At 66.1% G+C, this 57671-nt stretch carries 49 protein-coding genes and 1 pseudogene (1 of these 50 running past the window's edge); 38 read left to right on the top strand and 12 right to left on the bottom strand.

The genetic code is table 11. The features are described 5' to 3' along the window. Together L6Q96_16345 and L6Q96_16340 are read left to right on the top strand one after the other, a co-directional pair. On the top strand, positions 1-894 hold the 3' end of the coding sequence (locus tag L6Q96_16345; protein MCK6556128.1) for an ABC transporter permease. The gene continues 1470 nt to the left of window position 1, outside the view; 894 of the gene's 2364 nt are visible here — the last part of the coding sequence; the start codon falls outside the window, past its left edge; it ends in the stop codon at positions 892-894. A 2-nt stretch (positions 895-896) separates the two neighbouring features. Beyond that, the gene (locus L6Q96_16340) at positions 897-2084 is read left to right on the top strand and encodes an HlyD family efflux transporter periplasmic adaptor subunit (protein ID MCK6556127.1); all 1188 of its coding nucleotides are present in this window, start codon (positions 897-899) and stop codon (positions 2082-2084) included. A gap of 57 nt (positions 2085-2141) precedes the next feature. On the opposite strand, the gene L6Q96_16335 is transcribed toward L6Q96_16340, so the two are convergent. Next, a complete protein-coding gene (locus L6Q96_16335; GenBank protein MCK6556126.1) occupies positions 2142-4148 on the bottom strand; it encodes a response regulator in 2007 nt (668 codons plus the stop codon). Positions 4149-4592: 444 nt separating this feature from the next. Here L6Q96_16335 and L6Q96_16330 point away from each other — a divergent pair, with 444 nt between their 5' ends. Beyond that, positions 4593-5153, top strand: a complete 561-nt coding sequence (locus tag L6Q96_16330) for a hypothetical protein (protein MCK6556125.1) — start codon at positions 4593-4595, stop codon at positions 5151-5153. 21 nt (positions 5154-5174) lie between these two features. On the opposite strand, the gene L6Q96_16325 is transcribed toward L6Q96_16330, so the two are convergent. The 5 genes from L6Q96_16325 to L6Q96_16305 form a co-directional block, all read right to left on the bottom strand. After that, positions 5175-6377: a YihY/virulence factor BrkB family protein gene (locus L6Q96_16325; protein MCK6556124.1), complete on the bottom strand. Its 1203-nt coding sequence runs from the start codon at positions 6375-6377 to the stop codon at positions 5175-5177. Then, complete coding sequence (gene mdoH, locus L6Q96_16320; protein MCK6556123.1) at positions 6374-9004, bottom strand: glucans biosynthesis glucosyltransferase MdoH; 2631 nt, start codon at positions 9002-9004, stop codon at positions 6374-6376. Before mdoH ends, L6Q96_16325 begins: the two co-directional genes overlap by 4 nt. Next, complete coding sequence (locus L6Q96_16315; GenBank protein ID MCK6556122.1) at positions 9001-10542, bottom strand: glucan biosynthesis protein G; 1542 nt, start codon at positions 10540-10542, stop codon at positions 9001-9003. Before L6Q96_16315 ends, mdoH begins: the two co-directional genes overlap by 4 nt. A 112-nt stretch (positions 10543-10654) precedes the next feature. Next, positions 10655-12676, bottom strand: coding sequence for a 3-hydroxyacyl-CoA dehydrogenase NAD-binding domain-containing protein (locus L6Q96_16310; protein ID MCK6556121.1), 2022 nt, complete (start codon positions 12674-12676; stop codon positions 10655-10657). Between the two features lie 169 nt (positions 12677-12845). Then, positions 12846-13214, bottom strand: a complete 369-nt coding sequence (locus L6Q96_16305; protein MCK6556120.1) for a DUF2845 domain-containing protein — start codon at positions 13212-13214, stop codon at positions 12846-12848. Between the two features lie 234 nt (positions 13215-13448). Between L6Q96_16305 and L6Q96_16300 the strand changes: the two genes are divergently transcribed. The 7 genes from L6Q96_16300 to L6Q96_16270 all read left to right on the top strand — a co-directional run bounded on the left by L6Q96_16300 (position 13449) and on the right by L6Q96_16270 (position 26027). Continuing rightward, positions 13449-15407, top strand: coding sequence for a hypothetical protein (locus L6Q96_16300; GenBank protein ID MCK6556119.1), 1959 nt, complete (start codon positions 13449-13451; stop codon positions 15405-15407). A 133-nt stretch (positions 15408-15540) separates the two neighbouring features. Then, a complete protein-coding gene (locus tag L6Q96_16295; GenBank protein ID MCK6556118.1) occupies positions 15541-16674 on the top strand; it encodes a YCF48-related protein in 1134 nt (377 codons plus the stop codon). 41 nt (positions 16675-16715) lie between these two features. Further along, positions 16716-19241, top strand: a complete 2526-nt coding sequence (locus L6Q96_16290) for an MMPL family transporter (GenBank protein ID MCK6556117.1) — start codon at positions 16716-16718, stop codon at positions 19239-19241. Positions 19242-19324: 83 nt separating this feature from the next. Further along, positions 19325-20632 carry a DUF1329 domain-containing protein gene (locus L6Q96_16285; protein ID MCK6556116.1) on the top strand — a complete coding sequence of 436 codons (1308 nt, stop codon included), beginning with the start codon at positions 19325-19327 and terminating at the stop codon, positions 20630-20632. 121 nt (positions 20633-20753) lie between these two features. Then, the gene (locus tag L6Q96_16280) at positions 20754-23597 is read left to right on the top strand and encodes a VCBS repeat-containing protein (protein MCK6556115.1); all 2844 of its coding nucleotides are present in this window, start codon (positions 20754-20756) and stop codon (positions 23595-23597) included. Then, entirely contained in the window at positions 23597-25111 is a 1515-nt protein-coding gene (locus tag L6Q96_16275; GenBank protein MCK6556114.1) for a VCBS repeat-containing protein, read from the top strand. The genes L6Q96_16280 and L6Q96_16275 overlap by 1 nt, the downstream gene beginning before the upstream one ends. Before the next feature lie 415 nt (positions 25112-25526). Then, positions 25527-26027: a hypothetical protein gene (locus tag L6Q96_16270; GenBank protein ID MCK6556113.1), complete on the top strand. Its 501-nt coding sequence runs from the start codon at positions 25527-25529 to the stop codon at positions 26025-26027. Positions 26028-26120: 93 nt separating this feature from the next. Here L6Q96_16270 and L6Q96_16265 read toward each other — a convergent pair whose 3' ends face one another. Further along, positions 26121-26450 carry a DUF5658 family protein gene (locus L6Q96_16265; protein MCK6556112.1) on the bottom strand — a complete coding sequence of 110 codons (330 nt, stop codon included), beginning with the start codon at positions 26448-26450 and terminating at the stop codon, positions 26121-26123. 166 nt (positions 26451-26616) lie between these two features. On the opposite strand from L6Q96_16265, the gene L6Q96_16260 reads away from it, so the two are divergent. Next, positions 26617-27438, top strand: coding sequence for a hypothetical protein (locus tag L6Q96_16260; protein MCK6556111.1), 822 nt, complete (start codon positions 26617-26619; stop codon positions 27436-27438). 214 nt (positions 27439-27652) lie between these two features. Here L6Q96_16260 and L6Q96_16255 read toward each other — a convergent pair whose 3' ends face one another. Both L6Q96_16255 and L6Q96_16250 read right to left on the bottom strand, forming a co-directional pair. Continuing rightward, entirely contained in the window at positions 27653-27925 is a 273-nt protein-coding gene (locus L6Q96_16255; protein MCK6556110.1) for a hypothetical protein, read from the bottom strand. 9 nt (positions 27926-27934) lie between these two features. After that, positions 27935-28618: a hypothetical protein gene (locus L6Q96_16250; GenBank protein ID MCK6556109.1), complete on the bottom strand. Its 684-nt coding sequence runs from the start codon at positions 28616-28618 to the stop codon at positions 27935-27937. Positions 28619-28710: 92 nt separating this feature from the next. On the opposite strand from L6Q96_16250, the gene L6Q96_16245 reads away from it, so the two are divergent. Together L6Q96_16245 and L6Q96_16240 are read left to right on the top strand one after the other, a co-directional pair. Beyond that, a complete protein-coding gene (locus tag L6Q96_16245; GenBank protein ID MCK6556108.1) occupies positions 28711-30321 on the top strand; it encodes a sodium:calcium symporter in 1611 nt (536 codons plus the stop codon). Continuing rightward, positions 30318-30470: a hypothetical protein gene (locus L6Q96_16240; GenBank protein MCK6556107.1), complete on the top strand. Its 153-nt coding sequence runs from the start codon at positions 30318-30320 to the stop codon at positions 30468-30470. Before L6Q96_16245 ends, L6Q96_16240 begins: the two co-directional genes overlap by 4 nt. A 39-nt stretch (positions 30471-30509) precedes the next feature. On the opposite strand, the gene L6Q96_16235 is transcribed toward L6Q96_16240, so the two are convergent. Beyond that, positions 30510-31298, bottom strand: coding sequence for an undecaprenyl-diphosphate phosphatase (locus L6Q96_16235; GenBank protein MCK6556106.1), 789 nt, complete (start codon positions 31296-31298; stop codon positions 30510-30512). Positions 31299-31393: 95 nt separating this feature from the next. Between L6Q96_16235 and L6Q96_16230 the strand changes: the two genes are divergently transcribed. The 10 genes and pseudogenes from L6Q96_16230 to L6Q96_16185 all read left to right on the top strand — a co-directional run bounded on the left by L6Q96_16230 (position 31394) and on the right by L6Q96_16185 (position 42542). Further along, positions 31394-32137 carry an HAD-IA family hydrolase gene (locus L6Q96_16230; GenBank protein MCK6556105.1) on the top strand — a complete coding sequence of 248 codons (744 nt, stop codon included), beginning with the start codon at positions 31394-31396 and terminating at the stop codon, positions 32135-32137. A gap of 72 nt (positions 32138-32209) precedes the next feature. Further along, on the top strand, positions 32210-33049 hold the full coding sequence (locus L6Q96_16225) for a hypothetical protein (protein MCK6556104.1): 840 nt from the start codon (positions 32210-32212) through the stop codon (positions 33047-33049). 110 nt (positions 33050-33159) lie between these two features. Further along, entirely contained in the window at positions 33160-33762 is a 603-nt protein-coding gene (lexA, locus tag L6Q96_16220; GenBank protein MCK6556103.1) for a transcriptional repressor LexA, read from the top strand. Between the two features lie 50 nt (positions 33763-33812). Then, positions 33813-34985 carry a radical SAM family heme chaperone HemW gene (gene hemW, locus L6Q96_16215; protein MCK6556102.1) on the top strand — a complete coding sequence of 391 codons (1173 nt, stop codon included), beginning with the start codon at positions 33813-33815 and terminating at the stop codon, positions 34983-34985. 388 nt (positions 34986-35373) lie between these two features. Continuing rightward, on the top strand, positions 35374-35835 hold the full coding sequence (locus L6Q96_16210) for a pyridoxamine 5'-phosphate oxidase family protein (protein MCK6556101.1): 462 nt from the start codon (positions 35374-35376) through the stop codon (positions 35833-35835). A gap of 36 nt (positions 35836-35871) precedes the next feature. Next, positions 35872-37287 carry a 3-isopropylmalate dehydratase large subunit gene (leuC, locus tag L6Q96_16205; protein ID MCK6556100.1) on the top strand — a complete coding sequence of 472 codons (1416 nt, stop codon included), beginning with the start codon at positions 35872-35874 and terminating at the stop codon, positions 37285-37287. A 47-nt stretch (positions 37288-37334) separates the two neighbouring features. Continuing rightward, a complete protein-coding gene (leuD, locus tag L6Q96_16200; GenBank protein ID MCK6556099.1) occupies positions 37335-37952 on the top strand; it encodes a 3-isopropylmalate dehydratase small subunit in 618 nt (205 codons plus the stop codon). 34 nt (positions 37953-37986) lie between these two features. Then, positions 37987-38400: a VOC family protein gene (locus L6Q96_16195; protein ID MCK6556098.1), complete on the top strand. Its 414-nt coding sequence runs from the start codon at positions 37987-37989 to the stop codon at positions 38398-38400. Positions 38401-38697: 297 nt separating this feature from the next. Beyond that, positions 38698-38892 (top strand): annotated as a pseudogene (locus tag L6Q96_16190) (hypothetical protein). A gap of 2363 nt (positions 38893-41255) precedes the next feature. Next, a complete protein-coding gene (locus L6Q96_16185; GenBank protein MCK6556097.1) occupies positions 41256-42542 on the top strand; it encodes a VCBS repeat-containing protein in 1287 nt (428 codons plus the stop codon). A 60-nt stretch (positions 42543-42602) separates the two neighbouring features. On the opposite strand, the gene L6Q96_16180 is transcribed toward L6Q96_16185, so the two are convergent. After that, on the bottom strand, positions 42603-43841 hold the full coding sequence (locus tag L6Q96_16180; protein ID MCK6556096.1) for a M28 family peptidase: 1239 nt from the start codon (positions 43839-43841) through the stop codon (positions 42603-42605). A 166-nt stretch (positions 43842-44007) separates the two neighbouring features. Here L6Q96_16180 and L6Q96_16175 point away from each other — a divergent pair, with 166 nt between their 5' ends. The 13 genes from L6Q96_16175 (at position 44008) to L6Q96_16115 (ending at position 53433) form a co-directional block, all read left to right on the top strand. Continuing rightward, entirely contained in the window at positions 44008-44562 is a 555-nt protein-coding gene (locus L6Q96_16175; protein MCK6556095.1) for a YqgE/AlgH family protein, read from the top strand. 5 nt (positions 44563-44567) lie between these two features. Next, positions 44568-45329: an enoyl-ACP reductase gene (locus L6Q96_16170; GenBank protein MCK6556094.1), complete on the top strand. Its 762-nt coding sequence runs from the start codon at positions 44568-44570 to the stop codon at positions 45327-45329. Between the two features lie 278 nt (positions 45330-45607). Further along, positions 45608-46402, top strand: coding sequence for a prolipoprotein diacylglyceryl transferase (locus tag L6Q96_16165; GenBank protein MCK6556093.1), 795 nt, complete (start codon positions 45608-45610; stop codon positions 46400-46402). Between the two features lie 9 nt (positions 46403-46411). Next, positions 46412-46789, top strand: coding sequence for a DUF4124 domain-containing protein (locus L6Q96_16160; GenBank protein ID MCK6556092.1), 378 nt, complete (start codon positions 46412-46414; stop codon positions 46787-46789). A 20-nt stretch (positions 46790-46809) separates the two neighbouring features. Beyond that, entirely contained in the window at positions 46810-47367 is a 558-nt protein-coding gene (locus tag L6Q96_16155; GenBank protein MCK6556091.1) for an isochorismatase family protein, read from the top strand. Between the two features lie 221 nt (positions 47368-47588). Then, positions 47589-48842 (top strand): site-specific integrase, encoded by a 1254-nt coding sequence (locus L6Q96_16150; GenBank protein MCK6556090.1) that lies wholly within the window; start codon positions 47589-47591, stop codon positions 48840-48842. After that, positions 48839-49639 (top strand): hypothetical protein, encoded by an 801-nt coding sequence (locus L6Q96_16145; GenBank protein MCK6556089.1) that lies wholly within the window; start codon positions 48839-48841, stop codon positions 49637-49639. The genes L6Q96_16150 and L6Q96_16145 overlap by 4 nt, the downstream gene beginning before the upstream one ends. Positions 49640-49687: 48 nt before the next feature. Then, entirely contained in the window at positions 49688-49927 is a 240-nt protein-coding gene (locus tag L6Q96_16140; protein ID MCK6556088.1) for a helix-turn-helix domain-containing protein, read from the top strand. Next, a complete protein-coding gene (locus L6Q96_16135) occupies positions 49914-50525 on the top strand; it encodes a CHC2 zinc finger domain-containing protein (GenBank protein MCK6556087.1) in 612 nt (203 codons plus the stop codon). Before L6Q96_16140 ends, L6Q96_16135 begins: the two co-directional genes overlap by 14 nt. Continuing rightward, positions 50522-52138 carry a DUF3631 domain-containing protein gene (locus tag L6Q96_16130; GenBank protein ID MCK6556086.1) on the top strand — a complete coding sequence of 539 codons (1617 nt, stop codon included), beginning with the start codon at positions 50522-50524 and terminating at the stop codon, positions 52136-52138. Before L6Q96_16135 ends, L6Q96_16130 begins: the two co-directional genes overlap by 4 nt. After that, complete coding sequence (locus tag L6Q96_16125) at positions 52135-52686, top strand: hypothetical protein (GenBank protein ID MCK6556085.1); 552 nt, start codon at positions 52135-52137, stop codon at positions 52684-52686. Before L6Q96_16130 ends, L6Q96_16125 begins: the two co-directional genes overlap by 4 nt. A 3-nt stretch (positions 52687-52689) precedes the next feature. After that, on the top strand, positions 52690-53007 hold the full coding sequence (locus L6Q96_16120) for a hypothetical protein (GenBank protein ID MCK6556084.1): 318 nt from the start codon (positions 52690-52692) through the stop codon (positions 53005-53007). A gap of 18 nt (positions 53008-53025) precedes the next feature. Beyond that, positions 53026-53433, top strand: a complete 408-nt coding sequence (locus L6Q96_16115; protein MCK6556083.1) for a hypothetical protein — start codon at positions 53026-53028, stop codon at positions 53431-53433. Between the two features lie 282 nt (positions 53434-53715). On the opposite strand, the gene L6Q96_16110 is transcribed toward L6Q96_16115, so the two are convergent. Further along, positions 53716-55083: an FAD-binding oxidoreductase gene (locus L6Q96_16110; protein ID MCK6556082.1), complete on the bottom strand. Its 1368-nt coding sequence runs from the start codon at positions 55081-55083 to the stop codon at positions 53716-53718. Between the two features lie 587 nt (positions 55084-55670). Here L6Q96_16110 and L6Q96_16105 point away from each other — a divergent pair. Together L6Q96_16105 and L6Q96_16100 are read left to right on the top strand one after the other, a co-directional pair. Beyond that, positions 55671-56291 carry a PEP-CTERM sorting domain-containing protein gene (locus tag L6Q96_16105; GenBank protein MCK6556081.1) on the top strand — a complete coding sequence of 207 codons (621 nt, stop codon included), beginning with the start codon at positions 55671-55673 and terminating at the stop codon, positions 56289-56291. Between the two features lie 123 nt (positions 56292-56414). Next, the gene (locus tag L6Q96_16100; GenBank protein ID MCK6556080.1) at positions 56415-57473 is read left to right on the top strand and encodes an alpha/beta hydrolase; all 1059 of its coding nucleotides are present in this window, start codon (positions 56415-56417) and stop codon (positions 57471-57473) included. The last annotated feature ends 198 nt before the right edge of the window (positions 57474-57671 follow it).

Raw genomic sequence — 57671 nt, 5'->3', positions numbered from 1 at the left:
CGCCTGCCCGGAGTTCTGGTCTCGGAGTCGTACCGCGCGGTTCCCGTGCGCCTGCGCAGCGGGCACCGGTCGCGGCGTACAGCGCTTATGGGGCTGCCCCCGGACGCCAGCTTGCGGCGTCTGCTCGATCGGAACCTCGAGAGCGTCGCGCTCCCGCCCGAAGGGCTGGTCCTGACCAAGATGCTGGCCGACATTCTCGAAGTGCAGCCCGGCGACACCGTGCTGGTCGAAGTGCTGGAAGGCAGCCGGCCGAAACGGGAAGTGCCGGTGAGCGGGCTCGTGGACGAGCTGATCGGGTTGTCCGCCTACATGGACGTGCGGGCCCTCAACCGACTGATGCACGAGGGCGGGACCGTGTCGGGCGCTATGCTGATCGTCGAGACGGAGCGGATGGCGGAGCTGTATGGGCTGCTGAAGCGGCTACCTGCAGTGGGCGGTGTGCTGCAGCGGGAGACGACGCTCGAGAGTTTCGAAAAGACAATCGGCGAAAGCATGGGGGTGTTCACCGGCGTACTGGTTGGCTTCGCGTGCGTGTTGGCGGTGGCGATCGTCTACAATGCCGCGCGCATCGCCCTCTCGGAGCGCGGCCGCGAGCTGGCGAGTCTGCGCGTCCTTGGTTTTACCCGCGGCGAGGTGAGTCGCATGCTCCTGGGCGAGCAGGCGTTGCTGCTCGCGGCGGCGCTGCCGATCGGTGTCGCCCTCGGGTACGGGACCAGTGCGCTCATGGCGTGGACCTACCAGTGGGAGTTGTTCCGCCTGCCGCTGGTTCTCACGCCGGCGACGTACGCGTTCTCGGTCGGGGTGGTGGGCGTGGCGTTTCTTCTCTCGGCGCTGCTCGTGCGGCGCCGGCTCGACCGCATCGACCTGGTCGAGGTATTGAAGTCGCGGGAGTGAGTATGGCCGGGTGGCGACGGTGGATCCCGATTGGGGTCGTAGTGGTGGGCGCCGGTGCGGGCACGGCGGTGTTGTTGCGTCCGCGACCGGTGCGGGTGGACGTGGCGGTGGCCGCGCGGGGGCCGTTGCGTGTGACCATCGACGAGGACGGCGAGACCCGCGTGCGCGAGCGGTTTGTGGTGGCGGCGCCGGTGGCGGGGCATCTGGCGCGCATCGACTTGAAGGCGGGTGCGGAAGTGCGTGCGGGAGAAGTCGTGGCGCGGCTCGATCCGCTGCCGTTGGATCCGCGCTCTCGGGCGGAAGCGCGGGCGCGGCTCGAAGCGGCCGAAGCCGCCCAACGCGAGGCGACAGCGCGGGTCGCGCAGGCAAGAGCATCGCTCGAGCAGGCGACACGCAGCGCCCGGCGCGCCCGGAAACTCGCCAAACCGGGGACGATCTCCCCCGAGGAACTTGAACTGGCGGAGCTGGCCGAAACCACCCGGCAAAAGGAGGTCGAGGCGGCGCTGTTTGCGGCCAGCGTGGCGGCGCACAACGTCGACGCTGCCCGGGCGGTGTTGCTGGCGCCGGACGGCGCGACGGCGGCGAGATGCGGGAGCGAGCCCTGCGTCGAGGTGCGATCTCCGATCAGCGGACGCGTGCTGCGCGTCGCGGAGCCGAGCGAACGCGTGGTGCCCGTGGGAACGCCGCTGCTGGAGATCGGCGACCCGATGGCGCTCGAGGTCGTGGTCGATGTCCTGTCGGCCGATGCGGTTAAAGTCCATCCCGGGGCGGAGGTGGTGTTCGAGGATTGGGGTGGGGAGCGTACGTTGCCGGGACGCGTGCGGCTGGTCGAACCCTCGGGCTTCACGAAGGTTTCGGCGCTGGGGGTCGAGGAACAGCGTGTCAACGTGATCGCCGACTTTGCCGAGCCTCCGGCTGCCCTGGCGGACGGCTATCGACTGGAGGCGCGTATTGTCGTGTGGGAAGGGCAGGGCGTACTGACGATTCCGGCGAGTGCGCTGTTTCGTCGCGGGGGCCAGTGGGAAGTGTTCGCGGTGGTCGACGGCTACGCGCGACGACGCCCCGTTCAGGTCGGCCATCGGACCCCACAAATGGTTGAGGTGAACGGCGGGCTGCAGGCGGAAGATGTCGTGGTGCTGCACCCGAGCGACCTGGTCGGCGACGGCACACGCGTGACGGCGGCAAACTGAAGTGGCGGAACGGGCCGCGGGCCCGCCCGATATCTGAAGCTGGCCGCGCGGCCGCGGCTACCGGTGATGGGCCGCGATCGGTGCGGCGGTGTCCGCCGCGCCCGGCACGACTCTCTCGATCACGGCAAACAGCGTCGTGGGCTGCACGGGTTTGGATACATACGCGTCCATACCGGCGTCCAGGCAGCGCTCTGCGTCGCCTTTCATGGCGTGCGCGGTCATGGCGACGATCGGGATACGGCTGTTCGGCGGGGCAGCCTGACCCGAACGGCCGCCGTCGCGTTCGCGGCGGCGAATCTCTCCGGTGGCTTCGAGGCCGTCCATTTCCGGCATCTGCACGTCCATCAAAATGAGATCGAAGCGGTCGCGATCGAGGGCATCGAGGGCGGCGCGCCCGGTATCGGCGAGGACCACGGTGTGCCCTTGACGTTCCAATAACCGACATGCGAGGCGCTGATTGACGGTGTTGTCTTCGGCGACGAGGACGTGCAGAGGGCGTGACGATCGTGCCGGCACGGCCGGCGGCGGCGCCGCGGCGGGTGTCGCCGCAGGTACGGAGGAGTTGACCGGGTACGACGAGTTGCGCAAGCCCAGAGTCACGAGCAGCGCATCGAGCAAGTCGCTACGCTTGATCGGTTTCCGCAACCACGCCGCGACACCGAGCGAGCGCGCCCGTTCCGCTGCCCCCTGCAAGTCGGAGGACGACAGCATCATGATGGTCACCCCGTTCAGGTACGGGCGACGGCGGATGTTTTCCACAAGCGCAAACCCGTCCTGCTCGGGCATCTGAACGTCGAGGAGGGCCAGCGAATACGGAGTGCCGTTCGACCGTGCCACTTCGAGCTGCGCGAGGGCACTCTCGGCATCGGCGACGCATGTCGGTTCCATGCTCCACTGACGTAGCGTCTGTTCGAGGACGCGGCGGTTGATCGGGGTGTCGTCGACCACCAGCACGGGGAGACCGCGGAGGTACTCTAACTCGCGAGGGACCTCGGGCGTGACCGCCGGCCGCCGGCAGCGGATCGTGAACTGGAACCGGCTGCCGCGGCCGAGCGCGCTGTCGACCCACAAGCGCCCGCCCATCAGCGCGACGATCTGCGAGGCGATGGTCAGACCCAGGCCGGTGCCGCCGTAACGGCGGGCCATGGAGCCGTCCGCCTGGGCGAAGGCCTCGAAGATGAGTCGTTGCTGCTCGGGAGCGATGCCGATACCGGTATCGCTGACCGTGACGTGCAGGTCGAGGCCGTCGGTGGCGTCGTCGAGATCCGGAGGAGCCGTGCAGGTGAAGCGTGCGACTTCGACGGCGACCCGGCCGCCGGCTTCCGTGAACTTGATGGCGTTGCCGACGAGATTCAGAAGGACCTGGCGGAGCCGGCCGGCGTCCGCGACCAGCACCGGCGGTACGTCCGGAGCGATCGTCCACGCGCACGCGAGGCCCTTTTGTCGGGCTCGCAGAGCGAGGGGTCGCATGGTTTCGTCGAGACTCCGAGCGAGGGTGAACTCGCTCGGGCAGAGGTCGAGTTTGCCGGCTTCGATCTTGGCGAAGTCGAGGATGTCGTTGATGACCGTGAGCAGTGCGTCGGCCGAGCTGCGCACCATATCGAGGTACTCGCGCTGCTCGGTAGAGAGGTCCGTGTCGAGAGCTAGCTCGGTCATGCCGATAATGCCGTTCATCGGCGTGCGGATCTCGTGACTGACGTTGGCGAGAAACTCGCTCTTGGCGCGGTTAGCAGCCTCGGCGGCGCTCTTGGCTTGCTGCAATGCGGCTTCCGCAGCCTCGAACGCTGCCGATCGCGCCTCGGCCCGGTGTAGCTCCCTGGCGACGCGCTCTCCCTCGTGGCGAAGACCACGAGCCGCCAGTACACCAGCGGTTGCCAACACCCCGAGGGTCAGTCCTCCGACCACCCGAGCGCCGCCACCGACAGCGATGCCATAACCGGCCGCAGCCACCAGGGCCAGGATTGCCGGCGCAGCGAGGTCCGCATACCCCAGGCGCAGCGCGTGCTCCGCGAAGCTCCTGAAGCGACCCCAGGCCGGCGCTTCTCCAGCACCTCCGATCGCCATGCTCACGCGACCGGTCCCGTTGTTTGGCCGTGATGACGAGCCGCCATTCTCACGCGCTTGTCCTCCCGAACGCGAGATGACCGGTCAGCAAACGCCATGCCATGCGCGCGCAGATATTGAGCCTTCACTGGCGGCGCCGTTCGCAGACTACGAGTCGGGTTACCGTGCGCCACAAAACTGGCGTTCACGCCCTAACGGTGGCGGTTCCTTTGCCCGCGCGAGATCTGCTGCTAGAGGGCGTGTCGTCGATCGCCGCCGTGGGTTCTTTGGAAAAGCCCGTGTTGGACCGGTCGAAGAACATGTTTTTGGACGTCGGCGAAGGAGGTCCCGGGCCAGGAAATCGGCGGTTTCGGGATAACGGGGCGAGTTCTATTGGGACGGTGCACGGCGCGGCCGGGTGCGTAACCGGATTGGGCAAGGATGTTTGCAGGGAAAAGAGGATGGATGGTTGTGAGGACGCTGGCCGGGGCGGTGGCGCTGTTGACGGTCTGGGGCTGCAGCGTGTCCCGCCAGCGAGAGGATGCGTCCCGGGGGGTCGTGACCGACCAACCGGATCCGCAGGAAGCAGCGGCGACTTACGTCGCCGAGCTAGCTCCGTACCTGACGCGCGTCGAGGGGCGTTGCCAGACCGACCTCGTCCGGTCGCGCTTCGTGGCGTACTTCGGGGACGGCGAAGTGCGCTACGTCATCGAGCAGACCGATGCGAGCGAGCCCGGGGCGGCGGTGGCGGTCAACGAGTATTTCTTCGCCGCGGGTCGCTTGTTCCACTATCACGAAAACCGGCGGGCAATGGCGCGCCACGACGGTTTTCCGAACGCAACGGCGGTCGTGTTGCGGCTCAGCTTCGACGATACCGGGGCTCTGTCGCGCGCGACCCAGACCGTGGACGGCGTGCCGACAGCGGTGACCGACGACGAAGTCATGGCGGTGCGCCGTCACGTCGAGCACCTGCGTCTGGCTGCTCGCGATGCCTACCTGCGCGGCCGCCGCACGGTGCGACGCTGACACGTTCCGCAAGTGCGGACATCAGCCCCCCCCAACCACATCCGTCAGCCGCAACGCCGCCCACGCCTGCGGTCCCGACGTTTCGACGAGACGCAGGGCGGCGGTAACGGCGGTGTCGAATTGGAGGTCGAGGCTGGGTGTCGGGAGCAGCGCGGCGAGATCGGCGAGTGGAATCTGCGCGGGGTCGCGAGTGAGCACGTAGCGGCCGGAGGCGCCGTCGACGGCGGCGAGCCAACCGCGTTCGACCAGCAATGTGGCTACGGCCGTCAGCGCGCCGGGGTCGAGACGGAGGTCCCGCGCCACCTGTCTGATCTCGACGCCGGCAGCGCTGCCGGCGAAGGCCCGGGCGGCCCGCACGAGGAGTTGCAGCGCAGCGCCGGCGGCCCACGGTGGGGCTGGGTCGGCGGCGGGGCCGTCGGCGCCGAACTCTGCGATCGCGGCGATTTCAGCCCCGACGAGGACAACGATCCAGCTCACGTAGAGCCACGCCATGGTCACCGGTACCTGTGAAAGGGCGCCGTAGATGGCGTTGTAGTTCGCCATGCCGATCTGGAAGCGGACGTAGGCGAGTTGCACGAGGTGCCAGGCGAGTCCGGCGACGACGGCCCCGATCAGGACCGCACGCGGTGCCGGCCGGCGGTTCGGCATCACGCCGTACAGCATTGCGATCGCCGCGGCGTTCATTGCGACCGGAACCACGCCGAGGGCGACGACAAATGCCCGGCTCAAGTAGTCGACGCTGCGGATCCACTCGATCACCTGCTGGACCTGCAGCGACGAGGTGACGGCCACGGCGGCGAGCAGCAGGAACGGCGTCAGCAGGACGACGGAGAGGTAGTCGCTCACCTTGCGCCACACCGAACGGCCATGCCGCACCCGCCAGATGTGATTGAAGGTCGATTCGATCGTACCGAGCACGCCGACCACGGTGAGCAGCAAGGCGGCGGCGCCGAGTGTCCCGAGCGTGCCGACATTGGTGCGGTCGATGTACCCGACGATCGTTGCGGTGGTCTCCGGCGTCAGCGACAGCCGCGACAGGAGCAAGGGCTCGAGACGCCGCTGCGTTCCGAGGCCCTTGAGGACGGCGAACATCACCGCCAGCAGCGGAACCAGCGAGAGCAGGGACGTGTAGGCGAGCGCCGCCGCGCGAACAAGACCGTCGTCCGCCTCGAAGCGGCGCCCGACGGCGAGGATGAACCGCGCGAACTGGCGCGCCGCTTTCATACCCGTCCGGGGCGGCCCCAGCGGCGGACGCGTTCGTGGTCGCTCTCGGCCCACACCTTGTCGTGCAGGTCGTCGACCAGATCGGGGTCGCCGAGCAACACGCGACGCTCGCGGGGAGCGAGCGCCGCCGCTCCCGCGGAGAGGGCGTGTCGGAGCAGCGTGGCGCGCGTCGCCCGGATCGAGGCGCGCAGCGAGCGCCGGCGCCCGAGCAGGCCCCGGTGCAGGGCGTGCGTGTAAGGGTCGACGGCGACACGGACGACGCCGTCGTTCTCGGCCGGTGGCCGAGTCGCGGCGCGTCGCTGCGCCGCCTCGTATTCGCCATCGAGCTCGCGCAGTTCGCGCGGCCGGTCGCTTTCTTCGGGGATGAGGAACAGCTTCCAGGCGCGGGCCCGTTCCCCCAGACCGATCCGGCTGGCGAGTACGGATACCGGCACCGACAGAATCAGGGCGCCGATAATCGGGGTGACCCACCAGAAGTAGCCCGGATTCAGCAGGTAAAGAGTGGTACCCCAGGCGCTTGCGAACAGCGTGTCGAAGCCGTGGTGGCGTATCGCTTCGCCCCAACCGGTCTCCGCGTCCTCCCGACCCTGCGACTTCCAGGTCACCGTGCGGCCCATGAGGTTCTGCACCACGAAGCGGCTGTGGAACACCATGCGGATCGGCGCCAGAAGGCTGGAGATGACGATCTCGCAGAGGACACTGAGGGTCAGTCTGGCCAGGCCTCCGTAAGAGCGGGCGTTGCCGTTGCGGGCAACCACGAGGACGATGCTGAGAAACTTGGGCAGGAACAGAATGGCGCCGGTGACCGCGAGCAGGGCGAGGGCCCAGTTCGGGCGCCACACCGGCCAGGTCGGGAACAGGCTCGCGCCGTGGGGAAAGTACTCGTGCTCCGCCAGTGCGTTCTGCACCGCTTCCACGGTGCTCAAGGTCAGGAAGAAGAACCACAGCAAAGCGGAGACATAAGACAGGACGCCATTGATGAATAGCGCGCGGTGGGCGCCGAAAAGGCCTTCGGTGAATAGCAGCCGCAGGTGCTGCAAGTTGCCCTGGCACCAGCGGCGGTCGCGCTTCATTTCCTCGAGCAGCGTCGACGGTACCTCCTCGTAACTGCCGTCGAGGTCGTAGGCGAGCCAGAGCGTCCAGCCCGCCCGTCCCATGAGGGCCGCCTCGACGAAGTCGTGGCTCAGGATCTCGCCGCCGAGCGGCGGTTTGCCGGGTAGCCGCGGCAGCGCGCAATGCTGCATGAACGGCTGGATGCGGATGATCGTGTTGTGTCCCCAGTACTGGCCGTCGCCGAGCTGCCAGTAGTGCAGGCCGGCGGCGAACATCGGGCCGTAGACGCGAGTGGCAAATTGTTGAATGCGGGCGAACAGGGAATTGCGGTTTACGGCGGTCGGTGCCGTCTGAATCATGCCGGCCTGGGGATGTTTGTCCATGAGTCGGACCAGCCGGACGAGGGTCTCGCCGGACATGACACTGTCCGCGTCGAGCATGATCATGTAGGGGTACTTGCGCCCCCACCGGCGGCAGAAGTCGGCGACGTTGCCGCTCTTACGCTTCAGGCGGACTTTCCGGCGGCGGTAGAAGATATGACCGAAGCCGCCGACTTCGCGGCCCCAGCGGGCCCACGCTTCCTCTTCTTTCACGTAAGTGTCGGGGGAGTAGCTGTCGCTGAGGACGAAGAAGTCGAAGTGGGGTAGACCGCCGGCGCGCTCGAGCGAGCGATGGATTGCCTTGAGGCCGGCGAAGACGCGATCGACGGGTTCTTCGCAAATCGGCATCACGATGGCCGTTCGCCCACTGGGGGCAAAAGGGCCGGCGTCGGCTGCATCGAGCCGGGTGATGGCGTAGCGATCGCGCCTGACGGTGAGCAGGAAGAAGCCCAGCAGTGCGGTCCAGAAACCGATCGAGATCCAGCCGAACAGGGCGCCGAAGACATGGACGATGACCACCTCGAGCCACGTGCTGCCCTGGTGGGGCAGCACGTTGACCATGAAACCGCTGGCGACGACGCTCGGGATAAGGACCAGGAAAAGAAACAGCAAGCGTCGCCTGCGGGCGGCGCCGATCCACGGCAAAGCCCGGCGTTGTACGCGCAGGGCGTGCCCGCGCGGCGCGTCGTGCGAATCGGAGCGCCGGCCTCGCAGGCGGTTGAGGACGCGGCGCCCGATACGCCGTTCGATGTGTTCAGGGACCATCGCGCCGCGAGCGAGCGGCGGGGTCGACGCAAAGGGAACCGGACCGGCTGCGCAAAGTGAGGTGCCGGTGGCGGGGACGTGGGCATCGACGCTGCCGGTAGCTGCAACCTCGAGGCGCCAGGCGAGAAAGGGGTCGGGGACGGCGGCGTCCTCTGGACCAGGCCGCGGATATCGGTCGGGAACAAGCTTGCGCAATGCGCGCATGGTTTCGGAGATCGCGTCGCTGTCGGGCTCCCAGCGTTCGCGGTCCAGGGCCTGCTCGACGGCGGTGTCGGCGAGCGCATCGCGATCGGCGGCGGGGACCGCCAGTGCATCGAGGTAAGCGACGGCGCGGTCGTGCGCTTCCTTCCAATCCTGGACGAGGCGGTCGCTCCCGACGCGGAAGAGGCGGCCATTGGCCGCGGATGGTGGCGTAAGTGCGCTGCTCACGGCAATACCGGATAGGACCAGGTCTCGGTGAGGGCGTCGCGGTCGTTGGCGAGAAAGGCGCGCAGCTCGACGACCTTCTTCGGTTGTAGACGTCCGACCTGGAAGCTCAGGCGCCAGCCGCCGGCGTGCGGGTTCTTGAGCACGTGCTGGTCGAGTACCATGGCCACGGTGTCGCCGCCGGCGACGGCGATTTCTCCGCGTGGCGGCCGATCTGCCGGCAGGTCCGCCAGCGCGCCGCCGGCGAAGTCGATGACGAAGCGCACCGTGTCCTTGCCGGTGCCGGCGTCGCGACGGGTGGCGACCGCGCGGCCGCCGGGAGGCAGGGCGGGGTCATCGCCGTACCACACCAGCGTGTACGCGTAGCCGAAGGGCTCGTGGTGTTTGGGCTGCACGGCCGGAGTCCAGTACGCGACGATGTTATCGTGGACGTCAGAAGCCGTCGGCAGCTCGACCAGTTCGACGGCGCCCGCGCCCCAGTCCCCCCGCGGTTCGACCCAGGCGCTGGGGCGAAGTTCCGAGTTGGCCTCGAAGTCCTGGTAGCTGGCGAAGTTGCGGTCGCGCTGGATGAGGCCGAAGCCGCGCGGATCGGGGAGCTGGAAGATGCTCAGATGCGGCCCGTGCGGGTTGTCGAGCGGCCGCCACAGCCATTCGCCAGCTCGGGCGTGCAGGAGCAGGCCATCCGAGTCGTGCACCTCGGGGCGGAAGTCGTCGAAGTACCGGTTGGTATTCTCGCCGTGAAAGAACATGCTGGTGAGAGGCGCGATTCCCAGCTTGCCGACTTTCTTGCGCAGGAAGAGCCGCGATTCGACGGCGGTGGTGGTACGCTCGCCGGGTCGAAGCACGAAACTATAGGCGCCGGTGATGCTCGGACCGTCGAGCAGCGCGTAAATCGTCATCTCTGTGGCGGCGGGTTCGGGCTGTACCAGCCAGAACTCGCGGAAGTACGGGAACTCCTCGCCCGACGGAGCCAGGGTGTCGATGGCGATACCCCGGGCCGAGATTCCGTAGACTTCTTTCCGCCCGAGGGCACGGAAATAGCTCGCCCCGAGAAACACGATCACCTCGTCATGGTAGGCGGGGTTCTTGATCGGGTAATGGATGCGGAACCCGGCGTAACCCAGTTCCCGGGGGATCCGGGCGGCGAAGGTGTTCTTGCCGTAGTCGAAGCGCCGGGTCTCGAAGGGCAGGGACTGCACGCCGGCGGGCGTAACGACGTTAATGTGTACGGTGCGGTCGTAGTACATGCCCGGGTGAAAGAACTGTACCTGGAAGTTGGACTGACGGTCGCGCCACAGGGCTTGATCGGGGCGGAAGCGAATGTCCCGCCACTGGTCGTAGTCGATGTCCATCATCCACTGCGGGACCTCACCGCGAGGATCCTTGAACGGTTGGGTCGACATCTGCTGGGCTTTCGCCGCCACGTCGTCGAGGTCGAAGGCGCGGGCCGACGGGGTGAAGAGGAAGAGGGTCGTGATGACGAGGGAGAAGACCAGTGGGCGGAGCCGCGCAATGGGCCGGCCGAAGGTTACGCGCTGCATGCCAGAACCAGCGCTCGTCTCTTCCTCGGAAGGTAGGGGAGCCGAAGGGTCGAACGGCGGTGGAGCCGGGGGGAGCATGCTCATGGCGATGCGGGGGGGGCGCCGGGCCGGTTTACCAGCCGCGCTGCTGGCCGTAGAAGAGCGGGCCACCGAGGAACATGGCGAAGCCGATGCCGAGCACGAAGGCGAGGTCGGCTTCCTCGGCTGAGTCGACGATGCCGCGTTCGAGCAGTTCCTTGGCCTTGTTGTACAGAGCGCGCGTACAGCGTTCGACGATCTCTTCCCGACCGGCCACACGGCTCCCGCGGTTCGGCACGAGTTCGGCAAGGCCGGCCCATTCCCCCCGTTTCTTGCCGTCGGTGTAGTCGTAGAAGCCGGCACTGGTCTTCTGGCCGAAGCGTTTGGCCGCGCGCAGTTTCCACACCAGCGGTTCACGGACGGGTGGGGTTTCGGCCGCGATGGTGTCGAACATACCGGCGGCAATGTCGAGCCCGGCGGCGTCGCCTAGCTCGAAGGGGCCCATGGGGAAGACGGTCTCGCGCATCGCCGCGTCGACGACGTCGATTGGAGTGCCCTCGCAGTACAAAGTGTCGGCGGCGTCGAAGTATGCCGCCAGACCCGCGTTGACGAGGAAGCCGGGCGAGCCGTCGCGCAGCAGGACGGGGGTCTTGTTGATCTTGCGTACGAAAGTATGGGCCGTGGCGACGGCGTCGTCGGTGGTGGCCGCGCCGCGGACGATCTCGACGAGCTGCATGGTGGGGTGTTCCGCCGGGCTGAAGAAGTGCAGGTTGAGGAAGTTGGCGGGATTGCCGCCGCCTTCCTTGAAGTAAGCGGCGAGCATGCCGGGTCCCATGGAACTCGAGTTGGACGCGACGAGGGCGGTGGGCTTCATGACCTTGCCGAGGGCACGGTAGAACTCGGCCTTGATTTCGCGGTTCTCCATCCGCGCCTCGATGACGAGGTCGCAGTCGGCGAGCTCTTTGATTGCCGTGGCGACAGTGACGCCGGCGACGCGGACGTCGACCTGGGCTTCGGTCATGCTACCCTTCTTGAGGGCGCGGCCGTACTTGGCCTTCAGTTTGGCGGGGACGGCGCTGGCGAACTGCTCGAGCGGCACATGGCCGACGACTGCGTACCCGGCTTCGAGTGCCAGCCAGCCGATCGCGTTGCCCATGAAGCCGTCGATGCCGTCGATGCCGACCTTCTTGATCTCGCCGGCCTTGCCCTGGAACGACTTCGGCAGCTTCTGCACCTTCTGCATGGTGAAGAAGAAACGCATGCCGGCCTTGCCCTCAGACGAGCTGGCGACCTCGATGAAGTTATCGCGTTCGAGCTTGATCGCGTCGCGCAGGGGAAGCGTGGCGCCCCGGGCGATCACGTCAAGGGCGACGTAAGGGGCACGCGGGTTGGGGCGGTTCATGGTCGCCTTCTGGATCATGGGCAGGACCATCGGCTTGAGCGCTTCGCCCTGAGCGAGGTCGGCTGGAACGGGTCGCTGTCGGGTGGGGAGTGTATCGGTGAGGAAGCGGGCGGCGAATGCTTCGGGGTCCTCGCCGGCGGGGATTACCGCATCGATCATGTTGATCGCGGCGGCCTGTTGGGCAGGGAAATTCTTGCCCGTCAGGATGGCGGTGAAGGCGGCGTCGCCATTGACCGGGTCGGTGGGGTTGAGGAGGCCGGTGCGGCGGGGCAGCCGTTGCGTGCCGCCGAGGCCGGGGAAGATGTTGAGACGGATCTCCGGGAAGCCGACCGTGGACTTCTCGGTGGCGACGATGGCGTGGCAGGCGAGGGCCAGCTCGTAGATGCCGCCGAGGGCGATGCCGTCGAGGAGCACGACCCAGGGGAACGGTCCCTCTTCAATGGCGAAGAGCTGCACGTTGCCCTCGTCGATGAGCTGTTCGAGCTGGGCGCGGGAGCTGCCCATCAGCTCGCCGATGTTAGCCCCGGCGCCGAGGCCGAACTTGTTGCCCTTGAGAATGACGCCGGCCAGCGGCGTCTTGGCATGTATGGCCGTTAACTCGGCGATCGAGGCTTTCAGGTCTGTTATGGCCTGGACCGACAGCGTGTTCATGGCGCCCGAATCGAAGGTGACCCAGGCGATGCGGTTCCGGACCTCGTGGGTGAACTGGCTCATGAAGAAGTACTCCTCGGGTAGCGGCCGCACGCCGCGGGATGCGGCCCGTCTGTGCAAACCCGCCGAGGTCCGACCAGCATCGTCGACCGGGCGCCGCGGGACCGAGCCTCAATAAAGGACAACGGCGCGGCGCGCAAATGGGGGAGTCAGGGGCGCGCGGGTTGGGGTGTCACGCGTCCGGTATGTCGCGTTCCAGCGCAGGCGGTGGTGGGACGTTGCCGGTTTGCAGTCCGCTGACGACGCCATTTTCGAAGCGCACGAAGAAGACGAAGCGTGTCGGGCCGTAATCGTACACCCACTCGGGTTGCGGCACGACTATCAGGGGCTCGACGAAGGTGCCGTCGGGAAGGTCGGCTTCGGCAACCCGGGTCTGGTCCCACTCCTGGACGAGGGTCGGCGGGCCGCACATCGCGAGGACCTGATCCTGAGTATCGCCGACCTCGATTGCGCCCATCGGACACATGATCTGGCCGTCGGCGGATATGGCGATGGTTGCCAGTAGACCGCAGATACCCATGATCAGCGCGCGATCACGCATGATTGATACCCTCCTTCACGTTTCGGAGCGGCGGCAAAGTAGGCCGCTGCTGCGCATCTGCAGGGTACCACAGGGTGTCGAGGCGTGCGCGGATTAGCGAGGCGAATCCCGCCGGTTGGGGGGGATGGCAGAATTGACTTGACAACGGCGGATGGGCTGACATAGGGAACGCGAGCGTAATTCGGCGGATAGTCACCCGGAGGGGGGGCTGCGGAACGATAGAGGAGGGTCGTGATGGGACGATCGAGGCTTGGGGTTTGGGGGGCCGTGAGCATTGCGTTGGCCTCGCTCGTGGTCTGGGTGGGGCCGGGCGGTGCGGTACCAATAGATAAGGAAGGCGAGATCAAGCTGGGAGTGCGGGCTTACGGCAACGCCCGTATCGGTACGGAGGCAACCCAGCAGACCGCCTTCTACCAGATCATCAACGGCGCCAGGACGCTGGCCTGGCGCAACTGGACGTTCCCGCCGTCCGCTGCCGGGCATCTGAGGCAGAACCGGTACTTCGTCGAGGCGGAGCTCGACCACGAGTTGAATAGCCTCGTCAAGAAGGGTGTCGGGCCGCTGACGTTGATAAACCTGCTGCCGTTCAAGATTTCCGGTCTCAAGTATCGGCTAACGTACCGGGGCGAATGGGACAGCCTGTACGACTGGGGTCCGAAAGAGTACAGCACGGCCGATAGCTGGGACTACGCGATCGATAAGCGCATCGGCCTGCGCAACGCCGCGACGGGAAGCGTGGTGAACGTGGCCAAGGGCCGGCAGCGGCTACGCAGTCTGGCCTCGCAGCGCAACCGTCTCTTTCAGTGGTTTGTCGAAGGCACGGCGGGCCCGCTGTTCGTGCGCTTCGGTCGGCAGATCCTGTCGTGGGGTGAGACCGACGGCTTCCGGCTTCTCGACAACATTAACCCGATCGACTCCAGTTTCGGCGGCTTCCTGATCTCGCTGGACGAGCGTCGGGTGCCGCTCGATATGCTGCGGGCGCAATATGCCATCGGCAATATCGGGCCGTTCTCCGAGGCCTTTCTGGAGGGCTACGCGGCGATCGACAATAAGGTGGCCTTCGTGCCGGGCACGCCGGCCGGTTCGCCGTGGACCCTGCCCAACGCCGCCCCGAGCGCGACGACACAGACGTTTAACATTGCCCCGGCGCAGACGTTCAACAACATGCGCGGTGGCGGTCGTTTCGTGTTCAACCTGTCCGACGCGACCTTCAGTCTGGCGCAGTACTTCACCTTCTTCGACACGCCGGGAGTGCAGTCGCAGGTGAAGCCGGGGTATCCGTTGCGGGACGTGAACAATCCGCTAAGCCCGGCCTCGGCATTCCCCGGCGGCTTCTCGGCGCAAGCGTTCACGACTGCTCCGATGGTGAGTATCACCGGTGCGTCGACGACCTTCGCACTGCCGTCGCTCTACACGATCGTCCGCAGTGAGGCGGCGTATTTCAATAATGAGCCGCGCTTTTCGCAGTTCGGGCTGGACCCGTTCATGTACGGGTTCTACTTCCGTACCTGTCAGGGTGGGCCGTACACCGGCCAGGCCTGCACGTCGAATGCGCAGTGCGGCGGTGCCCAGTGCGGCGGCGGCGCGAACGGGCAGAACGTGGAAGACTGCCGTCCGTTCCGGAAGTGCTTCGCGGATCGTGCTCGGGTCTTCGGTGCCGGCGTCAACCCCACGGGTGGCCGCCGCACCGGCAAGTCCTTCAACTACGTCCTCGGCCTGGACATCAACCAGTACATCCGGTTCCTGAACCCGAACCAAACGTTCTTCATCTCGACGCAGTTCTTCTGGAAGCACCTCTTCGATCCCCTGCCGCGCACGAAGCTGCCGGGCCGCATCCCGCTCCAGGGCGAGGTGCTCCCGGTACTTGCTGCCGACTCGATCATCGATCGCCCCGATCTGCGCACTTTTGGGGCCAACGACCCGGATTTCGTACATCAACCGACCGACTCGTTCCTGCACACGCTGTTCATCGGCACGGCGTACTTCAGCGGCAAGGTCAACCCGGGTTTTCTCTTCTTCTACGACTGGGGCGGGGCGTACGTGTTCCAGCCGTCGATAGGGATAGTGCACGACCCATTCCGTTTCGTGATGGACTACAGTATTCTCAGCGCGCATACCCTGAAGGGTGGTAGCGGCGTGAGTTTGTTGAGCGATCGGGACAACATCCAGTTCAGGATAGAGTACGTGATCTGAGAGGGGCTACGCGCTGGCGGTGCGGTCGGATGGGGCGTTAGGAGGCTGTCGACGCAGAGGTGCTTCCGTCGCTTCGGCGGGAGCGCGCGGGCTCCGGACGGCTGGACAGGGCCGGGTTCCGGCGCTTTCCGGAATGACGGTGCACGATGCGGACGGGTTCTGGTTCGACGACCTGACTGGAATACAGAAAGGATTTTCGGGATTTCGTATGCGTAATCTGGGAACCGCCATGCGCGCCGGAACCGCGCACCGGCTTCGAGTAGCGCTGGGGACGGTGGTGGTGCTGATGGCGGGGTTGGTGTGGCACGCCGATGCAGCGTTGAGGGAGTGGACTTCCGAGCAGTTGCGGCAGAACCTGTATGCGACGTGTTTCGTCGACGACAAGGAAGGTTGGGCCGTCGGCGATTTGGGACGCATCTTCCACACCAGGGACGCGGCGCAAACCTGGACCCTGCAGTCGGCCGGTACCACAAAGCCGTTCGTCGCCATTGCCTGTCCGGACCGCTCGCAGTTGTTCATCGCGGGTCAGGCCGGGGAGATCGCCACCTCCACCGACGGCGGCAACACGTGGGCGATGCAGAACAGCGGCACCACCCGACAGCTCCTCGATATGTCCTTTGCGAACGCGCAGCGCGGGGTGGCGGTGGGGGATTTCGGGACCATCGTGCGCACCGACGACGGGGGCAAGACCTGGACGACGGTGGCGTTACCAACCGATACGAAGTTGCCCGAGGACGTCGCCGAGCTGGTCAGGCCGGGTGACGTCGTCGTTTACGGGGTTTCGTTTCCCGACCCCGATCATGTCTGGCTCGTCGGCGAGTTCGGCGTGATTCTGAACTCGACTGACGGCGGACAGACCTTCCATCCGCAGACCAGCCCGACCGAGAGCAGCCTGTTCGGCGTCCACTTCGTGGATGCGCAGCGAGGCTGGGCGGTTGGGCTCGAAGGAACCTTGATTGCGACTACCGACGGCGGTATGACGTGGGCCAAGCAAAAACTCGACGCGCCATACGGGTTCAGTCTGGCGCTATACGATGTGGACGTCCGGGGACAATACGGCTGGGCGCTTGGCAACAGCGGGTTACTTTACGGCTCCCGGGACGGGGGTACGACGTGGCAGTTGATGGACATGGCTCCCAAGTATCGCAGCGGGTGGTTTCGGGGGATAAGTCTGCTGGGGGACGGGCGCGGGTACATCGTCGGCGCCCGCGGGTTGGTGGTGACGTTGGACCGCGAGTCTTTCACCGCGCTCAAGAAGACGTATTAGCTCGCGCCGCGGTCCGTGCGCACCAGGAGGCTTGATCGCTCATGATCCCGCAACGATGGATTGAGGCGTACCTGCGTTTCCTGCTCCGGTTCAAGGGGTCGGTAACGATTGCGGTCGCCGTGTTGACACTGTTCTTCGCTTTCGGGCTGAAGGACCTCCGCCTCAACATCAGCTTCTTCGATTTCTATCCCCGCCAGCACCAGTACATCAAGTTCTACAACGAGTTCCGCAAGATGTTCGGCACCGCGAACATCATGAACGTGATCGTCGAGGTGAAGAAAGGCGACATCTATAACCCGGCGACGTTGCAGAAGCTGGATCGGATCACCAAGTACCTGATCAACACCAAGGGCGTCGTGCCCTACCAGATCCTTTCCATCGCCCACCCGGCGGTGAACAGCGCCACGGTTACGCAGGGCGCCGTGCAGGTCAGACCGGTCTTCTATCCGGGCGTCCCGAAGACGCAGGAGGAGGCCGACCGGGTGCGCTTTGCGGTGTATGCCAACCCGAACATTCGAGGGGTGTACGTGGCGACGGACGACACCGCCGCGGTGGTAAATGCCGGGTTCTGGGAGGAGGCGCTCGACTTCCGCGAACTCCACGATCGTATGGAGGAGCTCCGCAAGGCGGAGACGGACGAGAACCACAACATCTACATTACCGGGTATCCGTGGCTTTATACCTCGGTGCTGCAGTACTCGGACCAGCTCTACTACGTCTTCGGGCTGACTCTGCTGTCGCTGTCTTTCTTGCTTTACGGCTATTTTCGCACGTGGACTGGCATCTGGGTGCCGATATTTTCCGGTATTCTTTCGAGTTTCTGGGGTTTGGGTATTGCGGCGTGGCTGGGCTTCAACCTCGATCCGCTGGTACTGGTGATTCCCATCTTTCTGACCGCCCGCGCCTTGAGCCACTCGGTGCAGTCGATGGACCGTTACCACGAGGAATACTATCGGCTGAAGGACAAGGACCAGGCGATCGTGGTGTCGTACTCCCACCTGTTTGCGCCGGCAATCGCGTCGATCGTGACGGATGGCATCGGTCTGCTCATCGTCGCGGTGGCGCCGATTCCGCTGATTCAGAAGGTAGCGATATTCGCCAGCTTCTGGGTTGTTTCGATCTTCATCAGCGTGGTCACCCTGCATCCGATCATTCTGTCGTACATTAGCCCGCCGCCGCCGCTGGAGGAGCACGTCGCCAAGATCAAGGAGCCGATGGGGATCTGGCCGGGGACGGCCATCCTCGCGCTGGCGACCGTCGTAGCGGTCGTTGTGCACCGGCAGTTCGGGGTGAACGGCATACTTGCCTTTCTGGGGTGGGCGCCCGTGTTCGCCTGGTACTGGCTGGCGTTCTCCGAGCGCATATACCGCGTATTTACGCAATTGGTGATCGATGCCAGCGAAGGCTACCGGCGCTACGTAGTGATTGCGGCCACGGTCGCCATGTACCTGTTGCTGCCCATTTGGGGCTGGACGCTGAAGGTGGGCGACATGACCCCGGGGGCGGCGTTGCTGTTTGCGGATCACCCGTACAACGTCGCCCATCACGTCCTGAACGAGAAGTTTCTCGGCGGCAGCCAGTTGATCGTCATAGCCGACAGCATGCGGCCCGACGGCGTGAAGGACAACGCGTCGTTGACCGTCATGGAAGAGCTGGCCGATCACATGCTACAGGCCCCCGGAGCCAGCGGCTCGATCACCATAGTCGACATCGTGAAGCAGCTCCTTCGGCTCCAGCACGAGGGCGATCCGAAGTGGGGGCTGGTGCCGGTCAGTCCGAAGGAGATCGCCCAGATCATTTACCAGTTCCAGCAGAACGCCACCGTTACGTCCCTGAGCCTGTTCATGGACGCCAGCGGGCGGTACGGTTCGATCATCACGCTGTTTCGCGAGTACTCCCACGAGACGATCATGAAATCGATTGCGTGGGCAAAGGCCTTTGCGGACAAGTACACCGGTGACGACGTCCAGTTCCGGTTTGCGGGTGGGCTCTTTGGGATTCTGGCGGCGGTCAACGAAGAGGTGGACGGTTCCTACTGGGTCAGCCTCGGGCTGATTTTTTTTATTGTCTACGTTTGCCTGTATCTGACATATGGGTCCTGGTACATTTCTCTGATCCTGCTGATTCCTGTGGTCCTGTCGCAGCTCGCCGCGGAAGCGCTCATGGTGTGGATGCACATCGATCTCAACGTGAACTCGCTGCCCATTGCGGCGGCGGGCGCGGGCGTCGGCGTCGACTACGGCATCTACCATTTCAGCCGCATGGTCGATACGTTTGACGAGATTGGAAAGCTGGACGAGGCGGTCGACTACGCCACGGCGACGACCGGTAAGGCCATTATCTTCACGGCCAGCACGATGATTGCCGGTACCGCTTTCTGGTGGTTTTCGGACCTCAAATTTCAGGCCGAGATGGGCATGCTGCTGGCGTTGCTAATGGGTTTCAACACCTTCGGTGGCCTGGTTGTCGTGCCGTCGTTCATAAAAGTTCTCAAGCCCGGTTTTTTTGCGAAGAGATTGGCGCGTCGCGCCGTCTTACTGCAGGAGCAGGCCGCAGCGGCGAGTTGAAACGTGCAGGGTCGCGCGCGCCGGCGGAGGCGCGGCTGATCGGCTGCGTGAGAGATTATCATTCCGGATTGGAGGAAATAGGTATGTGGTTCAAGAAACTCGGATCGATCGGGCGTTACGTCCCTGCGGCGGGGTGCCTGCTCCTCTTGCTCGCGGGGCCGGTCCAGGCTGACGATGCGCCGGGGCAGTCATGGATTCTCGACCAGAACAACTGGCAGCAGGCCAAGGACCTGTTGCCGGAACCGATCCTGAATCGCGTCAAAAACGGGGAGTACTGGTACAAGGTCGTGCCGGTCGACCCGGACAAGCTGAAGCAGAACTACTCGAAGAAGTTCTGGGAGGCGAGCGAGGCTAACGCCGGCAAGTACGACGTCGACCCGGCAACCTGCGGTCTGAAAGACGTCAGTACCGGGAAGATTCCCGAGTTCTACTTCGGCTATCTGTTTCCCAAGGTGGACCCCAAGGATCCGCTCGCGGCCTGTAAGATGGCGTGGAACTTTACCGCCGCCAATCAGATGGGCAACGGCCAGGGCGCTACGTTCACGCTGAACGGCATCGACAGCAGCGGCGAATTTCGGCGCATCAAGACCTGGCTGCACCTGAACTCCTTCATGGGCCGCTCGGCCGGTCCGATCGCCAACCCCGATGGCTTGCGCGATACGAGCATGTCGAACGCCATCGAGCCGCAGGACATCGACGGCGTCGGTGGTCTCACGAAGCGCATCAACGATTGGGTGTCGCAGGACCAGTCGTGGTTCTACGTGCCGTCTACCCGGCGCGTGCGGCGTGTGAACGCCGCCACCCGCTCCGATCCGGTGGCCGGTCTCGACATCTTTTCCGACGACGTTAACTGCTACGCCGGTAAGGTCGAGTACTATAAGTGGAAGCTGGTCGGCGAGGGTAACGTGCTAGCGGGCGTTCTGAGCCCGGAGCCCTTTATCCAGAAGAAGGTGTCGGACACGCGTGTCGAGGTCGACATCCCTTACTTCAAGGGCGGCTACGAGACCCCCGGTGCCAAGGGGGCACCTTGGTTGATCGTCGAGAACCTCAACATGATCCCCCGGCCGGTGTGGATCCTCGAAGGCCAATCCGAGGATCCGTTCTACAACTTCGGCAAGGTGATCATGTACATGGATAAGGACCTCTACCGCATCTGGTGGAAGCTGGTCCATAACCGCGCCGGGGAATACTTCTACAACGCGATGTGTGCGTACCACTTCTCGAAGAGCCCGGATGGGACCTTCACGACGGTGACTCCGAACATGGTCATCGGCGTGAACGACAAGTCCAACCGCGCCGCCCTGGGTGGACGGTACAGCTCGCAGTTTATCGAATCGCAATACCCGGACGATTACTTCACGCTGTCGCGGCTGACGCGGTTGGCCGACTGATCGGCGACGGCCTGGGAACCGATCGGAGCGGCGCCTTTGCAAGGCGGCACCGCTCCGGTCGGTTCGCTTTGTGCGCCACCTCAGACGTTGCGTGAGTGGCCCGGGGGAGGCTTTGGTTCAGATGCGGTTCCCGGTGCCGGCCCTGGTCGTCGGTCTGAGCGTGACGCTGTTCGGCGCCAGCGCCGGCGGGCAGAAGATTTCGTTCTCTCCCAGTACGATCGAGGGTATCTCCGTCGGCACGGATAACGTCCAGGCCGTCAAGCTGGTAAACGTCAGCAGCAACCCGCGTGACGACATCCTCGTCGTCGACAACATCAACAACGTCGTAAACGTCTACATCAACGACGGTAATGGCGCCTTTCCCAACCCGCCGACGGCGTTCTCGGTGGGGGCCGGCCCGGTGGCCGTGGCGGCGGCCGACGTCAATGGCGACGGCTTTGCGGATATGGTGTCGGCCAACAACGCCGCCGGCAGCGTCACCGTCCGCCTTGGCGACGGCACCGGCAACTTCAACGATCCGCGGGACTTCTCCGTGACGGGTGGGCCTGCGGGTCTCGTGATCGCCGAACTCAAGAACGTCCGCAACAAACCCGACCTGGCCGTCATCAGCGATCAGACCCTCACCCTTTTGAGCGGCAACGGGGACGGGACGTTCACGCCGTTCGCGCAGGGCACGATTACGCTGCCGGGAGAAGGCGCCGCCGGTATCGTCGCCGGTCTGTTCAACAGCGATAACAATCTCGATCTGGGAATTTCGCTGGAAGACTCCAACCAGGTTGTCGTGCTGCTTGGCAACGGTGACGGCACGTTCCAGGCGCCGGAACTCTACAACGTCTGCGAGGCACCAACCGGTATCGTCTCGGCCGCACTTGCCGTTTCCGGGCGCTACGATCTCGCCACGGTGTGTGTGGATACCCTGGCCGATCAGAACGTTGCCGTCCTCTTTGGCAACGGGGACGGAACATTCGATCAGGGAATACCCTCCGACGCCGAGGTCGATTCTACTTCGCTCGCCGCCGCCGACCTCGATCAGGACGGGCGAATCGATCTTGCGGTAACCAATAAAGCTGGCGGTCTGGCACTGGCGGTTCTCTACAATGATCCCGACGATCCCGGGGCGGACGACAACGGGTTCAGGTTGGTCAGCGTGACCGGAGCAGGCCTCGGCGGCGCCGCAACGGCCATCCAGGCCGGCAACCTCAACGCGGACGGCTATCCGGACCTCGTTGCATTGCAGTTACAGGGGCTCACCCCCGACGCGATCGGGGTTCTCATTAATACCACCGGCAGCGGCGGCGGGACGCCGACGGCGAGTGCCACCATCGGCAGCCCTACGGCGACGTCGCCGCCGACCCCGACGCCGACGCCCACCGGTCCCACCGCAACCCCACCGCCGAGCGCAACCTCGACGCCGACGTCGACACCGACACGGATTCCGACGGCGCCGTACACGGTGTGCAACACCAACGATTTCGTGCCCCCGCTGCTGGGGGGTAAGCCGGTAGCGGTTGCGGTCGGCCGGTTGACGAACGAGGCCAGCTTTATCGCGGTTGCCGACAACAGCAGTGACGCACTCCAGTTGCTCGTGACCAACCTCAATCAAGCTGCCCCGAGTGCCTGCGGTCTGCTCGGACTCGAACGGCGGGCCGATGTTCGCAGCGTGGTTGCACCCCGCGCGGTTATTGCGCAGACCGCCGATCTCGAAGGCAACCTCCTGCCTCTCGACCTCGACCGCGACGGTAAGACCGACCTCGCGGCCGTAGGTTCGATGGGCCTCAGCGTGTTCTTCGGGGACGGTGCCGGCGAATTCACGCCGAGCCCTTCCAACCCCGTCCCGGTCGGTACCGATCCTCGTGCCCTTGCGTCCGCCGACTACAACCGCGACGGTATCCCCGACGTGATCGTCGCCGACGGCCAGAGCACCAGCGTGTCCATCGTGCTCGGGACCGGGGGCCGCACGATGGACCCCGCCTGTCCGGTGAGTGTCGGCCGCCGAACCGGTGCCATCGTTGCCCGGGATCTCAACCGCGACGGCCGCCTCGATTTCGGCGCCTCGAGCGATCAGACCAACGACGTCTCGGTCTTCCTGCAACGTACGCCGACGGTCACCCCGACCCCGAGCGGGTGCCCGGCACTGACCGACGGGTTCCGAGGCCTGTCGCCGATCGACCTCAGTGGCCGGCCGGCGGCACTGGTGGCGGATATTTTCGAGTTCACGGACCGCGTGCCGGACCTCGCGGTTGCGCTCACGCAGACCGATCGGGATGGCACGGTCGCCGTTTACCTCGGTCGGTCGATCGGTACCGACATCAGCTACCAGCGGGGTAGCGTGGTCACCGTGCCACGGCCGGACGCCGCGACTGGGCCTTCGTTCCCCGCCGCGCTTGGATCGGCCGATATCGACATGGACGACCTTCAGGACCTCATCGTTGCCGACCGGACTAACGGCGATGTGGTGATCTTCCTTGCGGCGAGCGACGGCAGCTTCTCGACCAACCTGATCCCGTTGCCGATCCGCGGCGTCAATCCCGTCGCGCTTGCCGTTGCCGCGAATCCGGATATCGACGGAGACGGGCGGCCGGACATTGTGGTGGCCAACGAGGGCGATGCCAGCGTTAGCATTCTGGTGAGCGCGCGGCCGCCGGCCACGCCGACGCCGCTGCCGACGGCCACGGCGACGCATACGGGGACGGTCACCCCGTCGCCGACAACGACGCCATCGGTGACCCCAACGGCCACCATGACCCCCACGGTCACGCCGTCGTCGACGGCGGTGCCGACAACGACGCGATCTCCGTCGCCGGTGCCGACGCAGACCTTTAAGCCGGGTGCGTTCTACGTCAGCTCTTGTGCGATCTCTCCGCCCGCGGTCGCTTCGTGGGGCGACGCCGGCACGCTCGCGGCAGTCGGCCTGCTGTGGGCGGGCGGCCGTTTCGCTTGCCGCGGTCGAAGGAGAGGTAAGTGATGCCGTGGGCTGTTGGGGTGCGCGGCTGGCGTGCGATACGTGTTGCGGCGTTGCTGGCCGCTGCGATCGTGCGGCCGGTGCAGGCGCAGCAACTTGGATTTGCGGTGTGCTCGGTCAATCTCGACTTCGCGCCGGCGGCGATGACAGACGGCGACTTCAATCGTGACGGGGTGCCGGACCTGGCCATTGTCAACGCCACGGCCAACCGCGTTGCCGTGCGCTTATCGAACCGGGCGCTGTTTCAGGCGGGCGACTGCCTCGGCGCAATCGCCCAGGGCAGGGTGTACGAGGTAGGCACTGCCCCAACCGGTATAGCCTCGGGTGACTTCGATCAGAACCGGACCATCGATGTGGTGGTCGCCACCCAGGCGGGCGTGTCGTTGCTGCGGAACGACGGCACCGGGACGTTCACGGTCGAGGCGCCGTTGAGCGCCGGTTCCGACCCGCAAGAGGTACTGGTTGCCAATGTCGATGGCGATGGGTTCGCGGATATCGTCGTCGGTAACGGGGCGGGTAACGCGGTAACCATCCTGTACGGCTTGGCCGGCGGCGGTTTCGCCGCACCGGTTTCGCGGGCCGTAGGGGGGGCCGTAACGGCGGTGGCCGTTGCCGATTTCAACGACGACAGCTTTCTCGATCTCGCGGTCGCGACCGATTTCGGTCAACTGGTGGTTTTAATTCAGGATCACGACGCTCCGCGCACGTTCACAAACCTCGCGCCCCTCGATGTGGGGGTGAAGCCGACGGCGCTCGGCATTGGCGACTTCAATCGAGACGGTAAACCCGACATTGCCGTCACAAGTGGCGGAGCGGAAGGAATGGTAACGATCTGGCTCGATCGCTTGCCGGGTTCGACCAACCCACCGTTCGTCGTGTCAGACGAGGAACCGACGGGCAGCACGCCTTCTGCACTCGGAATCGACCAGTTGAATCGAGACTTCCCGTCTTATGTCGTCGTCGCCAACCAGAACGACCGCGACTTGCCGTTCTTCGCCAGCAGCGACGACGGCGGGCTCGTGCCCACCCCGGGGGATTGCCGGGACGCAGCGGCCGGCGTGTGCCAGGTCGGTGACGGCGCCATCGCGCTGGTCCTTGGGGACCTGGACGGAGACGGCAAGAGCGATGTGGTCACAGCCAACCAGAGCGATGCCCCCTCGTTATCTATCCTCTTGAGTAGCGAGCCGCCGTACACACCCACCCCCACACCCACGGCGACCTCGACGCAGACGCCTACATCGACCGTTACCCCGACGCCGACGGAGACGGCCACCGAGACGCCGACCGCTACGGCAACGGTGACGCCCACACTGACCCAGACGGCGGGACCCACCCGCACGTTTACGATCACCCCGACGCCCACCGCGGTGTGTGTCAGCGGCGTGTGCCTGCAGGGCCCCGGATGCGATGTGGCCGGACAGAACAATCGAGAGTCGGGGCTCGCGGGAATGCTCTGGCTTGTGTTACCCGTCCTCGCCTTGGCCGCCCTCCGCCGCCGTAAAGGGTGGGACGAATAACCGCAATCGATACGCGGACGCGAGCGCGCGCAGACGGGGGCGCGGTCAGCGTCGGAACCGGTTCGTGGAAGGTCGGCGGTGCAGGGGGAGCGTCAGCTCGCAGAGCGGGTGGCGGAACATGACGGTCATTCGTTAGCCAGGGTCCAGCCCGGGCATGTGCGGTTAGACTCCGAGGTGGCCGGTCCACCTCGTTCCCGTCGAGCCGGCCGGTCATGCCGGAGTCACGTTTTGCGACGCAGGCTGTTCGGTTCTAAACAGCGGAGGGGTAATCACGCGAATTCGGGCGCCGCAAAGTAGAGTATTATCGGGGCCTTAGGGCTGAGGTTCCTCGGCCCACGAGTGGCACGAATTGTGCGTGAGGATGAGGAAAATTTCGCCATTTCATTCCGTTAGCGGAGAGGGAGAGGGTAGGGCCATGCTCGAAGCAGCGGGTGCATCACCAGCGCAGTGGACCAGGGAGTACGAGGCCACGACGCAATCGGGGTCGGTGCCGCGGTTGATCGAGCCCGAGATCCTGTTGCCGTCGCAGTACTATGACGGACTAGCGCCGCACGTGGGATTCGAGGGGGAGCGGCGGTTGATGTTAGCGGTGCTGGAGGATGCCGTGGCGTGCTACCAGAAGTACGTGACGGCGACGCGTCCCCGTTCTCAGCGTCTGTTTCGCGAGGCGGAGGCGTGGCTATTCCACGAAGACGGGTCACTGATCTTTTCGTTCGAGGCGGTATGCGCCGTTCTGGGCATCCACCCGGAGTATTTTCGGAACAGCCTGCTGCGCTGGAAAGAGCGGCAGTTGGCGGCACCGCAAGCCATCGGAGCGAAGGTCGGCCGCGTCAGGCTGCGCTCCGCCCGGCGCCACAAGATACTACCGTGCGAGCCGCGTCGGCGTCGCAAGCCTACCGAGCGCGCGGCGGCGTGACCGGCGGTCTCGATGGTGTTGGGGTCCTGGGGTCGTGAGGTCTTGAGTGCCCTGAGGGATCGAGGCCTTCGACGCCCCCCCCCCAAGCCCTCTTTAGATCGCCCCCAACAACAGCCCTACATACTTGGCCAGCCACGGAACTAGCGACAGGGTCGCGTAGGCGCCGGCGGTGAGGTGCATGGCCGTTGTTACCACGGTGTCGTCGCCGAGGTAGCGCAACAGCACCAGAAAACCGCAGGCCTTCGCCTTGAACAGCAGGAGGGCGGGGCCGACGCCGACGTAGTCGAAGGCGGCAACGATGATGGGGTTGGCCTCACGCCACCCGAGCTGGAGTCCCTGGTAAGTGGCCACCAGGTCGAATGCCTGCAGGGCGATATTGAGGACGAATAGCCGGTGGATGAGCGGCCGTTCGGCGAAAGACATCGGTAAACCTTCTGCTGATCGAACGAGGCTCAGGGGAGCATCCCGCGCGGGGCGCCATAATACAAGCGTATATCGACTACCGCGGGTCGCGCGCCTCGGTAATTGGCTTGACATTGCGGCGCCGGCAATGGTCATTTGAGAGGGGTAACTCAGCGGGAGCGAAGGTATGAGCCACGGGATCCAGACAGAGCGGCGCCGGCGGCCGGTGAGGCCGCGGAGGCGGCGACGCAACACGTACGCGTCTGTCGTCAGTGAGGCGGCCGGCGGGATCCTGTTGGCGGTGCTCGTCGCTGCGTGCGGCAACGACGGAACCATCTCGGTGAACCAGTCGAATTCCGGCGAGGACACCACCGCGATCGTTAGCGGTACGGTGTACGCAGTCAACGGTGAGATCGCGGCCGCGGAACGTAGTCCGAACTGGCTCCGTCTACCGGCGCTCCTGGGGAGTGCTTACGCGGCCTCGAACCCGGGCGTTCGCCCAGTCGGCGGTGGAGCGGTCGTGTCGCTGCTCCGCGTCAGCGAAATCGACGCCGCCGATGGCAAGGTAGAGAGCGGGGTGCTGCTCGGGCAGGCGCTGACGAACCTCGATGGGCGTTACAGGATAACCAGGGCCGCTCCCGGCAGTACGGGAGAGTGCGGCATGATGACCGCGGTCGGCGGGGGCGAGTTGTTGATGCGATCCTTCGCGTTGACCGCCGTGACAGATATCGACGTATGCACGGAAACGACCGTGCGCGTCGTTCTCGCACGTCTGACCGAAGCTCCGCCGGCGCAGCTTTGCGACTTCGACATGCGCGAGTTGCGGAACTTGCAGACGATTGTCTGCGACGCGACCTTCACTGCCGTCGGCAGCGGAGTTGCAGAGATGAACTTCGACGCGTTCCAGCTCGCCGTTGCCGATTCCTGTGTTGTCGACGCCGTCGAGAAGGCGACCGGAACAGATACGGACGGTACACCCGAAGCCTGTCTGCGCTACTACGCGCGTTAGTACAGTCCCCCTAAGATTCGCGTGCAGTTCCGCACGCTGACCCTCAACCCCCTTAATCCCCCCGCAAGCGGGGGGAGAGTCTTTGGATTGCGCTCGGCTGGCGCTCCCTCCGCTTGCGGGGGTTCGCCCAGGTTGCGAGTGGCCCAAACGGCGCCGAGAAACGACCGGCGACGGTTGGTAGCCCGTTATCTTCGAAGGACTGCCGGCCGTTCGGCTACCCGCGAGCGCGCTCGCGGATCGTGGCCGGTAGAACCGACAACAGGTCGTGGGGATCGTCGGGTTCCGTGCGGCGATGCCAGGCGGCCATGAACGAGGTGTGTGACCACGCACTGGCTGGCCACTCGCCGATGACCTCCCACTCGGATCGGTCGGCGCCACGAACGAGCACCTGAACGTTCTTCTTCTCGGTTATCCCGACGGCGGCCCGCTCACTTGGGGTCAGACAAAAGAGGACGTAGCCCGGGTGCTTTGTGGTTACGAAGTACATGCGGCACTCCTAACCCGTGGTCGCGCTCGTGGGGCAAAGGCCGAGTGCACCGTGGCGAATACCGGGCGAATAGCCGACGATCTGCATGCCCGTGGGGCCGAACCCGCCAATGTTGAGAAAACCCTCGTCGACCGTCATGGAACTGGTCCAGTCCCAGGTACGTTCGAGCAACCGCCCGCGGCCGGCAGCGAAATGAAGTACCGTATCGTAAACCGCCTCAACGGCGGTGCGACGGCGTAAGGCATTGGCCGGCAGCCCGCGTTCACTGGTGTATCGCGCCAGGGCGGCGGCCTGCTCGTCGAACGGTCGGTTGCAACTGGCGGGCAGGACGTCCGTAGCGACCAGCGCCCAGGCGGCACGGCATGTGTCGGTGGCGGCCAGCGGTTCGAGGGCGATTCCCCATTCATCCTTCAGCAGATACCCGGTCGTACGCAACGCACGGGCGTCAAACGCGTCCGGAACGCGATCGATCATCGCGAGGATGGTCAATGGCTTGTCGGCGGCGAGGCGGTCGGTGCGCAGCACCAGCATTTCACCCGCCGCACGACCCGCTCGCAACTCGGCGGCCGAGAAGGGGATCGGTGGCAGCAGCGGCACCGCGGAGGCCCCGAAAGCGGCGGCGACCTCGTCGGGACCCAGGGCCCCCGGGCCCATTATGCCCTGGGCCTCGTGCCAGGCGGTCGTCACGGACATCGCGGGCTTATAGCAAACGCAGATTGTGCCTCAACCCGACCACGTTGACCTTAACGCAAATGCTTGGCAGGGTCCGCCCCGGGTAGGTGCCAATGACGAAGACGAGGCAGCGGGAAAACTGGGGAACCCGGCTGGGGGTGATTCTGGCGGTGGCGGGTTCGGCGGTCGGTCTGGGGAACTTTCTCCGCTTCCCGGGCCGGGCGGCGCTCTATGGGGGTGGGGCGTTCATGATCCCGTATTTCATCTCGCTGCTGATCCTCGGGATTCCGATCTGTTGGCTCGAGTGGACGCTCGGGCGCCACGGCGGCCGGCACGGGTTCAACTCGGCGCCCGGTTTGTTTTGCGTCGTGTGGCGACACGGTGCCTCGCAGGTGTTCGGAGCCCTGGCCGTGCTCATACCCGTCGTCATCTACATGTACTACGTGTTTATCGAGTCCTGGTGTCTCGGCTACGCCTGGGACTACCTGGCCGGTAACATCGACCCGGGTGGTGACCCGGCTCAATTTGCGGCATATTTCAGCACGCGGTTCAATTCCTACGTTGGCGCGGGCGCGGACGGGGCGCTGTTGGGGGGCGACTCGCCGGTGGTGGTTGCGCTGGCGCTGTGCTTCGGCCTCAACTTCCTGCTGATCTACGGCGGAGTTTCCAAAGGCATCGAGCGTTTTTGCACCTACGCCATGCCGGCGCTCATCGTTGCGGCGTTGATCGTACTCGCCCGCGTACTGACGCTGGGAACCCCGAATCCGGCGCTTCCCGAACAGAACGTTCTGAACGGCCTCGGCTTCATGTGGAACCCGAAGCCCTCGGCGGGAGGCGGGCTGTTCTCGGCGCTTGCCGACCCGCAGGTGTGGCTGGAAGCGGCCGGCCAGGTGTTCTTCACTCTCTCGGTGGGCTTCGGGATCATTCTCACCTACGCGAGCTATCTGAAGCCGAGCGACGACGTGAACCTTTCGGGTCTGACGGCATCCGCTACCAACGAGTTCTGCGAGGTGTGCCTCGGGGGGCTAATCACGATTCCCGCGGCCTTCGTGTTTCTGGGCGCGGCGCCTCTGGCCGCGGTTGCCGGGTCGAGCATCGGGCTGGGGTTCCATGCCGTGCCCGTGGTGTTCCAGTACCTCCCGTTCGGGAACTTCTTCGGCTTTCTTTGGTTCGGTCTGCTGTTCCTGGCGGCGGTAACCAGTTCGATCTCGATGCTCCAGCCGGCGATTGCCTTCTTCGAAGAGGGATTCGGTCTCAGCCGCCACGTGGCCATGGCGGCCCTCGGGCTGATCACCGCGTTCGGGTGCCTTATCGTCGTCTACTTCACCAAGGACGGCGTTGCGCTCGATGTCATGGACTTCTGGGTCGGCAGTGCCTTGCTGATCGTGCTGGCGCTGTTCGAGGTGATTCTATTTGCGTGGGTGGTGGGTGCGGAGCGCGGTATTCGCGAGGCCAACCGTGGCAGCGACATAAGAATACCGACCTGGTTCGCCGTGGTTTTCAGATACGTCTGCCCGACTTACCTCGTCGTCATCCTTGGCGCTTTCACCTATCAGAAGCTGCCGGGTCAGCTGCGGGCCATCGTCGAGAGCCCGGCGGCGCTGCTAACCGCCAGCTTCATTCTGGTTGTGTTCCTGTTTTTTCTCTTGTTGACACGGCTTGCCGCGCGGCGTTGGGAGCGCGAACGCCGGTTCGACGGGATCGGTGCGAGGAGGCTGCCATGACGGTCGCCGGCTGGGTGATCATGCTCGTGTCTCTGAGCTTCGTTGTTGGTTTCACCGCGTACTGCTTCTACCGCGTGTTGACCAGTCCGGCCCCGAGCGCGCACATCCATGCGCCGCTCGACATCGAGACGCACGAACGGCTCGACTGATCCGTGCCCTGACGGGCCACCGCCCGCTATGTTTGAAAGTCAACGGAGCACTGCGAGCACGAGGATTCCGAACGCGATGCGGTAATACCCGAACGCCGTGAAGTCGTGACGCTGCACGAAGCCGATAAAGGCCCGGACCACGATCAACGCGGCCACGAACGACGTGAGGAATCCGATCGCCAGCGGTGCGGCGTGGCCGTCGTTGAGCAGGTGGCGGGCCTTGAAGAGGCTGTACAGACTGGCCGCTGCGAGGGTGGGGATGGACAGGTAGAACGAGAACTGCGTTGCCACCGGTCGATCCAGGCCGGCGAACATGCCACCGATGATCGTTGCTCCCGCGCGCGACACACCGGGGATCATCGAGACCGTCTGAGCGATACCCACCAGCAGCGCCTCGCGCCAGGTGATCGCTTCCATTGCGTGCGTGCGGAAGCGCCACGCGCGCCGTTCGACCACAATGATCAGGATCCCGCCGAGAATCAGTGTTACGCCGACTACCGTCGGACTGAAGAGGTAACGTTCGATAGGACGGTGAAAGAGGAATCCGATGACGGCCGCGGGAAGAAACGCGATCAGGATCTTGCCGATGAGGTCGCGGTCCACCTTCCGGGTCGGCGCCTGACTGACGATCTCGAACAGATGCAAACGGAAATGCCAGACAACCGCGAGGATGGCGCCGAGCTGTATGAAGATGTCGAACGCATCCCGCGCCTCGGCGGGATAGTCCAGCACCGCGGATGCGACGATCAGGTGTCCGGTCGAGGACACCGGCAAGAACTCGGTGACGCCTTCGACAATGCCGAGGATAAAGGCCTTGAGAATGAGCATTCAACCTGCTTTCGTCTCGAACGGCTTCCGGTGGTGCCATGCGCACCCGGCGAAGTAAAGCGTCAGTAAGCCACAGCGGAGACGACAACCGGAAGATGCCTTCAACGCGTGCCGTGTTTCTCGACGTCGGGTGGACGATGGCCTATCCGCGGGCGTCGATGTGGGAGATTTTTGCCGACCTGTGCCGGGACGCCGGCGTCCCGGCGACCGCGGAGGGGTGCGAGGAGATGGTTCGGGCACTGTGGCGCGCCGCCGCCGAGCACGCCGAAGAGCGTTTTCGGGACGGTGCCGAGTACTCGGACTCCGACGCGGAGTTCGCCGCCATGTTCGAACAGCTCGGGCGGGTCATCTTCTCCCAGCTCGGCGTTGACGGCGACCACGCCGCGCTGGCGCGCCGCTTTCTCGATCGCTTCTGGAGCGATGCCAATTGGGCGGTCTTTCCCGAGGTGCACGAAGCCTTACGTGCGCTGCGTGGACGCGGTGTCCGGGTTGGCGTGCTGTCGAACGCACCGTCGAACCTGCCGCTGTTTCTCGACCGACTGGGAATCGCGCCGCTGGTGGATTTCGTTGTCGTGTCCGCCGTCGAGGGGGTGCGCAAGCCGGATCGGCGGATCTTCGCGGCTGCCCTCGATCGGGCAGGCGTGGATCCGGAGGCCGCATTGCACGTCGGCGACATGTATCTCGAGGATATCGTCGGGGGGCGCGGCGCCGGGCTGCGCACTCTGCTGATCGAGCGCGGTGCCCGCGCGCTGTTTCCCAGCTTCCGAGAATCGGAGGGCAGGGCGCTTGCGGCCGAGACCATCGTCAACGACCTTGAACAGGTGATCGAGCGGCTGTAGTGAGCCGCGGAGTTAGCGCTTGACTGATCGGCAGCAGCCAAGGAATTATTGGAAACAGTGAGGAGGTTAACGATGCGGGGCGTTTCGATGCTGCTCGTTGGGGTGGTGGTGTATGCTGGCTTTCTCGGCGCGGTGCCGGGCCGCGCGCAACAATGCGACGATTACGACGAGTGCACAGGCGCCGGCACCTGCGGCCCCGACGATATCTGCCAGCCGGGACAGCCGCTTCCCAACGGTACCGCGTGTAACGCCCCGGCTTCCGGCGAGTGCCTCCCAAACCCCACCTGCCTGGACGGGATGTGCGCCGGTGGAACGTCGGCGGCATCTGGATCGCCGTGTCACCTGATGAACTCCGCCTGCTTTACCGCCGGGACGTGCTTCGTCATCCCGACGTTTCCCGGAATACCGGCGGTGCCGCCGGTTTGTATGGGTTCCGTACCGATCGAATGTCCGGACGACGGCAATCCGCTAACCCTGGAGTTCTGTAACCCGCAGGTCGGACGGTGCGAGTCGTACAACCTTTGCGTGAGCGACGAGTGTATGCAGCGCCAGGCCGTGGGCAATGCCTGTCAGGAGACGCCCAGGAACGAGGGTGGGCCGTGCGACGATTTCAACGAGTGCACGACCAACACCCGCTGTCAGGAAGGTACTTGCGCCGAGAGTTCGGGGACTCAACCTACGGCGACCCCCATGGCGACCCCGACTCCGACGCCGCCGCCGCAGCCCGCCTGCACCGGCGATTGCGGTAACGATGGAGAAGTTACGGTCGAGGAAATCATAACGATGGTCAATATCGCCAACGGTACGCAGTCGCTGTCGACCTGCCCGAGGGCGGACGGCAACGGCGACGTCCTTGTGGCGATCGACGACATCATCAGTGCGGTGAACAACGCCCTGGCCGGCTGCGCCTAGCGGCCCGCTTCTTCGAGACGGCGGACGGCGATCTTCTCCGTCCGCCGTTTTTGTCGGTTGAGCCTTCGCTTAATTTTCGCTATACGCCTGACAGTACTCAAGGCGGATCCATGATTCTCACGAAACGGCAGAAGGAGCTTTACGACTATCTGGGGGATTACATTGCCCGCCAGGGATATGCGCCGACACTCGAGGAAATTGGCGAGCACTTCAAGCTGGCTTCGCTGGCGACGGTCCACAAACATCTCTGCAATCTCGAAGAGAAGGGTCTCATCCGCCGGCGCTGGAACTTCAGTCGCGCCATCGAGCTGGTGCCCCAACAGAAGCCCCGTGCCGCGGTGGAGTTGCCGATGCTCGGCTACGTTGCCGCCGGGCGGCCGATCGAGGCCGTCGAGGTCAGCGACCGGTTCACCGTGCCCGAGGAGTTCGTGCGCCGGCAGAATACGTTCGCGCTTCGCGTGCGCGGCGACTCCATGGTCGACGAGGGCATCCTCGACGGCGACTACATCGTGGTCGAAGAGCGCGCCACGGCCGAGAACGGAGAGACGGTCGTTGCAATTGTCAACGGCGAGGCGACCGTAAAGAAGTTCTACCGCGAACGCGGTGACAGGGTACGCCTGGTCCCGGCGAATGCGAATATGACGCCTCTCGTCCTCAAGCAGAAGGACGTGACGGTGCGCGGCGTCGTGGTCGCGGTGATGAGGAAGTACTAGGAAGTGGAGACTGGAGGGATATCCCACGCCTCCATGCCCTCAAGCCCCCCATGCCCCTCTTCTCGCTCTACCTCCACATTCCCTACTGCCAGTCGAAATGCCCGTACTGCGACTTCAACTCGCACGCCGTCGAGTGCCGGCCGGAGCGGCGTTACGTGGATGCCCTCTGTGCCGAGTTGCGGCATTACGCAACGCAGGCCCCCTGGCAGGGGCGGCAGGTGGCTACGATCTTCTTCGGCGGGGGGACGCCTTCGCTGTTTTCGCCGGATTCGATCGGTACGGTGCTGCGGCGGGTCGCGGATTTATGGGAGCTGGCCGATGACGTCGAGACCACGCTCGAAGCCAACCCGGGAACCGTCTCGCGCGCAACCCTTGCGGGTTATCGCCGGCATGGGGTGAACCGCATCAGCTTCGGGATCCAATCGTTTGTGGCCCGGCATCTGCGGCGTCTCGGACGCATCCACGGACCCGACGAGGCCCTGAATGCGGTGCCGCTTGCCCGTGCTGCCGGGTTCGACAACGTCAACCTCGATCTCATCTTCGCGCTGCCGGGACAGACGATTTCGGAGTGGTCGGCCGACCTCGCCCAGGCCTGCGCGCTGCAACCCGAGCATATCTCCGCGTACAACCTGACTTACGAGAACGGGACGGCGTTTCACCGATTGCGGGCACAAGGGGCGCTGCGCGAGTTGTCCGCCGAGGTCGAGGCGGACCTGTTCGAACACGCACAGGCAACGCTGGTCGGGGCCGGTTACGAGCACTACGAGGTTTCGAACTACGCGCGGCCGGGTCGTGCCTGCCGGCACAATCTTACTTACTGGCGCCATGAACCGTATCTCGGCGTCGGTGCCGGTGCGCATTCCTTCAGCGGCTGTGTCGGCGATGCCCATGCACCGGGAGATCGGTGGGGAACCAGATGGCGGAACGCATCGAGCCCGGAGGTTTACATGCGTGCGGTCGAAACCGCCGGCAATGCTCGTGCCGGTGAAGAAGCGCTCTCCGCGGCGCAGGCCCGTGGCGAGTTCGCCTTTCTGGGACTGCGCTGCCGCGAGGGCTTGCAGAGCGAGACGTTCCGAACCCGCTTCGGCGTGGAGATAGAGGATGCCTTCCCGGTCCTTGCCGAACATGCGCGTGACGGTTTGCTGGAGCTGCACGCGGACGCCTGGCGGCTGACCGCGCGCGGATTGATGGTGGCGGACGCCGTCTTTGCTTCGTTGGTCTGAGGATTCGGGCGGGCGGTGCCGGCCCTGGCCGCTTCGTTCCGGAGCCCCGTCAACGGGACCGCGAACGGCCCTACGTATCCGGTCTCCCGTTCCCGGTCTCCAGCCTCCGGTTTCCCATTCTGGATTCCCTGTTCGCGGGCCGAAACCGAGCCGTCCGCCCCACCAGGGTCCGTCTCATAAGGAGCCGCATCGAGCGGCGGCGTGAGATGCACCGCTGATCCGGGCCGAGGACCTTCCGCGGTGCGTCGGTCGTGCCGATCGGAAGCTGGGCTTGCACACGATCCCTCTGGTGGCCGGTGGCGTAGACGTGGCACAATGCGCAACGTTGTCCCGGCGGAGCGACGTTTGGCGGGGGCACTCCGGCATTCTCGTTACGTGGGGGTAGATCATGATCGATGAAGTTGAAGCATATATCCGCGAGCGCCAGTCGATGGTCATGGCCATGGCGCTGGACGACGAGGTTCGTGCCTCGACCGCGTGTTATGCGGTCGGGGACGACATGAACCTGTATTCTCTCGTCTTTGCCGGCAGCGTGAAGCACCGCGGCGTGCTGCAGCAGCCGACCGTGTCGCTGGTGATCGACGACGGCTTCCGCATCCCGATGCGCGGCGTTGAGATCATCGGGCGGGCGGAGGTGCTCACCGGCGAGGCGCGCGAGTATGGCGAGGCACTGCTGAGCGAGCGCTTCCCGGCGCTCGACTGCGTGCGTGACGATCCGCGCATTCTGATCATCCGGGTGACTCCGGAACGGGTCCGCTATACGGACTGGACCTTCGCCATTGGTCGCAGTCGGGAGACCAAGGTCGTTCCCCTGCGGGGCACCGAGCGGTCGAGACTCGCTCCCGCCTGAGCTATGCGCTAAGGAGTGTCTCTCACGAGGGGTTGCATGGGGAAGAGCCTTCTGGACAAGGTATGGGACGCCCACACCGTTCGAGATCTGCCGTCCGGACAGACGCAGCTCTTCATCGGGCTGCATCTGGTTCACGAAGTTACCAGTCCGCAAGCGTTCCAGATGTTGCGGGAGAGCGGGCTGGCCGTACCGTTTGCGAATCGCACCTTCGCCACCGTCGACCATATCGTTCCGACCGATACGCGAGCGCGCCCGTTTGCCGACCGGCAGGCCGAGGAGATGATCGGTGCCATCGAGCGGAACTGCCGCGAATTCGGCATCCGATTCTTCGATGCGGCAACCGGGCATCAGGGTATCGTTCACGTGCTCGGGCCGGAGCTGGGATTGACACAGCCGGGGATGACGATCGCCTGCGGCGACAGCCACACCAGCACCCACGGGGCGCTGGGGACGGTAGCGTTCGGCATCGGTACCAGTCAGGTGCGGGACGTGCTGGCCAGTCAGTGCCTCGCGATGAGCCGGCCGCGCGTGCGCCGGATCGAGGTGAGCGGGACGCTCGGGCCGGGAGTCTACGCCAAGGATGTCGTGCTGCACATCATCCGCAAGCTCGGCGTGAAGGGGGGAGTCGGTTACGCTTACGAATACGCCGGGCCGGTCTTCGAGCGCATGAGCATGGAAGAGCGCATGACCGTCTGCAACATGAGCATCGAAGGCGGCGCCCGGCTCGGTTACGTCAATCCGGATGCGACCACCGTCGAATACCTGCGGGGGCGGGAGTTCGTGCCGGCGGGGGCGGCGTTCGATCGGGCGAAGGCGTGGTGGCTGTCGATGGCCTCCGATGCCGGCGCGGGTTACGACGATGTGGTGCGTATGGACGGCGGCGGCATTGCGCCGACGGTCACCTGGGGTATTAACCCGGGGCAGGCGATCGGTGTCGACGAAACGATTCCCGCACCGGAGTCGTTCTCGGCGGACGAGCTGGCAGTGGCTGAAGACGCCTTCGAGTACATGGGCCTCGTGCCGGGAGCACCGATTCGCGGCACGCGTATCGACGTGGCGTTCATCGGTTCGTGTACCAACGGGCGGCTGTCCGATCTGCGCGAGGCAGCGCGGGTGGCGCGGCGCGGGCATGTGGCCGCGCACGTCAAGGCGCTGGTCGTACCGGGCTCGGAGGCGGTGGCGCGCGCGGCCGAAGCGGAGGGCTTGCACGAGGTCTTCCGTGCCGCCGGTTTCGAATGGCGGCTGCCCGGCTGCTCGATGTGTCTTGCCATGAACCCCGACCGTCTCGAAGGCCGGCAGATGTGCGCGTCGTCCAGCAACCGCAACTTCAAGGGTCGCCAGGGTAGCCCGACCGGCAGAACGCTGCTGATGAGTCCCGCCATGGTGGCAGCCGCGGCGATCGAGGGGCACGTCGTGGACGTGCGCGAGCTGCTCCGCGACCGCGCCGCCTGAGCGCAGGCGCGGCGCAACGACCGACGAACGGAGGGCAACTGACGACGATGGCGTTAGTTTCCATTACAAGGGTAGCCGGGCGGCCTATACCGCTGCGCGGCAACGACATCGACACGGACCGCATTATTCCGGCGCGGTTCATGAAGGCCATTACTTTCGACGGTATGGGCCAATACGCGTTTCACGACGCGCGCTTCGATGCCGAGGGGCGCTCGCTCGGGCACGCCATGGACCATCCGCCCTTTGCGGCGAAGGGGCCGCGGATCGCTGTGGTCAACAAGAACTTTGGCTGCGGTTCGTCGCGGGAGCATGCGCCGCAGGCGCTGCTCCGCTGGGGGATCAAGGCACTTGTGGGGGAATCGTTCGCGGACATCTTCTTCGGTAATTGCGTCGCCCTTGGCATTCCTTGCGTTACGGCAACGGCGGCCGACATCGCTGCGCTGATGGCGGCAGTCGAAGAGGACCCGGGGCACGATCTCGTGGTCGACCTCGAGGGTATGGTGGCAACGTATCGGGGCCGATCGTATCGGGTGACGTTGCCGGCCGACACGCGTACGCGGCTGCTCGACGGGTCATGGGACGCGACGCGCTTCCTGGTAGAGGCCCTCGACGCGGTGCGAGAGAAGGCGGCACGGTTGCCCTACATGCGCGACTTCCGCGACTGAGTAGCCGCCCTGCTGTGGCGCAGTGCCGGACCAGATGACGCCGCACCTGACGCACATCGCCCTGTTCGTGCACGACGTGGCCGGTACGGTTGACTTCTACCGGCGCTACGCCGGGCTGTACGTCGTACACGACCGTGTCGACGGCGACGTCCGCGTGGTGTGGCTCAGCGAACGCCCCCAAGACCCCGTGTTTGTCATCGTTGCTATCCAGGCCACGCCCGGGTCGGCGGCGCCGCCGCCGCGCCTGGCGCACTTCGGTTATGACGTGGGTTCACGGGCCGCCGTGGATGCGATCGCGGCCCGTGGCGCTGCGGAGGGCGTGCTCGACCAGGGCCCGCTCGATGCCGGGCCCGTCGTCGGGTACATTTGCATCGTCCGCGACCCGGACGGCAACTTCCTCGAATTCTCGCACGGCCAGAGCATCGACCCGCACCGCGCACAGTCGTAAGGCGGGGGGTTCGTCCACGCACCGCTCCGGGTGCGCGGACACTTCGATCAGCAGCCGTTCTCGTTGGCGTTGAACCCGGTGGCGCCGGCGTTTCCGGACGACGAGCCGCCGCTACCGCCGCTACCGAGCACAAAGCTGTTGCCCGAGCGCGTGACCGTCGCGCCGCTGCTGCAGACGATGCCCACCGACGGGCCGCCGCCGCCGCCGCCGCCGTGACCGCCGCGCCCACCGGTGCCGCCGGTGCCACCGCCGGCGCCCGCTTTGGAGTCGTCTTCGCCGTTTCCGCCGCCGCCCGGGCTTCCACCGGAGCCGCCGTTTCCGCCCGCACCAGCGGCACCGCCGGCACCGCCGTTGGCGCTTTTCAGCGTGCTGTTCGTTACCGTTGCACTGCCGCCGTTTACCCACAGGGCAAACGAGCCGCCCGCGCCGGTGCCGCCCGTTGCCAGCGCACCGCCGCAGCCGCCGGAGCCGCCCCCGCCACCCCCGCCGCCGTAGCTGTCGCACCAGGAGACGCCCGCGCCGCCGCCTCCTCCCCCGCCTCCACCGGAACCCGGGTAGCCATTGGCGCCGTTGCCGCCCGCCGCGGGGCTGTAAGTCGAGCCGGCCGTGCCGAAGCTCGCCCCTGCCGTGCCGTTGGTGCCGGCAACCCCGGTGTTTCCGGAACTGCCGCCGCTGGGTGTGTCGCCGCAAGCACCGCCATTGTTGGAGCCGCCGCCGCCGCCACTCGGGCTACCGTTCGATGGCGTACTGCCCCCGGACCCACTCTGGGCGAGCGGACCGGAGGTGTCGCATCCCGGCCCGCCGAGGCCGCCGTTGCCGCCCTTGCCACCGGCGCCGCTGGTGTAGCCGCCGCAGCTCGCCCCGCTGGCACCGTTGCCGCCCTGGGGCGTTCCGCAAGTGCTGCACGCGGTAGTCGAGTTCTCGCAGCCATTACCGCCACCGTTTCCGCTGCTACCTGAAGCGCCGGTGACGCCGCTGGAACCGCTGCTGCCACCGCTGCCGGTGCCGGCCTGAACCGTGCAGTTGTCGATGGTGGTGTTCGTGGACGAAACCAGCCGTACCGCGTAGGAACTGTTGCCGGTGCCGCTGGCGTTAGCGGACTTGATCGTCAGACCTTCGAGCCCGGCGTTGCTGACCGAAGTGGCGAGCACCGCCGTCGTGCCGCCGTTGATCGTGGTGGTCGAACCATCCTTGTACCAGTTGAGACCCTCGTTGTAGCCGCCGTCGACGGTGACGTTGCTGACGAGGGTGACCGACTCGCTGTAGGTCCCGCTGGCCACCGACACTCTGGACTTGCTCTGACTGACGGCTTCCGTGAGTCCGTACGAAATGGTCAGACACGGCGCGAAGCGGGTCGCGCCGCATCCGCTGACGTTGCTGCCGGACGCGCTCGATACGAAGATCGCATTGTGCGGAGTGTTGGTGGGGGTGGCGGTCGGGGTCGTCGTCGGGGTGTTGGTTGCGGTGTTCGTCGGTGTCCTCGTGGGGGTGGTTGTCGCCGTGTTGGTAGGGGTTCGGGTTGGCGTCCGTGTCGCCGTACCGGTTGCGGTATTGGTCGGTGTGGCAGTCGCGGTGACCGTCGGCGTGTCGGTGGAGGTCGGCGTGGCCGTCGCGGTGTCGGTCGGCGTCGACGTCGGCGTGTCCGTCGGTGTCGCGGTGCTCGTGGGCGTATTCGTCGGAGTGTGGGTCGGCGTGTGGGTTGGCAGGGTCCCGGTCGGGGTCTGCGTTCTGGTCGGGGTTTCCGTGGGCGTGTCCGTTACCGTCGGCGTCTGGGTGATGGTCGGCGTGTTGGTGGGTGTACCGGTCTCCGTCGGCGTTGGGGTCTGGGTGGGGGTTTGCGTTACGGTTGCCGTGTTGCTCGGGGTGGGCGTCGCTTGCAACGGTGCGTACACGTCTATGTACAGGTTATCGGCGGTAGAGATAGCCGTCGACGCGATGCAGGCTTGCGCGTTCGGGATCGTGTCGCCGCAACTCGTCATCAGGAATAGGGCCGAGGGGTTACACTTGGCGATGGTGTCGTTAAGCTTGGTCAGCGCCTTGGCGATGCTGCCCTTCAGATCGGCGGTCTGGCAGTCGGTGCTTGGTATCTTGCCGAGGTCTTCCTTGTACTGGCACTTCTGCTGCTCTTTGACACGGGTCGCCGTGTACTTCTGCAGTGCCTTGCCGATCGAGCGGTGGCAGTCGGTGATGGCGTTCGATTGCCCCTGTACGGGCGGGTCGGGGAGAGCGCCGTAGGCGACGGTGTTAGCGTCGGAGGCGCCGGTCTTGGCGCGGCAGGCGAGGCAGGTCGCGACGCTCGTATAGTCGGTGATCGCCACCGCGCAGGGCGACAGGCACAACGTGTATCCCAGCGAAGCTGGCGGGGGGACCGGGGAGACGCAGCGCTTCTGGGTCAGGGCGGTGAGCTTGGTCTCGGCCTTGCCGATCTTGCTCAGGCTATCGGCGGGAAGCTGGGCGGGGTCGTTGCAGTCCGTAGCGGCCGCGATGGTTCCGACCATGCGGGCGAGATGACATTTCTGCTGCTCGCGCGTTACGGTGTCGGCGAGTTTGCGGGCGCCCAAGCCGAGGACCTGGCGGCATTTCCCCTGTTCCTTCGGTATCTGGGCATCGCCACCCTGAGTAAAAATCAGGGCGCCAACTATCGGGAGCAAGAACAACCCCAGCAACCTGCTTCGCCGCATTGCAGCCCCCTGGACAGTGAATTAGCGGCTCTGACGCCCCTGCGTCCTCGAACTACCGCGATTGTCGACGTCTATCGTGGCAGCGCGCGAATTGTCAAGGCGAATCTGCTCCGCGAGCGCTCGCGTGCAGGCCCATTCTTGCCCTCGGCACGGGGCATTGGATAAGTTCCGTGCGTGTATACCGTCAGGCTGCGTATGGTCGTCGTTCGGAGTGCCGCCCGTTCGGGGTGCCGCTTTGCGCTCTCCGGCATTGTCGCTGTGAGCCTGCTCGGTGGCCACATTATACCGGTGGCAGCACAGTGCAGCGCCCCGAGCTTTGCCGCGCCGGTGGCGCTGGCGATCGATGGCGAACCACGCGAACTGGGGGCCGGGGACCTCACGGGAGACGGAATCGTCGATCTCGTGGTCAGCCGAAACGCGGCGGACGCGGTGACGGTTCTGCGCGGTGACGGCAAGGGCGGGTTTAGCCTCGCTACGGAGGCGGCAACCGGCGTTGCGCCCGAGGGCGTGGCGGTTGCCGACCTTACGGGGGACGGCGCGGCCGATGTCGCGGTGGCCAACGCGGGGAGCAACAGCGTTTCGTTGCTCGTTGGCGACGGCAAGGGGGGATTGCGTCCGGGCCCGGTGCTGGAGGTAGGGCAGGCTCCGACCGCGGTCATTGCCGTCGACATCGACCGTGACCAGCGCATGGACCTGGTGGTTGCCAATGCGCGTGGCGGCGATGCAAGCGTTCTGTTCGGCGAGGCGGAAGATCTCTGGGCGCCGGCGGTCTCGGTGCGGACCGGGGGCGGGTCGGCGGCGGTCGTGGCGACGGACCTGGACGGCGATACAACGATCGATTTTGCGGTGCCGAATGCGGATGACAACACCGTGTCGGTGGTGCGTCACGACGGCGCCCGCGGGTTTGGCTCGGCGGTCAACTTTCCGGTCGGCGTGATGCCGCGGTCGATCGTGGCCGGGTACTTCAATGGCGATCTGGCGCTGGATCTCGCTACCGCCAATCAGGGAAGCGATGACGTCTCGCTCCTCTTGAAGGAGCCGGGTGGTGGCTACACGTCGGGCACCAACGCGGCGGCGTGGCTCAGTCCGACGGCCATTGCCGCCGCCGACATCGACCGCGACGGTAACCTCGACTTCGTCGTGACGAATCGTGACGCAGGGGAGATCTCGGTGCTGGTCTCCGACGGGGCGGGCGGATTCGCCGCGCCGCTGCGACAGTCCGCGGGGGTGGCTCCTACGGGACTCGTGGTTGCCGATTTCAACGGCGACGCCAAGCTCGACGTCGCGGTTACGAATCCGACCAGGGGTACGGTGTCGGTGCTGTTGAATACGTGCACGTACATACCGTACCGGCGCTATCTGTTTGCCGTTGCGGCGGCAGTCGGCGCCGGGGCGGTGGCCGCGATCCTGTGGTTCTGGCTGGGCCGCCGCCGCAAGCGCCCTGGCGAAGCTGCGGTATAGCTTTGTGCCGCAGCTTCGGTCCGGCGATCGCGGGGCCGACGCCGGCGCGGCCTCCGGCCGTCATCCGACCGGTCCCGCTTCCCCCTTGAGAATGGCGCGCACGACTGCCGCACCGAAGTCCGCGGCACGAACCACCATCGTCAGGTCGATACCGTCGGTCGTGTCGTCGACCCGGTGGTAGTGGCGCGGTACCCCGTTGGGCTCCAGCGTAATCAACGACAGCGAGGGATAACCGGCGCGCGCCGGGACGTGCCCGTCGGTGCCGGCGAGGAGATCGGTGCCGGTAACCTGCCCGAAGGCGCCGCCGGCAGCGACCCGACGGGCCAGCTCGTTGAGCATCGGGGGGTAGTTGACGCGCGACAACAAACCTTCGCTCAGTATGTAGTGCAGGGCGCCGCCCCCGACACACTCGAAGTTGACGAAGTAGGTGGTTGCCGGCGGCCAGCCGGGGTGCTCGGCGACGAAAGCGTGCATCCCACAGCAACCGACCTCTTCGGCGCCGGTACCAACCACCCACAGCTCGACGTCCGCTGGCAGGTCCGGAAGCAACGACTCGGCGCAGGTGAGCATGGCGGCTACCGCCGAGGCATTGTCGTTGGCCCCCGGGGTCGCCCGCGCGAAAGCCCATTGGAGCCCCAACCCGGTGCCGAGCGCCAGCGCCAGCAGCATCAACGTGTGCAGCAGACCGAATAGAAAGCCGTGGGCGCCAAACCAGGCGGCCAGCGTGACGATGGCGCCGAGCCAGAGCACTCCGATCGACAACGTATGGGGCCCGCTTGGCTGCTGTCCCGGTTGGCGGGCCCCGCCGCTCGAGCGCGCGAAGCGGTCGGCGACAGCAGGAGAGAACAGGATGCCGGCCTGCGCGGCATCCAGATGGGCACTGAGAACCACGCGGCGGCTCGGCGTCTGACTGCCGGCGCGACCGACGACGTCGATCGAGTCGGGAGCTGGCAAGCCGCGCGTCAATACCCGGCGGCGATGACGCAACTCCTGCATGAAGGAGCAGGTTGCGAGCAGGGTAAGAACGACGCCCAGTAAGCCGCCGAGCCACGAACCTACCAGCGCAACGCCCATGTGAACGGCCAGCGACAGGCCGGCGCGTGGAGCCGAAGGAACCGGATGCGTGGCGACGTCGGCGATGCCGATCGCGCGCATCCAGGTCCCCGTGCGCTCCGCTGCCTGACGTTCCGAGCCCGTCCCGGCGTACCGTTCGGGCAGGGTGGCCAGGGCTTCGATCCATGTCCGCGCGCGGCTCTCGCGGTCGGTAGGGGAAGCGATTGCAGATGTCGTATCTTCCATGCGCGAAGCCTCCGCGGTCATGCAGGCGATGTAATGCGGCGGCGCACGTGTAACCTGCGACCGCCGGATCGCGCAAGTGGTACGCCGGGGATCGACCCGCCATTGACTTGCACCGGAGGCGCCGCGAGAATCCGCGCAGTCCGAAGTCGAGGATGGCCTTCTCAGGATGACCGAAGCGTCTCTTGCCCCGACCCTGCTGCTGGCGATGCCCCAGATGACCGATCCCAATTTCGCCCGCAGTGTCGTGCTGCTGTGTCGACACGAACGCGAAGGGGCGATGGGACTCGTCGTGAACCGGCGCACCGAGACCCTGGTTTCCGACCTGGTCGAACTCGACCCGCCGGTGGATAACAAGTGCCCGCTGGAGATCTGGGTCGGCGGTCCCGTCGAGCCGGAGCGCGGGTGGTTGCTGCTCGGCTACGACCCCGGTTCCGGCGAAACGCTGGACGTGGGCGTCGGTCTGCACCTCTCCGGATCGGCAGAAGTCTTGCGGCGACTGCTGGAAGCCCCGCAGGCGCAACCGCAGACGCGCTTCCTGCTGGGTTATGCCGGGTGGGCCGGCGGCCAACTCGAGTCGGAGCTGGCGGCGTCGGCGTGGTTGACGGCGCCGGTATCCCGGGCGCTGATTTACGACACCCCCGCCGCTGACATGTGGGAGGCGGCGATTCGCAGCCTCGGCATCGACCCGTACTCGCTCCAGATGGGCGGAGGTATCCACTGAGCGGGCTGCTCGCCGACAAGCGCGCCGTAGTCTTCGGCGTCGCCAACGACCACAGTATTGCCTGGTCGATCGCGCGAGCCTTCCACCGCGAGGGGGCGCGGCTGGCGCTCACCTACGTGGGCGAGAACATCGAACGCCGCGTTCGTCCGCTGGCCGCTTCGCTCGGGGTCGATCTGGTTCTTCCGTGCGACGTCGCCAATGACGCCGATATCGCCGCGACTTTCCGCGCGCTGGAAGGGGAGTGGGGCGGGGTCGACGTCGTCGTTCATGCGGTGGCGTTCGCGATGCGCGACGAGTTGAAGGGTCGCTTCCTGGAGACCTCGCGACTGGGGTTCCAGGTGGCGCTCGATATCAGCGTCTACTCGTTGGTCGCCATAGCGCGGTGCGCGGAGCCTTTGCTCGGGGCAGGGGCGTCGATCCTGACGCTAACGTACTTCGGCGCCGAGAAGGTCCTCCCCGGTTATAACGTCATGGGCGTGGCCAAGGCGGCGCTGGAGGCGAGCGTGCGTTATCTCGCCTGGGATCTCGGGCCACGGGGAGTCAGGGCGAACGCGATCTCGGCGGGGCCGATTCGGACGCTATCGTCGGCTGGGATTACCGGGTTCAAGACGATGTTGCATCATCACGCCGAGCGCGCTCCGTTGCGGCGCAACGTGACGGGAGAAGAGGTGGCGCAAACTGCCGTGTATCTGTGCAGTGAGCTGGGCAGCGCGGTGACCGGTGAGGTCATCCACGCCGATGCCGGTTACAACATCGTCGGCGCCTGAAGGCGCCGTTGCCTCAGCGATGATGCCGCTGCGGAGTCGGCCGGGCGAGGGCCCGGCGCAAGATGACGATGCCGATGAGGCACGCCGCGATTTCCAACAACCGCGGGTCAGCGAGGGTCGCGAGAAGTTGAGATTCCATATCGTCCTGCCTCGTGCGAGTTGTCCGCCGCACTGCCGCGCATCCGCTCACGCTTCTTTTATAAACGACGCAATGGATGCTCGCAGAAAAGAATTGCCTTCGCGCATCGCGCATGCGCTCTGCGTGTGAGTGACAGAGCATGCTGCCGACGCTCTTCCATATCGGCGACATCCCCGTCGGCAGTTTCTGGGTGATGGCCTTCCTCGGTTTCTTCGTCGCCTTTCTCGTCGTGCGCAGCGAGGTCGAGCGTCACGGGTGGCCGCCGGTACTGGCCTACGACATCACGCTCGCGGCGTACGTTGGCGGTTGGGTCGGTGCGCGGCTGTTCATGATCCCGACGGGGTGGGAGCTGTTCGTCGAGGACCCCGTCGGTTTCCTGCTCTCCTCCAGCGGCTGGGTGTGGTACGGCGGCGCGATCGGCGGCGCGGCAGGCGTCATTCTGCTCGGGCGACGCCGCGGCGTACCTACGCTGGTGCTCGGCGATATCTGCGCTCCGGCGTTGGCTCTCGGCTTTGCCGTCGGTCGCATCGGATGCCAGCTCTCCGGCGATGGCGACTACGGCATTCCCACCGACCTGCCCTGGGGCATGAGCTATCCCGACGGGGTCGTGCCGACGCAGGATCGTGTCCACCCGACCCCGGTCTACGAGACGGTGGTCTCGCTGGCGATCTTTGCCTACCTGTGGCGCCGGCGGTTGTCGGCGCCGCCCGTCGGCGACCTGTTGGGGCGCTACCTGGTGTTGTCGTCGTCGCTGCGCTTTCTGGTCGAGTTCGTGCGGCGCAATCCGGCCTGGCTGGTGGGCCTGACCACGGCGCAGTGGACGAGTATCGGTTTGATTGTCCTCGGCATCGCACTGGTAAGGCACGCGGGTCGCCACCGCGGCCGTCCCGTTGAAGGGGATGGCGCGGTTGCCGGAATGGCCCTCACGGCGTAGAGTGCCGCCATGAAAACCGGTCTGCTGACCGTGGGGCTGTTCCTGCTGGCGGCTCCGACGTGGGCGGACATCATCGAGTGGCGAGACGAAAACGGGGTCCGTCACTTCACGAACATGCGAGCCGAGGTGCCGGGCGAGTATCGGGAGGCGGCGCAGGTCATCTGCCCACTGGTCACGACCTCGTTCGATCAGGGCCGTTCGCGGCACCTGACCTTGCGCATGTTGTTGCAGGAGCAGTTCGCGGTCGACCGTGCCGGTCCGTACATGTTCGTCGAACGTCTCATCCCGCCGTTCGGGTACGTGCCGATGGGACCGCAGCTAAGCCCCATACTGGCCCGTGGATTGCCGAACAGCGTGCCCCTGACCGCGCGCGTGATCACGCGCTGACGCCGTCGAACCGTTACGCCATGGCCCATCCTCGTGTACTCGAGCGCGAGCGCAGTGTGCTCGTCGTCATCGACGTCCAGGAAGGGTACCGCGGCAAGACCGCGCACCACGATCGCATGGTGCGCGGAGTGCAAACGCTGGTGCGGGCCGCGCACGCGGTCGGTGTGCCGATTCTGGCGACGGAGCAGTATCCGAAAGGGATTGGCCACCTGCTGCCGGAGGTGACCGAACACCTGGGCCCCGCGGTGCCGGTAATCGAGAAGCTATCTCTGAGCTGCTGGGGCGCGCGGGCGTTTGTCGAGGCGTTGCGGCGGTTGGAGCGCCGCCAGGTCGTGGTGTGCGGTATCGAGGCGCATGCCTGCGTCAACCAGACGGTACACGATCTGCTCGAATGCGACTACGCGGTGCACCTGCCGGTTGACGCCATCTCGGCCCGCTTCGAGCACGACTTCAGGGTCGGGATCGACAAGATGTGCGGTTCCGGCGCGGTGCCCTCGACGGTGGAGATGGTCTGTCTGGAGTGGGTGCGCACGGCGGCAGCGCCGGAGTTCAAGGCGATCCACCGGATGATCAAGTAAGACCATCCGCCGAGCGCCGCCGCCCCGCGGCCACAGCTCACGACAGCTTCATCATCCCACTTTGAGCGTTACGACGGGTTACGTCGTATGACGATAGACTGCGAAATGCCCTTGAACGGCAAGGGCTATCGCGGTATCTGCGTGGGTATGGGAAGCGACGCATTGCGACGCATTATGCTTCGGCTGGCTTCCGCGAGTGCGTCCGGAAAGGTCGTGTGACGATGGGTGAGTTGCTGACGTTGTCGGTCCCGCGCCGGCGCCGACTGCCGCGGGCTGAGCGCTGCGCGAAGTTGACGAAACGCACCGTCGACGGGCTGAAGCCCGACCCGTCGGGCAAGGACGTGTGGCTGTGGGACCTCGACGTGCGCGGCTTTGGGGTGCGCGTCCTGCCGTCGGGCAAGGTCGTGTACTGCTGCCAGTATAGGGACCTCGACGGGCGCACCCGTCGGTACAAACTGGGGCAGCATGGTCCGCTAACGCCTGAACAAGCGCGCACGCTGGCGCAGCAGGTCCTGGGCAAGGTGGCGATGGGCGAGAATCCCAGCGTCGAGCGTCGCGCCCGACGGGCTGCCGCCCGCGCCAAGCGCGCGTCGACCGTGGCGCATGTCGTCGACGCCTACATGCTGCACATCGCGCGGACGGCGAAGGCGTCGACGCAAAAGGGGTTCCGGGCGTTGGCCGAGTACGTCATCAAGGCGCGATGGGGGACCCTGCCCGCCGACGCCCTGACGCGCGACATGCTGCAAGGCTACCTCGTGGAGGCGTCAGGAACGCCGACGCACGCCAACCGTGCGCTGGCGCTGCTGGGTGCAGCCTACCGACGGGCAGGGCTGCCGTCGCCGACGGTCGGAGTGGAGCGCAATCGGGAACAGCGACGGGACCGCTACCTGTCAGAACCGGAGCTGGCGCGGTTGGGCGCGGCTTTGAAAGAGGCAGAAACCGTCGGCACGGTGCCCGTCGAGGCGGTGTGGGCAACGAAGCTCCTACTGCTGACCGGCTGCCGCCGCGGCGAAATATGCGGGCTGACGTGGAACGCCGTCGACCTCGACGCCGGGGTCCTGCGGCTTCGCGACGCGAAGGCGGGACCGCGCCTCGTGCCATTGCCGTCGGCTGCCGTCGACCTGCTGCGCAGCCTGCCGCGTATCGGGGACTTCGTCATCCCGGGACCCCGCGCGGCGGCGCCCATGCACGGGGACGTCTACCTGCGGCATTGGCAGGTCATCCGGAACGCCGCGGGACTGCCCGACGTGCATGTCCATGACCTGCGGCACACGGTCGGCACCTTTGCCGGGGCTGCTGATGTCGGAGCGCAGCAGATACGGCACATGCTGGGGCATGCGTCGTCGTCGGTCGGCGACCGGTACGTGAGCGCGAACATGCCGAAATTGCGCGAGGCAGCGGACCGCACAACGGCTGGCATCCTCGCTGCGCTCGAAGGGAATGTCGACGGTCGGGAAGGGGATCCCGAACGATGAAGGGAACGCCCGTTACCGTCCAGTATCCCCACCCGGACCCGCGCATTGAAGCGTTGCGCCACATCATCGCCGCCGCGGAAGCCGAGCTGGTACGGCTACGGCTGCCGGCCGACGCGTGGCGGACCCTCGACGTGATCCCATCGGGCAGCGGGACCGCGCTGGGTATCGGCATGTCCTACGTCGCCGAAGATATGCACGCCGTCCTGGGGCTATGCTGGCGCACCCTGCGAGAAGGGCGCCCGTCGCCTGCCTATCAGGCGTTGCGCCGCTGCGCCGACCGGCTGCTGCGGGAGCATCCGGAGTGGGACCGGCGCGTTGCGATGATGCAAGCCTGCGTGGCGCGTCCTGATCTGCTCTCTCGCCACGAACGGACGTGGCGTAAGTACGAACCGCACCGCGAAAAGACACCCGCCTACGCTGCCGCCGAACGCGCCGCCGTGGCGCAGTACGGGCTGGCGCACCTCGCCGACCCGCGCGCCGCGTGGGCGGTTGCGCGCACGGTCGGGCAAGAGGAAGGGACTGGACCCGCCCGGGACGCCGCCATGCGCGACCTGCTGACGCGCTACGGTGCGGTCATCAGGACCGGCGAGAAGATGCACGACGCAACCAAGCGCGCGCGCGGCGCACGCCGCCTACCGGACTGGAAGGCAATACGCGCCGCCGACCGGCAGCAGCTACGCGAGAAGCCGCACGTCGTCAGCAAGCTCAAGCGCGCAAAGGCGCTCGCGGACAAATTCGGTTGGAGCGTCGAAGCTATCCGAAAGCGACTCCCTACGGTGCGGCGCAATCGGGAATAGTTGGTATCAGCGTAGTCGCACCAATCGCCATGCAGCTACGTCGGTCGCATGGCGAACACACCGACCAACGGCAATCACACTGTAGGGCTCCTGAACGAAACCGACGCCGCGCGTCGACTGGCGCTGAGCGTCGCCACCCTGCGCCGCTGGCGATGGGCAGGACGCGGTCCTGCCTTCCGTAAGTTGGGCGCCGCGGTCAGATACGCTGCCGCCGACCTCGACGCCTACGTTGCGGCGAGCGTCCGCACGTCGACGTCCGACGACGGGAACGCGCATGCCGCCGATTGACTTCGCGGCGCTGCGCGACGCCGTACGCGTGGCGGACGTGCTCGGCGCACACGGCCACGAGCTGCGCCGGGACGGGCGCTGCTGCTGCCCGCTGTGCGGGAGCGCCAACCCGAGCACCCTGTCGACGTATGCCGACGGCAGCCGCTGGCGATGCTGGGCCTGCGGCGCGCACGGCGACGCACTCGATATGGAGCGGCAGCTAGCGGGCTGCGACCTGCGCACCGCTGCGGCGACGCTCGCAGGCTGGGCGGGGCTGAGCGGGACGCCGACTGCCCGTCGAGAGGACGTTGCACGGTCCCAACTTGCGAACCGCCGACGGGCTGCCCTCCTGCGCTGGGCGCACGTCGAGGCGCGCGTGGCTGCCGACGCCGCCCGCGACGCCGACGACGACGTCGAATGGACGGCAACCATGCTCGCCAAGGTCGCCGCTGCCGGCGACGTCGTCACGGCAAGGCTCCTGCGGCAGACCCTCGCCGACGTCGAACGCACCGCCCTCGACGCTGACGCCCACTGGCGCGGATTCGAGGACGCCCTTGCCGCCAGGAACGTCGACACCATCGCCGACATCTACCGCGCCGCCGCGGGGACCTCGTCATGACCGTCAACCTGGGCACCGACGACTGGGGCACGTTGGACGCCGACGGGCAGGACGGGACCGGACCTGCGACCGTCCTTGCCCTTAGCGGGGTCGGGCTGCTGCAACCGGGCGCCGACCTTGCCGACGTCGAGGCGACACTGCGCAGGCTGGCAGACGCTTTGGGCACCGCCGACCCGCTACGGTGCGCGGTCGTTCGAGAAGCTGCCATCAAGAAGCTCAGGGACGTGGGCGTCAAGACTGCCTCCGCAATGGTCGACGCCGCGCTGGGGACCGCCGACGATCCCGACGGCACGCCCGACGGGCAGGGAGCGCCGCTGACGGTTACCGACGATCCGCCCGCCGATCACGCCGTTGACGGCGCCGAGTGGCTGACTGACGTGGTCGACCTGCTACGCACGTACGTTGTCATGCAGGATGGTTGCCCGGAGGCTGCCGCCCTGTGGACGCTGGCGACGTTCGCCGTCAAAACCCTCGACGTGGCGCCACTACTCGCCGTGACGTCGCCGACGCCGCGCTGCGGCAAGTCGACGCTCCTGTCCCTGCTGACGCGCCTGACGGCCCGCGCGCTGCCAGCGTCGAATTGCAGTCCATCGGCGCTATTCCGTTGCGTCGAAGGACTGCGCCCAACCCTAATGATCGACGAAGCGGACACCTTCGTCGGCGACAACGAAGAGCTACGCGGTATTCTGAATTGTGGACACACCCGCGCACTGGCGTTCGTCATTCGGAACGTGGGGGACCAGCATGAACCCCGGCAGTTCAACGTGTTCGGGTTCAAGGCCATCGCCCTCATTGGCAGGCTGAAGGCGACGCTCGCCGACCGGAGCGTCGAAATCGGCATGCGGCGCCGCGCGCCCGGAGAACACGTCGACCGCCTGCGACTCGACCGGCTGGATTCGGCCTGTCGCCGCCTGCGCCGAGAGGCAACCCGCTGGGCTGCCGACCACGCCACCGAGCTGCGTCATGCCGACCCGGCGATGCCCCCGAGTCTCCACGACCGCGCCGCCGACAACTGGCGCGGACTCATCGCCATTGCCGACCTCTGCGGTCCCGAGTGGGGACGCCGCGCCCGTGACGCTGCCGTCACCCTGTCGGGCTCGGACCTTGATGACGGGGACGCTGGCATCCTGCTGTTGGACGACATCAGGGCCATCTTCGCCGACGACGGGGACGCCGACCGGCTGCGGACCGATGTCCTGCTGCACCGGCTCTGCGCGCTGCCAGAACGCCCCTGGGGCGAGTGGCGCCGGGGCAAGCCGTTGACCGCCCGGGGGCTCGCCCGGCTGCTGACCCCGTTCGGTGTCCAATCGAAGCAGATACGAATGGGCGCCGAGAACAAGCACGGCTACGCCCGCGCCGACTTCGCCGAGAGTTTTTCCCGGTATCTGCGGGCTACCCAGAATCTATCCCTACCCGCTACAACGCTACAACCCGCGCCAGACAAGGGTTTCCGCAGTTTTCTATCCGCTACACCCGCCGACCCTGTAGCGGATACGAAACGCGGAAAAGCCGCGCCAGACAAGGGTTGTAGCGTTGTAGCGGATGCGAAACCCGGGAAGGGCGAAACCGGGGACTTTTTCGCCGCTACCGACGGGCTGAGGGGAGACTCATGACCGCCGCCCGGATTCTCGCCGGCCTTGCCAGCCTGGGCGCGACCTGCGCGCCGTCGGCAGGCGACCGGCTGCGCTGGTGGTGTCCGAGCGACGCCGACGCCGGGAAGGTCAACACCATCGTCAGCACGAACAAGCCGGCGTTGCTGGCCGAGTTGCTGCCCGACCCGCTGGCACCGTTCGACGTGCTTCTAGGGCAGGCGTGCGAGCGTATCCGCACGTTCTGGCAGGCTGGCGCCCGGTTCCCGCACCCGCGTTACGAGACTGCGATTGAACGGGGAGCCGCCGCCGGGGACCGGGACGCGTTCCTGGGCGCAACCGCCGACTGGCTGCTGTGCCATTGGGCTGCCGTCGTCGACCTCGCACCCTGCCCGCATGTCCGGGACCCGCGGTTGATTCGCTGGCACCGGGACCTGCCCGACGGTGCCGTGTGTGGGCGCTGCTTCGTGCTTCTCGACGGGACCCGGCGCGCCGCCGACCCGGCCCCGACCGACACCCCGCCCGCAGCCCCACATCAACTGCACATGACCAACGTTCCCAACCGGGGGTGACGCATGCGCACCGACCTCTGGAAGCGACTCGACCGCCTCGAAACGCTCGCCCGACGGGCTGTGACGCTGCCGCCCGACGACCCCGCCGACCGGGAACGGGACCGCGCGTTCTGGCAAGACATCGTCGACGCCTATCCCGTGCCCGACCCGGACCCGTCGGCAGCGCTGGCGATGAGGGTTGCTGCGGCTACCGCGTGCCATCCCGACCTGCGCGCCGACCTCGAAGGGCTGGCAGCCCACGATGGACCCCGCGGCGAGCTAGGACGCCGCCTGCTGTGGATGGCGGAACGGGTTGCGCCAGCGCCCGAACGCGCGCCGTAGGGCACGGCACGGCTTCTCATGGCACCACCGAGCAAACACACGAGACTCGACGCCCTGACCCGCCGGCATCGGCTGGCAATCGAAGCGTTGCTGCAATCGCCGAGCGTACAGGACGCGGCGAGGCTGTCGGGTATCCCGTCGCGCAGCTTGTACCGCTGGCTACAGGACCCGACGTTTCGAGACGCCTACGCCGCCGCCGGGCGAGAGGCGTTAAGTTTGACCGTCGGGAAGCTCAAGAGCGCGACCGGCGCCGCGTTGCAGACCTTGCAGGGTTGCCTCGCCGACCCATCGGGCGCCGTCAAGGTTTCTGCCGCACGATGCATCCTCGACACCGCCGTCAAGGTGGATATCGACGACCTTGGCCGACGGGTCGAAGCGCTGGAACGCCAGCGGGACCCGGGGACCCGAGCGCTGGGCTGTGACTGACCCTGCCGGCTGTGGTGCCGTCGTCGAGGCGCCCGACGCCGCCGCCGCCGGCATACCGGGTTGACGCCCACGGCGACGCCGCCGGGCGGTACTCCGCGCGTCAACGGCCGTTCGCGCTGCTGAGACACCGGCACCCGCCGGAAGCCGACCTGCTGCCTGCGGCTTCCGTTCTGCTTCCGGCGTCGTTCCAGGCCCCTGGTTATCCACAGCCCATTGGGCGACAGAAACGTCAGGTATATCGATATGATGGACGGCTTATCCACAGCCGCTAGGCGTCCGATTTCACGACAGCTTCATCATCAGGCGCACTGCCAGCGGGTCGACCTTGGGTTTGCCCCTGCGGTCCTGCCGAAGCAGGCTGCGGCGCGCGAGATGCACGCCCGCCCAGCGTAGCGGCTCGGGCGGGAACGGCACCGGCCGGCTGCGAACGAAGCACAGGTCGGTGAGTTCGGACTGGCGGTCCAGAACAAGGTCGCGCAGGATTTGTCCGCCGGTGTGGCTGGGCGCAACGCCATGGCCGGAGTAGCCGAAGCCATAGACCACCCGGCCGTCTTGCACACGACCGAAAGTGGGCACGAAGCGGCTGGTCACGGCGATCGGCCCGCCCCACGCGTGGGTGAACCGGATGCCTGCAAGCTGGGGGTAGATGGACAGCAGGTCGCGCCGCAGGCGGTCGAACAAGGCGGGGTTACGGTCGTGGGCCGGGTCGACGTGCGAGCCAAAGAAGTAGGGCGCATCTTCGCCGCCCATGAGGATCCGACCGTCGGCGGTGGGTCGGTAGTAGTGGATATAAGTGCGCTTGTCCTCCATGCCCTGTCGTCCCTGCCAGCCGATCGACGCCCACTGCGCCTCGCTCAGAGGCTCGGTGAGGACGATGTACGAATACAGCGGGATGAAGAGCCGACGGAATTCCGGGAACCGACCGGAGTAGGCATTGGTGGCGAGCACTACCTTGTCCGCGACGACGACGCCATGTCGGGTGCGAATCCGCATGGCGTCCGTGCCGCGCTCGATGCCTTCGACGGGAGTCTGCTCGTAGACGACACCGGTCAATTGGCGCACGACGCGCGCCAGGCCGCGCGCCAGACGCGCCGGGTTGACCAGCGCGCCGGTCTTTTCTTCGAGGCCGCAGCGGTACAGCGGCGACTGGATCTCGCGGCGCAATTCGTCGCCGGGAATGAAGCGGACGTCGGTGAGGCCGAGGGTCTCGGCGGCGCGGACGTCGGCCTCGACACGTGGAACCTGACTGTCGTCGAGGGCGGCGCCGATGAATCCCGTCTTTCGGTAGTCGCAGTCGACACTGTGCTCGGTGCAGAAGCGCCCGATGTCATCGACCGAACGCGCGACGGCGGCGTGAGCGTTACGGGCGGACTCGACGCCGAAGGCCGTGACGAACTGGTGCAAGGTGGGCCCGAGCAACGTCATCGCAAAGCCGCCGTTACGCCCGCTGGCTCCATAGCCAACGACCTCGGCTTCGATCACGGCGACTTTCAGCGACGGCTGCGCGCGCAAGAGGAAGTAGGCGGTCCAGAGCCCGGTAAAGCCGCCGCCCACAATGGCTATGTCGACGGTCACGTCCCCGGCCAGAGGCGGGCTGGCCGTGTACGGGTCGGCTTCCAGCCAGAAACTACGGCTTGCGAAATCGGACATCGTGACTCCTCTCCGGCGCGAAGCGAAGACGCCGCCCGTTGTCTACACCAATTGCCCGCGCGACGCAGCGGCTGCCGGGTCGAAAGATGCCGGCGGAAAGGAAGGATCGACCGATGAATCGGTATCGGTATCGAGGCAAATGCTAGCATCGCCCCGAGCGCCCAGTACGCGGTGGGCAGTCGATCGATACCGAACGCGAAAGCGATACCGACCCCGCCGACGGAGCCGGGGGAGACCGGAGAAGCTGCCGAACCGGACGCGCTGCTCCAGGCTGGCGCTAAGGAGTCGATCGACAGACGAGTCGCGTCGCGGTTTGGTGCCCGGAGGGTGACCGCAAGCGATCGACGCCTTGACCGGGTCGGATTTCCGTACAGTCCATGCTTTCTCGGCTGTCGCCCCAATAACCGTTGCGCGGTTGGGCGAAAGCGAGACCCGTGATCCGCTGCGGTCGGGTCAGGCGTAGGGAAACTGTACATTCCTCGATGCCGTCGAGGCCCGTGTCGATTCTAACGTAAGGGCCACTGTGCGTGGCATAGGCGGTGCATTCTGGGTAGGGCTTTTTGTATAAACCGCCGAGGGTCTCACTGATGACTGGACTGCTGACGCGATTACTGGCTCCGCTTGCCGTGGCAACGCTCGTGTTGGTGGGGGGACGGCCCGCCGGCGCGGTCCCGATCGATTTCGAGTCGCTGGTCGATCTGGAGGTGGTAACCGGCCAATTCGCCGGGCAAGGGGTGACGTTCGGCAACACGATTGCCCTGGTGGACGGTTCGATCGGTGGCTCGTTGAACGAAGTCGAATTCCCGCCGCAGTCCGGCTGGACGGTCGTGTCCGACGATGGCGGTCCGATGACGCTGGTGTTTGGGACGGCGGTAGGGGTGGTTTCCGGCTACTTCACGTATAATACCGCGCTGACTCTCGAAGCCTTCAGCGATACGGCGGGAACGATATCGATCGGTAGCATAAGCTCTCTGTACAACAGCAACACGGCGGTAAGCGGCGACCCAGGGTCGAGTCCAAACGAATTTCTCCAGCTCCTGGGCCTCGGACCGATAGGAAGCGTGCGGATTACCGGCGCACCGACCGGTGGGTCGTTCACGATGGACGATCTCAGCGTCGATCCCGTGCCCGAGCCGGGTACACTTATTCTCGTCGGCAGCGGCCTTGCAGCGGTGTGGCGAGTCCGACGGGGCCGGCGATCTAGTTGAGTCGGGCCGGCCCGGGCCACCTGCGCAGCGACGCCATGACCCGGACGTTACCGGTTCGTTAGGCGGGCCTGTCACCGCCCCTCCCTTGACGCGACGGCGATCATCGGGTCATGAGAGCTGCCCATGACGTACGATCCCTTTGCCCGTGGCATTTATCCCGTTGGCGTTCGCACCCTCGAGGCGACCGACAGCGCGCGCGGTAACCGGGCGCTGCCGATCGAGGTGTGGTATCCGGCAACCGACGCGCATGCCGGCCAGGACCTGGCTGACGCAACGCGTGACCACTACGACGTGATGCCGGGCTTCCCGCCGGTGTGGCAGGCCGCCGTGCGCGACGCTGCGGCGCGCGACGCCCGCTGGCCGCTGGTCGCGTTCTCGCACGGCTTCGGCGGTCACCGGCGCCAATCGACGTTTCTGTGCACCCATCTTGCGAGCCACGGCTACGTCGTGGCGGCAGTCGATCACACCGGCAACACGGTGCTCGACATCCTCCAACTGATGATCTCGTTGCAGGCCGGGGGGGCCATGCCGCACACCCACACGATGCTCGAGGAGTTCATCGGCCTGCGCCCCGTCGATATCGCCTTCATGATCGACCGCGTCGCGACGGATGTGGCGGGCCAGGTCGATCTCTCGCGCATCGGGATGACGGGGCACAGTTTCGGCGGCTGGACGACCCTCACGTACACCGCACGGGATCCGCGCGTCTGCGCGGCGTTGCCCCTGGCGCCGGCCGGCGGTGCAACGCCGCTGCCGGCGGACGCGCTGCGGGACAGTGTCGAACTGCGTTGGGGACGGCCCGTGCCGACCTTGTACCTCGTGGCTGACCGGGACACGCTGTTGCCACTCGACGGAATGCGCGGGCTCTACGCCCGGACCGCGGCGCCCAAGCGCATGGTGGTCCTCCGCAACGCCGACCACATGCACTTCTGCGACCGCGTGGAAGAGGTCCACGAGTTGTTCCGCTCCATGCCGCCCCCGGGGGAGTTTGCGCAGTTGGCGCAGTTGGTGCCGCCGATCGGCGAACTCTGCTCCGGCGAGGACGCGTACCTATACGTTCGCGGCCTCGGTTTGGCCCACATGGACGCCCATCTCAAGAACAACGAACAGGCTGCCGCGCTGGTCGCCGGCGATATAGCAGCAACGCTCGCCGCACGCGGGGTCGCGGTGTCCGTGGAGTGAGAACAGCCGGGACCCTTGCGTTGGGCTATCGCACCGGTGTGGCGAGTCCGACGGGCCACCGCTTCAGGAGCCTGTCGGAGAAAGCGGCCCCTCGCCCTTTGACGGGCTCAGCGCGGGCTGACGCCCGCAACCCATTGCGGAATGCGGATTGCGGAACTCATGAATCCGTCGTCCGCAATCCGAAATCCGCATTCCGAA

It is taken from the genome of Candidatus Binatia bacterium (genome assembly GCA_023150935.1).
Classification (GTDB): Bacteria; Desulfobacterota; Binatia; order HRBIN30; family HRBIN30; genus JAKLJW01.
The sequence above is the reverse complement of the archived record's forward strand: the minus strand, read 5'-3'. Positions and strand labels throughout refer to the sequence as shown.

Coding starts and splice junctions, on each gene's coding strand:
- L6Q96_16125 (MCK6556085.1), top strand. CDS start 52,135: ATGACCGCCGCCCGGATTCTCGCCGGCCTTGCCAGCCTGGGCGCGACC.
- L6Q96_16195 (MCK6556098.1), top strand. CDS start 37,987: ATGACGCCGCACCTGACGCACATCGCCCTGTTCGTGCACGACGTGGCC.
- L6Q96_16135 (MCK6556087.1), top strand. CDS start 49,914: ATGCCGCCGATTGACTTCGCGGCGCTGCGCGACGCCGTACGCGTGGCG.
- L6Q96_16240 (MCK6556107.1), top strand. CDS start 30,318: ATGACGGTCGCCGGCTGGGTGATCATGCTCGTGTCTCTGAGCTTCGTT.
- L6Q96_16160 (MCK6556092.1), top strand. CDS start 46,412: ATGAAAACCGGTCTGCTGACCGTGGGGCTGTTCCTGCTGGCGGCTCCG.
- L6Q96_16315 (MCK6556122.1), bottom strand. CDS start 10,542: ATGCAGCGCGTAACCTTCGGCCGGCCCATTGCGCGGCTCCGCCCACTG.
- L6Q96_16140 (MCK6556088.1), top strand. CDS start 49,688: ATGGCGAACACACCGACCAACGGCAATCACACTGTAGGGCTCCTGAAC.
- L6Q96_16100 (MCK6556080.1), top strand. CDS start 56,415: ATGACGTACGATCCCTTTGCCCGTGGCATTTATCCCGTTGGCGTTCGC.
- L6Q96_16225 (MCK6556104.1), top strand. CDS start 32,210: ATGCGGGGCGTTTCGATGCTGCTCGTTGGGGTGGTGGTGTATGCTGGC.
- L6Q96_16130 (MCK6556086.1), top strand. CDS start 50,522: ATGACCGTCAACCTGGGCACCGACGACTGGGGCACGTTGGACGCCGAC.
- L6Q96_16290 (MCK6556117.1), top strand. CDS start 16,716: ATGATCCCGCAACGATGGATTGAGGCGTACCTGCGTTTCCTGCTCCGG.
- hemW (MCK6556102.1), top strand. CDS start 33,813: ATGCCCCTCTTCTCGCTCTACCTCCACATTCCCTACTGCCAGTCGAAA.
- L6Q96_16110 (MCK6556082.1), bottom strand. CDS start 55,083: ATGTCCGATTTCGCAAGCCGTAGTTTCTGGCTGGAAGCCGACCCGTAC.
- L6Q96_16175 (MCK6556095.1), top strand. CDS start 44,008: ATGACCGAAGCGTCTCTTGCCCCGACCCTGCTGCTGGCGATGCCCCAG.
- L6Q96_16235 (MCK6556106.1), bottom strand. CDS start 31,298: ATGCTCATTCTCAAGGCCTTTATCCTCGGCATTGTCGAAGGCGTCACC.
- L6Q96_16310 (MCK6556121.1), bottom strand. CDS start 12,676: ATGAGCCAGTTCACCCACGAGGTCCGGAACCGCATCGCCTGGGTCACC.
- L6Q96_16270 (MCK6556113.1), top strand. CDS start 25,527: ATGCTCGAAGCAGCGGGTGCATCACCAGCGCAGTGGACCAGGGAGTAC.
- L6Q96_16165 (MCK6556093.1), top strand. CDS start 45,608: ATGCTGCCGACGCTCTTCCATATCGGCGACATCCCCGTCGGCAGTTTC.
- L6Q96_16115 (MCK6556083.1), top strand. CDS start 53,026: ATGGCACCACCGAGCAAACACACGAGACTCGACGCCCTGACCCGCCGG.
- L6Q96_16245 (MCK6556108.1), top strand. CDS start 28,711: ATGACGAAGACGAGGCAGCGGGAAAACTGGGGAACCCGGCTGGGGGTG.
- L6Q96_16155 (MCK6556091.1), top strand. CDS start 46,810: ATGGCCCATCCTCGTGTACTCGAGCGCGAGCGCAGTGTGCTCGTCGTC.
- L6Q96_16275 (MCK6556114.1), top strand. CDS start 23,597: ATGCCGTGGGCTGTTGGGGTGCGCGGCTGGCGTGCGATACGTGTTGCG.
- L6Q96_16255 (MCK6556110.1), bottom strand. CDS start 27,925: ATGTACTTCGTAACCACAAAGCACCCGGGCTACGTCCTCTTTTGTCTG.
- L6Q96_16340 (MCK6556127.1), top strand. CDS start 897: ATGGCCGGGTGGCGACGGTGGATCCCGATTGGGGTCGTAGTGGTGGGC.
- L6Q96_16105 (MCK6556081.1), top strand. CDS start 55,671: ATGACTGGACTGCTGACGCGATTACTGGCTCCGCTTGCCGTGGCAACG.
- L6Q96_16210 (MCK6556101.1), top strand. CDS start 35,374: ATGATCGATGAAGTTGAAGCATATATCCGCGAGCGCCAGTCGATGGTC.
- leuD (MCK6556099.1), top strand. CDS start 37,335: ATGGCGTTAGTTTCCATTACAAGGGTAGCCGGGCGGCCTATACCGCTG.
- lexA (MCK6556103.1), top strand. CDS start 33,160: ATGATTCTCACGAAACGGCAGAAGGAGCTTTACGACTATCTGGGGGAT.
- L6Q96_16230 (MCK6556105.1), top strand. CDS start 31,394: ATGCCTTCAACGCGTGCCGTGTTTCTCGACGTCGGGTGGACGATGGCC.
- L6Q96_16260 (MCK6556111.1), top strand. CDS start 26,617: ATGAGCCACGGGATCCAGACAGAGCGGCGCCGGCGGCCGGTGAGGCCG.
- leuC (MCK6556100.1), top strand. CDS start 35,872: ATGGGGAAGAGCCTTCTGGACAAGGTATGGGACGCCCACACCGTTCGA.
- L6Q96_16120 (MCK6556084.1), top strand. CDS start 52,690: ATGCGCACCGACCTCTGGAAGCGACTCGACCGCCTCGAAACGCTCGCC.
- L6Q96_16300 (MCK6556119.1), top strand. CDS start 13,449: ATGGGACGATCGAGGCTTGGGGTTTGGGGGGCCGTGAGCATTGCGTTG.
- L6Q96_16305 (MCK6556120.1), bottom strand. CDS start 13,214: ATGCGTGATCGCGCGCTGATCATGGGTATCTGCGGTCTACTGGCAACC.
- L6Q96_16265 (MCK6556112.1), bottom strand. CDS start 26,450: ATGTCTTTCGCCGAACGGCCGCTCATCCACCGGCTATTCGTCCTCAAT.
- L6Q96_16285 (MCK6556116.1), top strand. CDS start 19,325: ATGTGGTTCAAGAAACTCGGATCGATCGGGCGTTACGTCCCTGCGGCG.
- L6Q96_16335 (MCK6556126.1), bottom strand. CDS start 4,148: ATGGCGATCGGAGGTGCTGGAGAAGCGCCGGCCTGGGGTCGCTTCAGG.
- L6Q96_16330 (MCK6556125.1), top strand. CDS start 4,593: ATGGTTGTGAGGACGCTGGCCGGGGCGGTGGCGCTGTTGACGGTCTGG.
- L6Q96_16325 (MCK6556124.1), bottom strand. CDS start 6,377: ATGAAAGCGGCGCGCCAGTTCGCGCGGTTCATCCTCGCCGTCGGGCGC.
- L6Q96_16280 (MCK6556115.1), top strand. CDS start 20,754: ATGCGGTTCCCGGTGCCGGCCCTGGTCGTCGGTCTGAGCGTGACGCTG.
- L6Q96_16295 (MCK6556118.1), top strand. CDS start 15,541: ATGACGGTGCACGATGCGGACGGGTTCTGGTTCGACGACCTGACTGGA.
- L6Q96_16145 (MCK6556089.1), top strand. CDS start 48,839: ATGAAGGGAACGCCCGTTACCGTCCAGTATCCCCACCCGGACCCGCGC.
- L6Q96_16250 (MCK6556109.1), bottom strand. CDS start 28,618: ATGTCCGTGACGACCGCCTGGCACGAGGCCCAGGGCATAATGGGCCCG.
- L6Q96_16150 (MCK6556090.1), top strand. CDS start 47,589: ATGGGTGAGTTGCTGACGTTGTCGGTCCCGCGCCGGCGCCGACTGCCG.
- L6Q96_16180 (MCK6556096.1), bottom strand. CDS start 43,841: ATGGAAGATACGACATCTGCAATCGCTTCCCCTACCGACCGCGAGAGC.